Annotated in this window: 53 protein-coding genes and 1 riboswitch; of the genes, 39 read left to right on the top strand and 14 right to left on the bottom strand. The window is 59.9% G+C overall.

What is annotated here, in order from left to right; translation table 11 throughout:
* Positions 1–168 precede the first annotated feature (168 nt).
* The gene (locus D8U70_RS26105; protein ID WP_130930087.1) at positions 169–681 is read left to right on the top strand and encodes a transposase; all 513 of its coding nucleotides are present in this window, start codon (positions 169–171) and stop codon (positions 679–681) included.
* Positions 682–738: 57 nt separating this feature from the next.
* Here the strand turns inward: D8U70_RS26105 and D8U70_RS26100 are convergent, their stop codons facing one another.
* Complete coding sequence (locus D8U70_RS26100; RefSeq protein WP_041479604.1) at positions 739–1347, bottom strand: TetR/AcrR family transcriptional regulator; 609 nt, start codon at positions 1345–1347, stop codon at positions 739–741.
* Between the two features lie 135 nt (positions 1348–1482).
* Here D8U70_RS26100 and D8U70_RS26095 point away from each other — a divergent pair, with 135 nt between their 5' ends.
* The gene (locus D8U70_RS26095; RefSeq protein ID WP_073472713.1) at positions 1483–2397 is read left to right on the top strand and encodes a DUF808 domain-containing protein; all 915 of its coding nucleotides are present in this window, start codon (positions 1483–1485) and stop codon (positions 2395–2397) included.
* 127 nt (positions 2398–2524) lie between these two features.
* Here D8U70_RS26095 and D8U70_RS26085 read toward each other — a convergent pair whose 3' ends face one another.
* Positions 2525–3313, bottom strand: coding sequence for a VacJ family lipoprotein (locus D8U70_RS26085; RefSeq protein ID WP_024012144.1), 789 nt, complete (start codon positions 3311–3313; stop codon positions 2525–2527).
* The gene (locus D8U70_RS26080) at positions 3306–4604 is read right to left on the bottom strand and encodes a serine protein kinase PrkA (RefSeq protein WP_016771020.1); all 1299 of its coding nucleotides are present in this window, start codon (positions 4602–4604) and stop codon (positions 3306–3308) included. The genes D8U70_RS26085 and D8U70_RS26080 overlap by 8 nt, the downstream gene beginning before the upstream one ends.
* Before the next feature lie 224 nt (positions 4605–4828).
* Here D8U70_RS26080 and D8U70_RS26075 point away from each other — a divergent pair, with 224 nt between their 5' ends.
* Positions 4829–5197: a hypothetical protein gene (locus D8U70_RS26075; RefSeq protein WP_130930086.1), complete on the top strand. Its 369-nt coding sequence runs from the start codon at positions 4829–4831 to the stop codon at positions 5195–5197.
* 120 nt (positions 5198–5317) lie between these two features.
* Here the strand turns inward: D8U70_RS26075 and D8U70_RS26070 are convergent, their stop codons facing one another.
* Positions 5318–6913, bottom strand: coding sequence for a beta (1-6) glucans synthase (locus D8U70_RS26070; protein WP_130930085.1), 1596 nt, complete (start codon positions 6911–6913; stop codon positions 5318–5320).
* Positions 6914–7210: 297 nt separating this feature from the next.
* On the opposite strand from D8U70_RS26070, the gene D8U70_RS26060 reads away from it, so the two are divergent.
* The 3 genes from D8U70_RS26060 (at position 7211) to D8U70_RS26050 (ending at position 10270) form a co-directional block, all read left to right on the top strand.
* A complete protein-coding gene (locus D8U70_RS26060) occupies positions 7211–8062 on the top strand; it encodes a glycine betaine ABC transporter substrate-binding protein (RefSeq protein WP_016771017.1) in 852 nt (283 codons plus the stop codon).
* Positions 8063–8303: 241 nt separating this feature from the next.
* Positions 8304–8615, top strand: coding sequence for a DUF485 domain-containing protein (locus tag D8U70_RS26055; RefSeq protein ID WP_016771016.1), 312 nt, complete (start codon positions 8304–8306; stop codon positions 8613–8615).
* Entirely contained in the window at positions 8612–10270 is a 1659-nt protein-coding gene (locus D8U70_RS26050; protein WP_016771015.1) for a cation acetate symporter, read from the top strand. Before D8U70_RS26055 ends, D8U70_RS26050 begins: the two co-directional genes overlap by 4 nt.
* A 1062-nt stretch (positions 10271–11332) precedes the next feature.
* Here the strand turns inward: D8U70_RS26050 and gltA are convergent.
* A complete protein-coding gene (gene gltA / locus D8U70_RS26045; RefSeq protein WP_003222994.1) occupies positions 11333–12622 on the bottom strand; it encodes a citrate synthase in 1290 nt (429 codons plus the stop codon).
* Positions 12623–12985: 363 nt separating this feature from the next.
* Between gltA and sdhC the strand changes: the two genes are divergently transcribed.
* The 10 genes from sdhC to brnQ all read left to right on the top strand — a co-directional run bounded on the left by sdhC (position 12986) and on the right by brnQ (position 26142).
* A complete protein-coding gene (gene sdhC, locus D8U70_RS26040; protein WP_016773673.1) occupies positions 12986–13360 on the top strand; it encodes a succinate dehydrogenase, cytochrome b556 subunit in 375 nt (124 codons plus the stop codon).
* Positions 13354–13722 carry a succinate dehydrogenase, hydrophobic membrane anchor protein gene (sdhD, locus tag D8U70_RS26035; RefSeq protein WP_008049683.1) on the top strand — a complete coding sequence of 123 codons (369 nt, stop codon included), beginning with the start codon at positions 13354–13356 and terminating at the stop codon, positions 13720–13722. Before sdhC ends, sdhD begins: the two co-directional genes overlap by 7 nt.
* A 3-nt stretch (positions 13723–13725) precedes the next feature.
* A complete protein-coding gene (gene sdhA, locus D8U70_RS26030; RefSeq protein WP_024012149.1) occupies positions 13726–15498 on the top strand; it encodes a succinate dehydrogenase flavoprotein subunit in 1773 nt (590 codons plus the stop codon).
* An 11-nt stretch (positions 15499–15509) separates the two neighbouring features.
* Positions 15510–16214, top strand: coding sequence for a succinate dehydrogenase iron-sulfur subunit (locus D8U70_RS26025; RefSeq protein ID WP_016773675.1), 705 nt, complete (start codon positions 15510–15512; stop codon positions 16212–16214).
* A gap of 251 nt (positions 16215–16465) precedes the next feature.
* A complete protein-coding gene (locus D8U70_RS26020; protein ID WP_041479560.1) occupies positions 16466–19297 on the top strand; it encodes a 2-oxoglutarate dehydrogenase E1 component in 2832 nt (943 codons plus the stop codon).
* A gap of 44 nt (positions 19298–19341) precedes the next feature.
* On the top strand, positions 19342–20568 hold the full coding sequence (gene odhB, locus D8U70_RS26015; RefSeq protein ID WP_130930084.1) for a 2-oxoglutarate dehydrogenase complex dihydrolipoyllysine-residue succinyltransferase: 1227 nt from the start codon (positions 19342–19344) through the stop codon (positions 20566–20568).
* 108 nt (positions 20569–20676) lie between these two features.
* Positions 20677–22113: a dihydrolipoyl dehydrogenase gene (gene lpdA / locus D8U70_RS26010; protein WP_016773678.1), complete on the top strand. Its 1437-nt coding sequence runs from the start codon at positions 20677–20679 to the stop codon at positions 22111–22113.
* A 182-nt stretch (positions 22114–22295) separates the two neighbouring features.
* On the top strand, positions 22296–23462 hold the full coding sequence (sucC, locus tag D8U70_RS26005) for an ADP-forming succinate--CoA ligase subunit beta (RefSeq protein WP_016773679.1): 1167 nt from the start codon (positions 22296–22298) through the stop codon (positions 23460–23462).
* Complete coding sequence (gene sucD, locus D8U70_RS26000) at positions 23462–24346, top strand: succinate--CoA ligase subunit alpha (RefSeq protein WP_016773680.1); 885 nt, start codon at positions 23462–23464, stop codon at positions 24344–24346. The genes sucC and sucD overlap by 1 nt, the downstream gene beginning before the upstream one ends.
* A 482-nt stretch (positions 24347–24828) precedes the next feature.
* Positions 24829–26142 (top strand): branched-chain amino acid transport system II carrier protein, encoded by a 1314-nt coding sequence (brnQ, locus tag D8U70_RS25995; RefSeq protein ID WP_130930083.1) that lies wholly within the window; start codon positions 24829–24831, stop codon positions 26140–26142.
* A 96-nt stretch (positions 26143–26238) separates the two neighbouring features.
* Here the strand turns inward: brnQ and D8U70_RS25990 are convergent, their stop codons facing one another.
* Complete coding sequence (locus D8U70_RS25990; RefSeq protein ID WP_130930082.1) at positions 26239–27468, bottom strand: hypothetical protein; 1230 nt, start codon at positions 27466–27468, stop codon at positions 26239–26241.
* Between the two features lie 232 nt (positions 27469–27700).
* On the opposite strand from D8U70_RS25990, the gene D8U70_RS25985 reads away from it, so the two are divergent.
* Positions 27701–28438, top strand: coding sequence for a DUF599 family protein (locus D8U70_RS25985; RefSeq protein WP_130930081.1), 738 nt, complete (start codon positions 27701–27703; stop codon positions 28436–28438).
* A complete protein-coding gene (locus D8U70_RS25980) occupies positions 28438–28839 on the top strand; it encodes an MAPEG family protein (RefSeq protein ID WP_130930080.1) in 402 nt (133 codons plus the stop codon). The genes D8U70_RS25985 and D8U70_RS25980 overlap by 1 nt, the downstream gene beginning before the upstream one ends.
* Positions 28840–28900: 61 nt before the next feature.
* Here D8U70_RS25980 and D8U70_RS25975 read toward each other — a convergent pair whose 3' ends face one another.
* Positions 28901–29137 (bottom strand): hypothetical protein, encoded by a 237-nt coding sequence (locus D8U70_RS25975; protein WP_007959016.1) that lies wholly within the window; start codon positions 29135–29137, stop codon positions 28901–28903.
* A 158-nt stretch (positions 29138–29295) separates the two neighbouring features.
* Between D8U70_RS25975 and D8U70_RS25970 the strand changes: the two genes are divergently transcribed.
* The 4 genes from D8U70_RS25970 (at position 29296) to D8U70_RS25955 (ending at position 33006) form a co-directional block, all read left to right on the top strand.
* A complete protein-coding gene (locus tag D8U70_RS25970; protein WP_122505956.1) occupies positions 29296–29772 on the top strand; it encodes a PaaI family thioesterase in 477 nt (158 codons plus the stop codon).
* Positions 29769–30221, top strand: coding sequence for a PaaI family thioesterase (locus tag D8U70_RS25965; protein ID WP_122505957.1), 453 nt, complete (start codon positions 29769–29771; stop codon positions 30219–30221). Before D8U70_RS25970 ends, D8U70_RS25965 begins: the two co-directional genes overlap by 4 nt.
* Positions 30222–30303: 82 nt before the next feature.
* On the top strand, positions 30304–32208 hold the full coding sequence (htpG, locus tag D8U70_RS25960) for a molecular chaperone HtpG (RefSeq protein WP_038861952.1): 1905 nt from the start codon (positions 30304–30306) through the stop codon (positions 32206–32208).
* A 69-nt stretch (positions 32209–32277) separates the two neighbouring features.
* Positions 32278–33006: a dienelactone hydrolase family protein gene (locus tag D8U70_RS25955; RefSeq protein ID WP_130930079.1), complete on the top strand. Its 729-nt coding sequence runs from the start codon at positions 32278–32280 to the stop codon at positions 33004–33006.
* Positions 33007–33201: 195 nt separating this feature from the next.
* On the opposite strand, the gene D8U70_RS25950 is transcribed toward D8U70_RS25955, so the two are convergent.
* On the bottom strand, positions 33202–34068 hold the full coding sequence (locus D8U70_RS25950; RefSeq protein ID WP_130930078.1) for a pirin family protein: 867 nt from the start codon (positions 34066–34068) through the stop codon (positions 33202–33204).
* Between the two features lie 61 nt (positions 34069–34129).
* Positions 34130–34546, bottom strand: a complete 417-nt coding sequence (locus tag D8U70_RS25945; RefSeq protein ID WP_024012159.1) for an OsmC family protein — start codon at positions 34544–34546, stop codon at positions 34130–34132.
* Positions 34547–34699: 153 nt separating this feature from the next.
* Here D8U70_RS25945 and D8U70_RS25940 point away from each other — a divergent pair, with 153 nt between their 5' ends.
* The gene (locus D8U70_RS25940) at positions 34700–35722 is read left to right on the top strand and encodes an amidohydrolase family protein (RefSeq protein ID WP_177434002.1); all 1023 of its coding nucleotides are present in this window, start codon (positions 34700–34702) and stop codon (positions 35720–35722) included.
* A gap of 138 nt (positions 35723–35860) precedes the next feature.
* Entirely contained in the window at positions 35861–37486 is a 1626-nt protein-coding gene (locus tag D8U70_RS25935) for a methyl-accepting chemotaxis protein (RefSeq protein WP_122747450.1), read from the top strand.
* Positions 37487–37677: 191 nt separating this feature from the next.
* Here the strand turns inward: D8U70_RS25935 and D8U70_RS25930 are convergent, their stop codons facing one another.
* Genes D8U70_RS25930 through purM form a run of 3 tightly spaced genes read right to left on the bottom strand, consistent with a single transcriptional unit; the run spans position 37678 to position 40108 of the window.
* Positions 37678–38391: a DUF3108 domain-containing protein gene (locus D8U70_RS25930; RefSeq protein WP_056783915.1), complete on the bottom strand. Its 714-nt coding sequence runs from the start codon at positions 38389–38391 to the stop codon at positions 37678–37680.
* Positions 38392–38399: 8 nt separating this feature from the next.
* Entirely contained in the window at positions 38400–39050 is a 651-nt protein-coding gene (purN, locus tag D8U70_RS25925) for a phosphoribosylglycinamide formyltransferase (protein WP_024012162.1), read from the bottom strand.
* On the bottom strand, positions 39050–40108 hold the full coding sequence (purM, locus tag D8U70_RS25920) for a phosphoribosylformylglycinamidine cyclo-ligase (RefSeq protein ID WP_039763675.1): 1059 nt from the start codon (positions 40106–40108) through the stop codon (positions 39050–39052). Before purM ends, purN begins: the two co-directional genes overlap by 1 nt.
* 373 nt (positions 40109–40481) lie before the next feature.
* Between purM and D8U70_RS25915 the strand changes: the two genes are divergently transcribed.
* The 5 genes from D8U70_RS25915 to D8U70_RS25895 all read left to right on the top strand — a co-directional run bounded on the left by D8U70_RS25915 (position 40482) and on the right by D8U70_RS25895 (position 45120).
* The gene (locus D8U70_RS25915) at positions 40482–41540 is read left to right on the top strand and encodes a DUF2066 domain-containing protein (RefSeq protein WP_130930076.1); all 1059 of its coding nucleotides are present in this window, start codon (positions 40482–40484) and stop codon (positions 41538–41540) included.
* 34 nt (positions 41541–41574) lie between these two features.
* Complete coding sequence (locus D8U70_RS25910) at positions 41575–42648, top strand: AI-2E family transporter (RefSeq protein WP_016773697.1); 1074 nt, start codon at positions 41575–41577, stop codon at positions 42646–42648.
* 206 nt (positions 42649–42854) lie between these two features.
* Positions 42855–43559 (top strand): DnaA regulatory inactivator Hda, encoded by a 705-nt coding sequence (gene hda, locus D8U70_RS25905; protein WP_007919828.1) that lies wholly within the window; start codon positions 42855–42857, stop codon positions 43557–43559.
* 191 nt (positions 43560–43750) lie between these two features.
* Positions 43751–44368 carry an NlpC/P60 family protein gene (locus D8U70_RS25900; RefSeq protein ID WP_016773699.1) on the top strand — a complete coding sequence of 206 codons (618 nt, stop codon included), beginning with the start codon at positions 43751–43753 and terminating at the stop codon, positions 44366–44368.
* A 215-nt stretch (positions 44369–44583) separates the two neighbouring features.
* Positions 44584–45120, top strand: a complete 537-nt coding sequence (locus D8U70_RS25895; protein WP_041479547.1) for a C40 family peptidase — start codon at positions 44584–44586, stop codon at positions 45118–45120.
* Positions 45121–45247: 127 nt separating this feature from the next.
* Here the strand turns inward: D8U70_RS25895 and D8U70_RS25890 are convergent, their stop codons facing one another.
* Together D8U70_RS25890 and D8U70_RS25885 are read right to left on the bottom strand one after the other, a co-directional pair.
* A complete protein-coding gene (locus D8U70_RS25890) occupies positions 45248–46561 on the bottom strand; it encodes a sorbosone dehydrogenase family protein (protein ID WP_125926992.1) in 1314 nt (437 codons plus the stop codon).
* A gap of 66 nt (positions 46562–46627) precedes the next feature.
* Entirely contained in the window at positions 46628–47212 is a 585-nt protein-coding gene (locus tag D8U70_RS25885) for a hypothetical protein (RefSeq protein WP_073472682.1), read from the bottom strand.
* 162 nt (positions 47213–47374) lie between these two features.
* A riboswitch (cobalamin riboswitch) is annotated at positions 47375–47605 on the top strand.
* Positions 47606–47687: 82 nt separating this feature from the next.
* On the opposite strand from D8U70_RS25885, the gene cobO reads away from it, so the two are divergent.
* The 10 genes from cobO to D8U70_RS25835 all read left to right on the top strand — a co-directional run.
* Positions 47688–48299 carry a cob(I)yrinic acid a,c-diamide adenosyltransferase gene (cobO, locus tag D8U70_RS25880; protein WP_016773703.1) on the top strand — a complete coding sequence of 204 codons (612 nt, stop codon included), beginning with the start codon at positions 47688–47690 and terminating at the stop codon, positions 48297–48299.
* Positions 48296–49678, top strand: a complete 1383-nt coding sequence (locus D8U70_RS25875) for a cobyrinate a,c-diamide synthase (protein ID WP_130930075.1) — start codon at positions 48296–48298, stop codon at positions 49676–49678. The genes cobO and D8U70_RS25875 overlap by 4 nt, the downstream gene beginning before the upstream one ends.
* Positions 49675–50325, top strand: a complete 651-nt coding sequence (bluB, locus tag D8U70_RS25870) for a 5,6-dimethylbenzimidazole synthase (RefSeq protein WP_071171489.1) — start codon at positions 49675–49677, stop codon at positions 50323–50325. Before D8U70_RS25875 ends, bluB begins: the two co-directional genes overlap by 4 nt.
* Complete coding sequence (cbiB, locus tag D8U70_RS25865; protein WP_130930074.1) at positions 50322–51230, top strand: adenosylcobinamide-phosphate synthase CbiB; 909 nt, start codon at positions 50322–50324, stop codon at positions 51228–51230. The genes bluB and cbiB overlap by 4 nt, the downstream gene beginning before the upstream one ends.
* Positions 51223–52215 (top strand): threonine-phosphate decarboxylase CobD, encoded by a 993-nt coding sequence (cobD, locus tag D8U70_RS25860; protein ID WP_130930073.1) that lies wholly within the window; start codon positions 51223–51225, stop codon positions 52213–52215. Before cbiB ends, cobD begins: the two co-directional genes overlap by 8 nt.
* Positions 52212–53663, top strand: a complete 1452-nt coding sequence (locus D8U70_RS25855; RefSeq protein WP_122611629.1) for a cobyric acid synthase — start codon at positions 52212–52214, stop codon at positions 53661–53663. The genes cobD and D8U70_RS25855 overlap by 4 nt, the downstream gene beginning before the upstream one ends.
* 120 nt (positions 53664–53783) lie before the next feature.
* A complete protein-coding gene (cobU, locus tag D8U70_RS25850; protein WP_130930072.1) occupies positions 53784–54305 on the top strand; it encodes a bifunctional adenosylcobinamide kinase/adenosylcobinamide-phosphate guanylyltransferase in 522 nt (173 codons plus the stop codon).
* On the top strand, positions 54302–55357 hold the full coding sequence (gene cobT / locus D8U70_RS25845) for a nicotinate-nucleotide--dimethylbenzimidazole phosphoribosyltransferase (RefSeq protein WP_130930071.1): 1056 nt from the start codon (positions 54302–54304) through the stop codon (positions 55355–55357). Before cobU ends, cobT begins: the two co-directional genes overlap by 4 nt.
* Positions 55354–55929: an alpha-ribazole phosphatase family protein gene (gene cobC / locus D8U70_RS25840; protein WP_073472668.1), complete on the top strand. Its 576-nt coding sequence runs from the start codon at positions 55354–55356 to the stop codon at positions 55927–55929. Before cobT ends, cobC begins: the two co-directional genes overlap by 4 nt.
* Position 55930: 1 nt before the next feature.
* The coding region (locus D8U70_RS25835) for an adenosylcobinamide-GDP ribazoletransferase (protein ID WP_130930070.1) at positions 55931–56578 on the top strand (648 nt) is incomplete at its 3' end.

Below are 56578 nucleotides of genomic sequence, written 5' to 3'. Positions count from 1 at the left end.
CTCATTGGGTTAGGAGGTGTACATGAAATGTTCAGTGTCCGAAAACCCCTGTGGGAGCGAGCTTGCTCGCGAAGGCGATTTAACAGACACATTTAGCCAACGTCTGTCCGCCTCCTGTCTGTGCTTTGGATCTAATCTTTCGAGTCTTCTCATGAAAGGGGCAAAGGAATGCCAAAACTATCAGCCTCGCATCGCCTGCGCATTGGCCGTTACGACGAACCTAACCGCTTATATCTACTGACCGCCAACACACTTCATCGCGAACCTGTTTTCCGCGATTTTGCATTAGGTAAGTTAGTCGGTGACCAATTTCGAAACGCCGAGGAACTGGGGTTTGCCGACTCGTTGGCATGGGTGGTTATGCCCGACCACTTTCACTGGTTGATCGATTTGAAGCAGGGTTCCTTGAGTGAACTGATGCAAAGGACAAAGTCCTTAAGCGCGCGTGCTGTGAACACGGCTGCGGGTAGAAAAGGCACCCTCTGGCAGCATGGGTTTCACGATCGCGCACTGCGGCGGGAGGATGATTTGGTGCAAATGGCTCGATATGTTGTGGCTAACCCGTTGCGGGCAGGTTTAGTGCAAAGGTTTAGCGATTATCCGCTGTGGCATGCGATTTGGGCTGATAGGCAGACCGAGTCGCTCCATTCGCGAGCAAGCTCGCTCCCACAGGTGATTTGAGAGCACCATAGGTCCAAATGTGGGAGCGAGCCTGCTCGCGAAGCGGTTCCCCCGATCTCACCGATCCGGCTCACACCCCTTCAACACCAACCGGATAATCGTCTGCGCCGCCGCTTCATAATCGGCTTCATCAAGCTTGTCTTTCCCGGTCACTGCGGAAATCTGCCAGTCGAAGTCGGCGTAGGTCTGGGTCGCGGCCCAGATGCTGAACATCAGGTGGTTGGGGTCGATCGGGGCGATCTGGCCGCGGTCGATCCAGCTCTGGATGCAGGCGATGTTGTGCTTGGCCTGGGCATTTAGCTGCTCGACCAGGTCGGCGCTCAGGTGCGGGGCGCCGTGCATGATTTCGCTGGCGAACACCTTGGAGGCGTAGGGCAGGTCGCGGGAGATGCGGATCTTCGAGCGGATGTAGCCGCTCAGCACCTCGCTCGGCACGCCGTCCGGGTTGAACGGGGTCGAGGCCTGCAGAATCGGCTCGATGATGCTTTCCAGCACCTCGCGGTAGAGGTTTTCCTTGGATTTGAAGTAGTAGTAGACGTTGGGCTTGGGCAATCCCGCCTTGGCGGCGATGTCGCTGGTTTTGGTCGCCGCGAAGCCCTTGTCGGCAAACTCTTCGCTGGCGGCGCGCAGGATCAGTTCTTTGTTACGCTCGCGGATTGTGCTCATAAACCCGGTGGTTCCTTGCCTGTTCTGGCGGTGGCGCATGGTAGCACCGGCCTTGAGCGGCGCTCAACAATGCAGCCTGTGGCCGGCGGTCGCGTTATGCTTGGCAACATTCATACACAGAAGGAAACAGGATTCATGGCAGGAAGCAGTTTGCTGGTGCTGATCGATGACATCGCCACCGTTCTGGATGACGTTGCATTGATGACCAAGATGGCCGCGAAGAAGACCGCCGGTGTACTCGGTGATGATCTGGCGCTCAATGCCCAGCAGGTTTCGGGCGTGCGCGCCGAGCGGGAAATTCCCGTGGTCTGGGCGGTGGCCAAGGGCTCGTTCGTCAACAAACTGATCCTCGTGCCGTCGGCATTGGCGATCAGCGCTTTCGTACCGTGGCTGGTGACACCACTGTTGATGGTCGGCGGCGCGTACCTGTGCTTCGAGGGTTTCGAGAAGCTCGCGCACAAATTTCTGCACAGCAAAGAGGAAGACGAGGCAGAGCACACGCAGTTGACCGAAGCAGTGGCCGATCCGGCGACCGATCTGGTGGCGTTTGAGAAGGACAAGATCAAAGGCGCGATCCGCACTGACTTCATTCTCTCGGCAGAAATCATTGCGATCACCCTCGGCACCGTGGCTGATGCCTCGCTGACTCAGCAAGTGGTCGTCATGTCCGGCATCGCCATTGTCATGACCGTGGGCGTTTACGGTTTGGTGGCAGGCATCGTCAAACTCGACGATCTGGGGCTGTGGCTGACGCAGAAGCCAGGGCAGATGGCGAAAAAGATCGGCGGCGGCATTCTCAGCGCCGCGCCGTACATGATGAAAACCCTGTCGGTGGTCGGCACGGCGGCGATGTTCCTGGTCGGCGGCGGCATCCTGACCCATGGCGTGCCGGTGCTGCATCACTGGATCGAAGGCGTTGGCGCAGCGGCAGGGAGCGCCGGGTTCGCCGTGCCGATGCTGCTCAATGGTGTCGCGGGGATTATTGCTGGCGCAGCGGTGTTGGCGGTGGTTTCGGTCGTAGGCAAGCTCTGGAAAGCGCTGAAGGGTTAATCAGCAACACATAACAAATGTGGGAGCGAGCATGCTCGCGAATGCGGTAGTTCAGTCAATATCGATGTTGACTGAAACTCCGCGTTCGCGAGCAGGCTCGCTCCCACAGTGTTTTGCGGCAGCCGATTTACTCGGCGATCTGCAACTTGCGCGCTTCGGTGTACACGTACCGCACTTTCTCGTACTCGAACGGCGAGTTCATCTGACCATAGCGGAAGCTGGTCTGGTAGCGCTTGTCGATCGCACGCAAGGCCCAGACTTCCGGGTGGTTGGAGCTGACTTCCGCGACGTTGAGGAAGTTGATCGCGGTGTCGGCGGTGTAATCCACGGCCAGACCTGCGGTGTCGCGGATGTTCGACGGGCCGAAAATCGGCAGTACGAAGTAGGCGCCGCCCGGTACGCCGTAGAAGCCCAGGGTCTGACCGAAGTCTTCGTTCTGGCGCGGCAGGCCCATGGCGGTGGCCGGGTCCCACAGGCCGGCGATGCCGATCGTGGTGTTGAGCAGCAGGCGCGCGGTGGTTTCCATCGAGCGTTGGCCCTTGAACTGCAACAGGCTGTTGACCAGGTTCGGCACGTCACCAATGTTGTTGAAGAAGTTGCTCACCCCGGTACGCACAAAGCTTGGCGTGATGTAGCGATAGCCATCGACTACCGGCAGGAACACCCACTGGTCGAAGCGATAGTTGAAATGGTAGACCCGGCGGTTCCACGATTCCAGCGGGTCATAGACGTTCAGCGCGTTGAGCGTCGAACGTTCGAACTCGCGCTGGTCCAGGCCCGGGTTGAACTTGAGTTTGGTCAGCGGTTCCTTGAAGCCGTCGCTGTCGACCACTACCGGGGCATCGGCTTTACTGTTGTCGGCCTGGGCCACGCCTGCACAGAGGAACGCTGCAATCAGCAGGAGATATTTAGCCACGGAAGAACTCCAGCATGGCGTCGCTGTTGACGCGATAGTTAAGGTTGCCGCAGTGGCCGCCCAGTGGATAAACGGTCAGGCGATCACCGAAGGTTTTACGCAGGAAGCCCAGGTCGCCAGGGCCGAGGATGACGTCGTCGGCGTTGTGCATGACGGCGATTTTCGGGCTGTCGTGCAGGTAATCCTTGAGCGCATACAGGCTGACCTGATCGATCAGTTGCAGCAGGCTGCCGCCGTCAGTGCGCGCGCGCCACATCGGAATGACCTGCTCGGTGATGTAGCAGTCGAAATCGCATTGCAGCGCACGCTTGAGGAACGGCGTGAGGCTGGTGCCTTCGGTGATCGGGAATTTCGGCGGGGTAATCAGACCGCGACGGTTGACCAGGTCCGAGGTATAGGCAATGTCGGCTGCCGAAAAGCGGAACGACGTGCCGATGAGCATGGCCATCTGTTCGTTGGTCAAGTGTTGCTTGGACTGCTGAAAGTCATACAGCAGCGCATCGTTGAGGTCGATGTAGCCTTTCTGCTGGAAGTAGCGGGTCAGCTTGCTCAGTACCAGTTCATAGAACGTGGTGCTGTTGTTGATGCCTTTCACCTCGGTCTGTACCAGCTTGTCGAGGTTGGTCACCGAGGTATAGAGGTTCACCGGCGGGTTGAGCAGCAGGACTTTCTTGAAATTGAAACTGCGGCGCGTCTCGTCCAGATGCGCGACGAATGCAGCATCAAGGGCGCCGAGGCTGTAACCGGTCAGATAGTACTCAGTGACCGGCAGTTTCGGGTTCTGCGCCCGCACGGCCTGCATCACCCGATACATGTCTTCGGCATCTTCCTTGGTCACGCCCGGGGTGGCGAAACGCGAGGCGGCGCTGATGAAGTCGAAGCTGGTCGGCGACGACAACTGCACGACATGGTATCCGGCCTTGTAATACAGCTTTTTCAGGTATTCGTTGAGCGTGCTGTCAAAGCGCGCGCCGGTGCCGGCGATCAGGAAGATCAGCGGCGCCGGTTTGTCCTGCGTGGCGATGCGGTAGGTGAGTTTTTTGACTGCCCAGAAATTGTCCGGCAGCTGGAATTCACGCTCCGGGCGCAGGGTGAGGCTACGGTCCGTTTGATTGATGTCGTCGTCCAGCGGCAGCTCCGGACGCAGGTCCGGTGGTGTCGTGGCGATCGTCGCCTCGAACGGGTTGGTCAGCGGGTAGCCATAGCTGGCGGCGTCGATATCCACCGCCAGCGCGGACGCACTCAAGATAAGGCCGCTGAACAGCGCGGCGAAGCGCAAGGAACGGAGCATGACTAGATCCCTTAGAGGAAGGTGCCGATTGAAGTTCGCAGGCTATGACCACCGGCCGTGCGCCAAAGTGCCATGCTGCGGCACCAAACAGGCGGAATTCGGGGTAATAGTAGCTGGACGATACACGTTGCGAGGGCTTGCTGAACAGTTAACAGTTGTTAGTGCTTGCGAATGCCGGTCGGCAGATTAAGCTGGCCGCCGATTTCCGCAGATTGGAGTGCTCCATGTCCCGCCGCTTGCCCGTGATTGTGCTGCTTGTTTTGTTGCCGCTGTGGCTGGCCGCCAGTTATGCCGCGCGCTATGGCTTCATGGAAGACGGGCAGTGGGTTGGCATCTGTGTTGACGAGGCCAGTCGCTGGGAATGCGTGGTGCGGTCGAACCTGGGGTTGATGATTCATTTCAGGGTGCTGGGCTGGGCGGCGGTGGGCGCGGCGGTATTGGCGTTTGTCGTGCCGGGACGGGCAGGGTGGTGGCTGGCGGTGCTGGCGCTGGTGTTCGGCCTGCCGGCGCTGGCGTTGTACAACACGACGTTGGCGGTGTTTGCGGTGGTGATTGCCGGGTTGCGCCTGGTCCGCGAGTCCCGCAGCGCCTGACAGTCAGTCATCGCGGGCAAGCCCGCTCCCACAGGGATTGAGGTGAACACAACATTTGTGTGCAACAGAAATCCTGTGGGAGCTGGCTTGCCAGCGATGGCGATTTCGAAGGCGCTGAAATCAGGCCTTGCGACCCCGCAGACAGCGCCACAACGCCACCACCATCAAACCACTGACCAGCGCCCAACCCCACGCCTGCTGATTCAGCATCCCTTCCTGATACAGCTGCGGTGCAATCCCGGCGCCGACGATAAAGGTCAGCAGAGCAATCTCCCGACGCGGCACGCTCACCGGGCGGCACAGGTAGACCAGCGCCGGCAGCACGAACGCCATGCTGGCGAAACTGCGATAGCGCGGATCGAAGACCATCTCCAGCATCATCACCGCCGCGGCAAAACCGGCCGCCACGACCAGCCAGCCGGCGCGCCGTTCGAGGAAATCGAAGGCTCGCGCGCGCCAACCGCTACGCGCGCTTAGCGTCAGCGCGGCATGCGCAAGGACCAATAGATTCAAACCGGTCAGCAGTCCGACCCACAGCCATTCCCCGGCAAACCGCGTGGTCAGCCGCGCCAGATCGCCCCAGGCGCCAATCGAGCAAGCAGCGACGGCGCCTAGCAGTGGCAGCAGCAGCGCCGAACGTGTAGTGCGGACAGCACCGCCAAGAATCAGCGTGCCGAGGAAGATCAAGCCACCGATCGCCAGCCACTCTTTCCAGTACGGCACGTTGCTCACCGGCCCGGCGAGTACGCCCTTGTCCTGTCGATCGGCATCGAACAGTCCCCAATAGCCGCCGACCGCGCCTTCACTGCCGCGCTTCCACGGTTGGTCGAAGGCTTCGATCAGGTTGTAACGCCAGCCTTCCTGCTCGGCCATCGCCACGAATCCACGAATGAATTTCGCCTCGTTGACCCGGCTCGGCACGGCGGTTTCGCGCTGGCGGCCTTCGCTGGGCCAACCGGTTTCGCCGATCATCACGTCCTTGGGCGCGAACTTGTTGCCGAACACCTGACGCACATCCGCCACATGCCGCAGCGCCACGTCGATGTTCGACGGATCGTCTTCCCAGTACGGCAGCAAGTGAATGGTCAGAAAGTCCACGGCCGGGGCGATTTCCGGATGCTTGAGCCAGAATTCCCAGACGTCGGCGTAGGTCACCGGTTGCTTGACCTGGCTTTTGACCTTGTTGATCAGCCGGGCCAGTTGTGCGCCGGTGACCTCTTTGCGCAGCAGTGCCTCGTTGCCGACGATCACCGCTGTAACCACGTCGGGGTTGGCATTGGCCGATTTGATCAGCAGCTCGACTTCCTGCTCGGTGTCGACCGGGTTGCTGTTGACCCAGGCGCCGATCATCAACTTCAGGCCGTGCTTGCGCGCCAGATCGGGCAGGGCGTCGAGGCCGGTCATCGAGTAGGTGCGGATACACTCGAAGCGCGTCGCCAGCAGTGCGAGGTCGGCGTCCATGCGCTCGGGGCGCAATTTGAACGGCACGTCGAACGGCGATTGGTCCTTGTCGAACGGCGTATAGGAGGCGCACTGCAATTTGTGTGTCGGCGTCGCGGCGTCCGGCAGGATCACCGGTTGGCCGAGGTCATACCAGAAACCGCCAAGGGCCAGGAGCCCGAGCAGGCAGGTGAACAGATAAGGCAGAAAAGGAAATCGGGACGTTGCGGACATGGTCAGGCCGAGTGGCTGCAAAGCGACGCATGTTACCTGCATTTATAGAAGGGCAGGTGGCTCGCTGGCGTTGTACATGCAAAGTTCGGGCGGATTGTCTGGCGTCAATTAATCGCGCTTGATTAATGGCTTTCTAATGTCGTTTCTCGCTGCCTTGAGGTCGCTGACAGAGCAGGTCGCCGGCCGCTTGAGGTTGATGATCAAACCATCAGTACCCTTTTTGAAAAATCGGCTGATGTTCGGTGTGTGAGGTCCGGCGTGATGGGGGCGCTGTGCACCATAACAATACGTTGACGATGCCCGGCATCCGTCGGGCGCAGCATTTCGGGGAAGTAAACGATGAAGATGCGACGACTTTTAGGCGCAGGTGCCGTTCTGGCGCTTGCGATGAGTTCCACTTTCGCCAACGCTGAAAAACAGACCCTGAACATCGGTTACGTTGACGGTTGGTCCGACAGCGTCGCGACCACCCACGTGGCGGCCGAAGTGATCAAACAGAAGCTCGGTTATGACGTGAAGCTGCAAGCCGTCGCCACCGGGATCATGTGGCAGGGCGTGGCCACCGGCAAACTCGATGCGATGCTCTCGGCCTGGCTACCCGTGACCCACGGTGACTATTGGACGAAAAACAAGGATCAGGTCGTCGATTACGGCCCGAACTTCAAGGACGCGAAGATCGGCCTGATTGTGCCGGAGTACGTCAAAGCCAAATCGATCGAAGACCTGAAAACCGACGACACCTTCAAAAACCGCATTGTCGGCATCGACGCCGGTTCAGGCGTAATGCTCAAGACCGATCAGGCGATCAAGGATTACGGTCTGGACAAGTACAGCCTCAAGGCCAGTTCCGGCGCCGGCATGATTGCCGAGCTGACCCGCGCCGAGAAGAAGAACGAATCCATCGCTGTCACCGGTTGGGTGCCGCACTGGATGTTCGCCAAGTGGAAACTGCGCTTCCTCGACGACCCGAAAGGCGTGTATGGCCAGGCTGAAACCGTGAACAGCATCGGCAGCAAAGGCCTGGACGCCAAGGCGCCGGAAGTGGCCAAGTTCCTGAAAAACTTCCAGTGGGCGTCGAAAGACGAAATCGGCGAGGTCATGCTGGCGATCCAGGACGGCGCCAAGCCTGATGCAGCGGCCAAGGACTGGGTAGCCAAACACCCGGATCGTGTAGCTGACTGGACCAAATAATTTCAACACCGCCACACCCCTGTGGGAGCGAGCCTGCTCGCGAATGCAATCTGTCAGTTGATGCAATATCGACTGATACGACGCCTTCGCGAGCAGGCTCGCTCCCACAGTTGTTTTTGTGTGTGCTTGAAAATGGCCAAAACATCATGGCCATCTACTACTAAGGTCGTCTGGAACCTCTCTCGCAGCCGCATACATTAGCTACGTTCCAACAATAATTTGTGCTGCGAGGATAAAAACAATGAACGACAGCATTTACCTCTCGATTCAAAACAGTCCCCGATTCAAGGAGCTGGTTCAGAAAAGGGAACGATTCGCCTGGATTCTCTCGGCAATCATGCTCGGGCTGTACTCCGCATTCATCCTGCTGATCGCATACGGGCCGCACGTGCTCGGGGCGAAACTCAGTCCTGAATCCTCAATCACCTGGGGCATCCCGATCGGTGTCGGCCTGATCATTTCAGCCTTCGTCCTGACCGGCATCTACGTGCGCCGCGCCAATGGCGAGTTCGACGACCTGAACAATGCGATTCTCAAGGAGGCTCAGCAATGATCCGGCGTCTACTGGCTCTATTGAGTGTTGCGGCTTTCGCGCCGAGTGTCTGGGCGGCTGACGCGTTGACGGGGGAGGTGGCCAAACAGCCGCTGAACATCCCGGCGATCCTGATGTTCGTGGCCTTCGTCGGCGCGACTTTATACATCACCTACTGGGCTTCGAAGAAAAACAATTCGGCCGCCGATTATTATGCGGCGGGCGGCAAGATCACCGGTTTCCAGAACGGCCTGGCGATCGCTGGCGACTACATGTCGGCGGCGTCCTTCCTGGGTATTTCCGCGCTGGTGTTCACCTCAGGCTACGACGGCCTGATCTACTCGATCGGCTTCCTCGTGGGCTGGCCGATCATTCTGTTCCTGATCGCCGAGCGCCTGCGCAACCTGGGTAAATACACCTTTGCCGACGTGGCGTCCTACCGCCTCGGGCAAACCCAGATTCGCACCCTGTCCGCCTGCGGCTCGCTGGTGGTGGTGGCGTTCTACCTGATCGCGCAAATGGTCGGTGCCGGCAAGCTGATCCAGCTGCTGTTCGGCCTCGATTACCACGTTGCGGTGATTCTGGTCGGCGTGCTGATGTGCATGTACGTGCTGTTCGGCGGCATGCTCGCGACCACTTGGGTGCAGATCATCAAGGCAGTGTTGCTGCTGTCCGGTGCCTCGTTCATGGCGCTGATGGTGATGAAGCACGTGGGCTTCGACTTCAACACGCTGTTCTCCGAAGCGATCAAGGTTCACGCCAAGGGCGAAGCGATCATGAGCCCTGGCGGTCTGGTGAAGGATCCGATCTCGGCATTCTCGCTGGGTCTGGCGCTGATGTTCGGTACCGCTGGCCTGCCGCACATTCTGATGCGCTTCTTCACCGTGAGTGACGCAAAAGAAGCGCGCAAGAGCGTGCTGTACGCTACCGGCTTCATTGGCTACTTCTACATCCTGACCTTCATCATCGGCTTCGGCGCGATCCTGCTGGTCAGCACCAACCCGGCCTTCAAAGATGCAGCGGGCGCCTTGCTCGGCGGCAACAACATGGCGGCGGTGCACCTGGCCAACGCGGTGGGCGGCAGCATCTTCCTAGGCTTCATCTCGGCAGTGGCGTTTGCAACCATTCTGGCGGTGGTAGCCGGTCTGACGCTGGCGGGTGCTTCGGCGGTTTCTCACGACCTGTACGCCAGTGTGATCAAGAAGGGCAAAGCCAACGAGAAGGATGAGATTCGCGTGTCGAAGATCACCACTATCGCCCTGGCGGTGCTGGCGATTGGCCTGGGCATTCTGTTCGAAAGCCAGAACATTGCGTTCATGGTCGGCCTGGCGTTCTCCATCGCGGCGAGCTGCAACTTCCCGGTACTGCTGCTTTCGATGTACTGGAAGAAGCTGACCACTCGCGGCGCGATGATCGGCGGCTGGCTGGGTCTGGTGAGTGCTGTTGGTCTGATGATCCTCGGCCCGACCATCTGGGTGCAGATTCTGCATCACGAGAAGGCGATCTTCCCTTACGAATATCCGGCGCTGTTCTCGATGATGATTGCGTTCATCGGGATCTGGTTCTTCTCGATTACTGACAAGTCCGCTGCTGCGGATAACGAGCGCGCGCTGTTCTTCCCGCAGTTTGTGCGTTCGCAGACCGGGTTGGGGGCGAGTGGGGCGGTTTCGCACTAAGAGATCAGATGTAAGCTGCAAGCTGCAAGCTGCAAGCTGCAAGCTGCAAGCTGCAAGCTGCAAGCTGCAAGCTTCAAGAAAACGCCCTGATTGAGAGATTGGGGCGTTTTTTTGTGGGCGGTTATCGGTTGGTTTGGTGTGTATATCCGTTGCTGCGGTAACGGCGGCTTAGGGTTTCGCCCTTACGGCGAGTCACCTTTTCCAAACGCCGAAAAGGTAACCCAAAAGGCTTGCTCCTACGTTCGGCCCTCGCAGGCTCGGGGTTCCTTCGCTCCGGGACTGATCCTGGCGCAGCGGCTCCGGTTTGCTTCGCTGCACCTCCTTCCGCTGTGTCTGGCTGCGCCAGACGGTCGCTGCGCTCCCACGCCCGGATCAATCCCTCCGCTCAGCCTTCCGACGTCGCCCGTGGATCAAGATCAAAAGCACTCGAGCTAACGCTCATTGTTGAGTGGTTAGAAGCGTCGCACGGCTTGAGATTTTCGGTGGATTCGCCCCTCACCCCAGCCCTCTCCCGAGGGAGAGGGAGCCGATTTGTGTGGTGTTCAAAACCTGCATTCGACTCGGTATCGCAAGTCGGCGTGTTTCGCCCAAACACCTCGGTCAGTTCCCTCTCCCTCTGGGAGAGGGCTAGGGTGAGGGGCTCTTGATCTGGCTTTGGCTTTTGCTTTTGATCTTTTGCCCTTTCGGCAGGCTTCGTTACGGGATCGATCCGGGTGTGGGAGCGCAGCGACCGTACGACGCAGTCGTACACAGCGAGTGTAGGTGCAGCGAAGCCAACCGGAGCCGCTGCGCCCGGATCGGTCCTGTAACGAAGGTACCCCGAGCCCCAGCGAGCGGGCCGTACGCCGGGGCAAAGCCTTTTGGGTTACCTTTTTGGCGTCTGAAAAAGGTGACTCGCTGTAAGAGCGAAACCGCCAGCGGCAGCACCCGCAGCAACGGATATGCCCCCAGAATCCAAGAACCAGTCGGCCCGAAGGCCGCTGAGACCACAAACAAAAACGGCCTCTATATAAGAGGCCGTTCCTGACACACCACTAAACCATCACAAAAAAAGAAAAACCCTTATTTGCGATCTTCCAGCTTGGTGATGTCACGCGACTCGTAACCGGTGTACAGCTGGCGCGGGCGGCCAATCTTGTACGGGCTCGAGAGCATTTCCTTCCAGTGCGAAATCCAGCCCACAGTACGCGCCAGGGCGAAAATCACCGTGAACATGCTGGTTGGAATGCCGATCGCCTTGAGGATGATCCCCGAGTAGAAGTCGACGTTCGGGTACAGCGAGCGCTCGATGAAGTACGGGTCGGTCAGGGCGATCTCTTCCAGGCGCATGGCCAGTTCGAGTTGCGGATCGTTGTTGATGCCCAGTTCCTTCAGCACTTCGTCGCAGGTCTGCTTCATGACAGTCGCGCGAGGGTCGCGGTTCTTGTAGACGCGGTGACCGAAGCCCATCAACTTGAACGGATCGTTCTTGTCCTTGGCCTTGGCGATGAACTTGTCGATGTTCGACACATCGCCAATCTCGTCGAGCATGGTCAGCACGGCTTCGTTCGCACCGCCGTGGGCAGGGCCCCACAGTGCGGCGATACCAGCGGCGATACAGGCGAACGGGTTGGCACCCGAAGAACCGGCCAGACGCACGGTGGAGGTCGAAGCGTTCTGCTCGTGGTCGGCGTGGAGGATGAAGATCCGGTCCATGGCCTTGGCGAGTACCGGGCTGATCGGTTTGATCTCGCACGGGGTGTTGAACATCATGTGCAGGAAGTTTTCCGCGTACGTCAGGTCGTTGCGCGGGTACATCATGGGTTGGCCCATGGAGTACTTGTAAACCATCGCTGCCAGGGTCGGCATCTTCGCAACCAGACGGATCGCGGAGATTTCGCGATGCTGCGGGTTATTGATGTCCAGGGAGTCGTGGTAGAAGGCCGAGAGGGCGCCGACTACACCGCACATGACGGCCATCGGGTGGGCGTCGCGACGGAAACCGTTGAAGAAGGTTTTCAGCTGCTCGTGAACCATGGTGTGGTTTTTCACGGTGCTGACGAACTGGGCCTTCTGTTCTGCGGTCGGCAATTCGCCGTTGAGCAGCAGGTAGCAGGTTTCCAGGTAGTCCGACTTTTCAGCCAGCTGTTCGATCGGGTAGCCGCGGTGCAACAAAATGCCGTTGTCGCCGTCGATATAGGTAATTTTCGATTCGCACGAAGCGGTCGACATGAAACCCGGGTCGAAAGTGAAGCGGCCCGTGGCCGTCAGGCCCCGAACATCGATTACATCGGGACCAACGGTGCCGGTTAAAATGGGCAGCTCGACGGGGGCTGCGCCCTCGATGATCAACTGCGCTTTTTTGTCAGCCATGTGGCCTCCTATTTATGCTTGAACCATCAGACAGACCCCCCACGCAGGGCCCGCACCACTATAGTGAGATAAATTCGAATGTCAATTTGCCTAAAGTCTTGCTCCAGAAGGCTTTAAGCCGACTTTTTCCTCGAAATTGCCTGCCATTTACGCCTTTTATGCAACTTGTGCAATCCGCTATTGGGGGTAGGTGAACGCGTTGTCATTAGTAGCCTAACTGTCTATACTCGGCCACCGACCGCCAAGGGCTTTTGGGCTTGCTTTCATTGGGGGTCGCATCCCTGGGTGGTGGTTACCTGACCAGTGCACTCCCCAACAACTTTGCCCTGATTGTTAGGGGCTCTTCAGTGTGAAAAAAAAGCCGTGAAAAGCCAACGACCTGTAAACCTAGACCTAAGGACCATCAAACTCCCAGTCACTGCTTACACGTCCATTCTTCACCGTATCTCCGGTGTCATCCTCTTCGTGTGCCTTGCCATCATGCTTTACGCATTGGACAAGTCGCTGAGCTCCGAGGAAGGCTTCGGTCAGGTGAAAGCGTGTCTGACCAGTCCGCTAGCCAAGCTAGTGATTTGGGGCATCCTGTCCGCTCTGCTGTATCACTTGGTAGCCGGTGTGCGCCACTTGATCATGGACATGGGCATCGGTGAGACGCTGGAAGGCGGCAAACTGGGCTCGAAAATCGTTATCGCCGTTTCCGTGGTGGTAATCGTTCTGGCAGGAGTCTGGATATGGTAACTAACGTCACTAACCTGTCGCGTTCGGGCCTCTATGACTGGATGGCACAGCGTGTGTCTGCGGTCGTTCTCGCGGCTTACTTCATCTTTCTGATCGGATACATCGTCGCCAACCCTGGCCTCGAGTATGCCCAGTGGCATGAACTGTTCGCTCACAACGGAATGCGTATTTTCAGCCTGCTGGCCCTTGTTGCTCTGGGCGCTCACGCCTGGGTCGGCATGTGGACCATCGCGACCGACTACCTGACGCCAATGGCGTTCGGCAAGTCCGCAACGGCGATACGTTTCCTTTTCCAGGCGGTATGCGGCGTTGCGATGTTCGCTTACTTCGTCTGGGGTGTGCAGATTCTCTGGGGTATCTGATTCATGGCTAACATTCCAACGATTTCTTTCGACGCCATCATTATTGGTGGTGGCGGTGCCGGCATGCGCGCTGCGCTGCAGCTGGCACAGGGCGGCCACAAGACTGCGGTGATCACCAAGGTTTTCCCGACCCGTTCGCACACTGTGTCCGCGCAGGGCGGCATCACGTGCGCCATCGCTTCGGCCGACCCGAACGATGACTGGCGCTGGCACATGTACGATACCGTCAAGGGTTCCGACTATATCGGTGACCAGGACGCTATCGAATACATGTGTCAGGAAGGCCCGGCCGCTGTTTTCGAGCTGGACCACATGGGTCTGCCGTTCTCGCGTACCGAGCAAGGCCGCATCTACCAGCGTCCGTTCGGTGGCCAGTCCAAGGACTACGGCAAGGGCGGTCAGGCTGCACGTACTTGCGCTGCATCCGACCGTACCGGTCACGCGCTGCTGCACACGCTTTATCAGGGCAACCTGAAAGCCGGTACCACGTTCCTCAACGAGTACTACGCTGTTGATCTGGTGAAAAACCAGGAAGGCGAATTCGTTGGTGTGATCGCGATCTGCATCGAAACCGGCGAAACCTCCTACATCCGTGCCAAGGCCACCGTTCTGGCCACTGGCGGTGCAGGCCGTATCTACGCGTCCACCACCAACGCCCTGATCAACACCGGTGACGGCGTCGGCATGGCTCTGCGTGCTGGCGTGCCGGTACAAGACATCGAAATGTGGCAGTTCCACCCGACCGGCATCGCCGGCGCCGGTGTACTGGTTACCGAAGGTTGCCGTGGTGAAGGTGGTTACCTGATCAACAAGCACGGCGAGCGTTTCATGGAGCGTTATGCTCCGAACGCGAAAGACCTTGCAGGTCGTGACGTGGTTGCCCGTTCGATGGTCAAGGAAATCATCGCCGGCAACGGTTGCGGTCCGAATGGCGACCACGTAATGCTCAAACTCGACCACCTGGGCGAGGAAGTGCTGCACAGCCGTCTGCCAGGCATCTGCGAACTGTCGAAGACTTTCGCCCACGTTGACCCGGTTGTTGCTCCGGTTCCGGTTGTGCCGACCTGCCACTACATGATGGGCGGCGTTGCCACCAACATTCATGGCCAGGCGATCACCCAGAACGCCGAAGGTCAGGACCAGATCATTCCTGGCCTGTTCGCGGTAGGCGAAGTGGCTTGCGTATCGGTACACGGTGCGAACCGTCTGGGCGGCAACTCGCTGCTCGACCTGGTGGTATTCGGTCGCGCTGCCGGCCTGCACCTGGAAAAGGCGTTGACCGATGGCATCGAATACGACGACGCTACCGAGTCCGACATCGAAGCTGCACTGTCGCGTCTGAACGCGCTGAACAACCGTACCGACGGTGAAGACGTTGCCACCCTGCGTCGCGAGCTGCAAAGCTGCATGCAGAACTACTTCGGTGTATTCCGTACCGGCGAATACATGCAGAAGGGCATCGCTCAGCTGGCCGATCTGCGCAAGCGTATCGCCAACGTGAAGATCAACGACAAGTCGCAAGCGTTCAACACTGCACGTATCGAAGCGCTGGAACTGCAGAACCTGCTGGAAGTGGCTGAAGCTACCGCCATCGCGGCCGAAGTACGTAAAGAGTCCCGCGGCGCTCACGCCCGTGAAGACTTCGAAGACCGTGATGACGAAAACTGGCTGTGCCACACCCTGTACTTCCCGGGTGACAAGCGCGTCACCAAGCGTGCCGTGAACTTCTCGCCGAAGACTGTTCCGACTTTCGAACCTAAAGTCCGGACTTATTAAGGGTGACCGCCATGTTGCAAGTCAGTGTTTATCGCTACAACCCTGATCAGGACGCTGCGCCGTTCATGCAGGATTTCCAGGTCGATACCGGTGGTAAAGACCTGATGGTGCTGGACGTGCTGGCCCTGATCAAAGAGCAGGACGAAGGTTTCTCCTATCGTCGCTCCTGCCGTGAAGGCGTCTGCGGCTCCGACGGCATGAACATCAACGGCAAGAACGGTCTGGCCTGCATCACGCCGCTGTCTGCCGTTGTAAAAGGCAACAAGCTGATCGTTCGTCCACTGCCAGGTTTGCCGGTTATCCGTGACCTGGTCGTCGATATGAGCATCTTCTACAAGCAATACGAGAAGGTGAAGCCTTACCTGCAGAACGACACGCCGGCTCCGGCCATCGAGCGTCTGCAGTCGCCAGAGGAGCGCGAAAAGCTCGACGGTCTGTACGAGTGCATCCTGTGCGCCTGCTGCTCGACCTCTTGCCCGTCCTTCTGGTGGAACCCGGACAAGTTCCTGGGTCCTGCTGCGCTGCTGCAAGCCTACCGCTTCCTGGCAGACAGCCGCGACACCAAGACCAGCGAGCGTCTGGCTTCACTTGACGACCCGTTCAGCGTTTTCCGCTGCCGGGGCATCATGAACTGCGTCAACGTATGTCCGAAAGGCCTGAACCCGACTAAGGCCATCGGTCACATCCGTAACATGCTGCTTTCGAGCGGCGTGTGATTCAGCTGCTGTAACCGTTGCACCGTAGAGGCTGTGGCGCGGGCTTCAACCCGCGTCATGGCTATAACCAGAGCAGTAGCCATAAGCTGCAGCTCTTCTTTTGAAGAAATGAGACAAGCAGGGGCATCCGGGCTGGTACCCGGACTATCAGTGTGATCCTAGGTGGCTTGTTTTAGTCGCTGCATTCGGACTTCTGCAAGTTTGCTCGGTGTCGACACCGATGGTGTTCCCCTAACCGAGGGTGACCAAGCATGCAAGAAAGCGTGATGCAGCGCATGTGGAACAGCGCCTACCTTTCAGGTGGAAACGCTGCCTATGTGGAAGAGCTTTATGAGCTCTACCTGCACGACCCTAACGCTGTGCCAGAAGAGTGGCGCACCTACTTTCAGAAGTTGCCTGCCGACGGCAACTCTGCCACTGATGTTTCGCACTCGACGATTCGCGATCATTTCGTGCTGCTGGCAAAGAACCAGCGCCGCGCCCAACCGGTTTCCGCCGGCAGCGTGAGCAGTGAGCACGAGAAGAAGCAAGTCGAAGTGCTGCGATTGATCCAGGCCTACCGTATGCGTGGCCACCAGGCAGCCCAGCTTGACCCGCTGGGACTGTGGCAGCGTCCTGCACCTGCAGACCTGTCGATCAATCATTACGGCTTGACCAATGCCGATCTTGATACGACCTTCCGTGCCGGCGACCTGTTCATCGGCAAAGAGGAAGCGAGCCTACGCGAAATTCACGAAGCGTTGCAGCAGACATATTGCCGCACCATCGGCGCTGAATTCACGCACATCACCGATTCCGAGCAGCGCCAGTGGTTCCAGCAGCGTCTGGAAAGCGTGCGTGGTCGTCCGACGTACTCCGCCGACATCAAGAGCCACCTGCTTGAGCGCGTGACTGCCGGTGAAGGCCTGGAAAAATACCTGGGCACCAAATACCCGGGCACCAAGCGTTTCGGTCTGGAAGGCGGCGAAAGCCTGATTCCGATGCTCGACGAACTGATCCAGCGTTCCGGCTCGTACGGCACCAAGGAAGTCGTCATCGGCATGGCCCACCGTGGCCGTCTGAACGTACTGGTCAACACCTTCGGCAAGAACCCGCGCGAGCTGTTCGACGAGTTCGAAGGCAAGAAGAAGGTTGAACTCGGTTCCGGTGACGTGAAATACCACCAGGGCTTCTCGTCCAACGTAATGACCACCGGCGGTGAAGTTCACCTCGCCATGGCGTTCAACCCGTCCCACCTGGAAATCGTTTCCCCGGTGGTCGAAGGTTCGGTGCGCGCCCGTCAGGACCGTCGCAACGACCTGACCGGTGAGAAAGTTCTGCCGATCTCCATCCACGGTGACGCGGCATTCGCCGGTCAGGGCGTGGTCATGGAAACCTTCCAGATGTCGCAGACCCGCGGTTTCAAGACCGGCGGTACCGTGCACATCGTGATCAACAACCAGGTCGGTTTCACCATCAGCAACCCGCTGGACTCGCGCTCCACCGAGTACGCCACCGACGTTGCCAAGATGATCCAGGCGCCGATCCTCCATGTGAATGGTGATGATCCGGAAGCCGTGCTGTTCGTGACCCAACTGGCCATCGACTACCGCATGCAGTTCAAGCGTGACGTGGTGATCGATCTGGTCTGCTACCGTCGTCGCGGCCACAACGAGGCCGACGAGCCAAGCGGCACCCAGCCCCTGATGTATCAGCAGATCACCAAGCAGCGCACCACCCGTGAGCTGTACGCTGATCGCCTGACCCAGGCCGGTGTGCTCGACGCTGAACGTGTTCAGGCCAAGGTCGACGAATACCGCAACGCGCTGGACAACGGTCTGCACGTGGTGAAATCGCTGGTCAAAGAGCCGAACAAAGAACTGTTCGTCGACTGGCGTCCGTACCTGGGCCACGCCTGGACCGCGCGTCACGACACGCGTTTCGATCTCAAGACCCTGCAAGAACTGTCCGCCAAGCTGCTGGAAATTCCGGAAGGCTTCGTCGTTCAGCGTCAGGTCGCGAAGATCTACGAAGACCGTCAGAAGATGCAAGCCGGCGGCCTGCCGATCAACTGGGGTTACGCCGAAACCATGGCGTACGCGACCCTGGCGTTCGAAGGTCACCCGATTCGCATGACTGGTCAGGACATCGGCCGCGGTACGTTCTCGCACCGTCACGCTGTGTTGCACAACCAGAAAGACGCGGGCACCTACATTCCGCTGCAGAACCTGTACGACGGTCAGCCACGTTTCGACCTGTACGACTCGTTCCTCTCGGAAGAAGCGGTACTGGCATTCGAATACGGTTACTCGACCACCACGCCAAACGCGCTGGTGATCTGGGAAGCCCAGTTCGGCGACTTCGCCAACGGTGCTCAGGTCGTGATCGACCAGTTCATCACCAGCGGCGAGCACAAGTGGGGCCGTCTCTGCGGTCTGACCATGCTGCTGCCACACGGTTACGAAGGTCAGGGCCCTGAGCACAGCTCGGCTCGTCTTGAGCGTTACCTGCAGCTGTGCGCCGAGCACAACATTCAGGTGTGCATGCCGACCACGCCAGCACAGATCTACCACTTGCTGCGTCGTCAGGTGATCCGTCCGCTGCGCAAGCCGCTGGTCGTGCTGACGCCGAAGTCGCTGCTGCGCCACAAGCTGGCCATCTCGACGCTGGAAGATCTGGCCGAAGGTTCGTTCCAGACCGTGATCCCGGAAATCGACGCACTGGACCCGAAAAAGGTCGAGCGCGTGGTTCTGTGCAGCGGCAAGGTCTACTACGACCTGCTGGAAAAACGCCGTGCCGAAGGCCGCGAAGATATCGCCATCGTGCGTATCGAGCAGCTGTATCCGTTCCCTGAGGACGACTTGAAAGAAGTCCTGGCTCCGTACACCAACGTCAAACACGCCGTTTGGTGTCAGGAAGAGCCGATGAACCAGGGTGCCTGGTACTGCAGCCAGCATCACTTGCGTCGCAGCATCGCCAACCTCGACAAGACTCTCGTACTCGAGTACGCGGGCCGTGAGGCTTCGGCTGCGCCAGCTTGTGGTTACGCATCGATGCACGCCGAGCAGCAGGAAAAACTGCTGCAAGATGCTTTCACTGTTTAACGCCTTCGCGCTGACTGAAACCGAATTTTAAGGACCCACAGATAATGGCTATCGAAATCAAAGCCCCGTCATTCCCGGAATCGGTTGCCGATGGCACCGTTGCCACCTGGCACAAGAAACCAGGTGAGGCCGTCAAGCGTGACGACCTGATCGTCGACATCGAAACCGACAAAGTCGTGCTCGAAGTGTTGGCTGAAGCTGACGGCGTGCTGGGCGCAATCGTTGCCGAAGAGGGCGCTACCGTTCTGTCGAACCAGGTTCTGGGCTCGATCGAAGAGGGCGGCGCTGCTGCTGCCGCTCCTGCCGCCACTGCTGCTCCGGCTGCTACTGCCGCTGCCGCACCAGCTGCTGCCGATGGCGAAGATGACCCGATCGCAGCTCCTGCCGCGCGCAAGCTGGCTGAAGAGAACGGCATCAACATCGCTTCCGTTGCCGGCACCGGCAAGGGCGGTCGTGTGACCAAGGAAGACGTGGTAGCAGCAGTCGCTGCGAAGAAAGCCGCTCCGGCTGCCGCGCCTGCCAAGGCTGCTGCTCCTTCGGCTGCTGCGCCTGTGTTCGCTGCCGGCGACCGCATCGAGAAGCGCGTACCGATGACTCGCGTACGTGCCACCGTGGCCAAGCGTCTGGTTGAAGCCCAGTCGAACATGGCGATGCTGACCACGTTCAACGAAGTCGACATGACCGAAGTCATGGCTCTGCGTTCGAAGTACAAGGACCTGTTCGAGAAGTCCCACAACGGCGTACGCCTGGGCTTCATGTCGTTCTTCGTGAAAGCGGCCACCGAAGCGCTGAAACGCTTCCCGGCTGTCAACGCGTCGATCGACGGCGGCGACATCGTTTACCACGGCTACGCGGACATCGGCGTTGCCGTTTCCAGCGACCGTGGTCTGGTGGTACCGGTTCTGCGTAACGCCGAGCTGATGAGCCTGGCTGAAATCGAAGGCGGCATCGCAACATTTGGCAAGAAAGCCCGTGACGGCAAACTGTCGATGGACGAGATGACCGGTGGTACCTTCACCATCACCAACGGTGGTACCTTCGGTTCGATGATGTCGACACCGATCGTCAACCCGCCGCAGGCAGCGATTCTGGGCATGCACAACATCATCCAGCGTCCGATGGCCATCAACGGTCAGGTCGTGATCCGTCCGATGATGTACCTGGCTCTGTCCTACGATCACCGCCTGATCGATGGCAAAGAAGCTGTGACCTTCCTGGTGACCATCAAGAACCTGCTGGAAGATCCGGCTCGTCTGTTGCTGGATATCTAAAAAGCAGCTGCAAGCTTTCAGCTACAAGCCTCAAGCTCAAGGCGAGCGGGTGGGCTTGCAGCTTGAAGCTTGCGGCTTGTAGCTTTATTGCTAAAGAGGATTTTTTGAATGTCGCAGAAATTTGACGTAGTAGTGATCGGTGCCGGCCCTGGTGGCTATGTAGCGGCCATCAAGGCTGCTCAGTTGGGCCTGACCACTGCCTGCATCGAGAAGTACACCGACGCAGAGGGCAAGCAAGCCCTGGGCGGTACCTGCCTGAACGTGGGTTGCATTCCTTCCAAGGCGCTGCTCGACAGCTCGTGGAAATACAAGGAAGCCAAAGAGAGCTTCAACGTTCACGGTATCTCGACCGGCGAAGTCAAAATGGACGTCGCTGCGATGGTTGGCCGCAAGGCTGGCATCGTCAAGAACCTGACCGGCGGCGTTGCCACCCTGTTCAAGGCCAACGGCGTTACTTCGATCCAGGGCCACGGCAAGCTGCTGGCCGGCAAGAAAGTCGAAGTCACCAAGCCGGACGGTTCGGTTGAAGTCATCGAAGCGGAAAACGTCATCCTCGCGCCAGGTTCGCGTCCGATCGACATTCCACCGGCTCCGGTTGACCAGAAAGTCATCGTCGATTCGACTGGCGCTCTGGAGTTCCAGTCCGTACCTAAACGTCTGGGCGTGATCGGCGCTGGCGTGATCGGTCTGGAGCTGGGTTCGGTATGGTCGCGTCTGGGTGCAGAAGTGACTGTTCTCGAAGCACTGGACACTTTCCTGATGGCAGCGGACACCGCTGTTTCCAAGGAAGCGCTGAAAACCCTGACCAAACAGGGTCTTGACATCAAGCTGGGCGCTCGCGTTACCGGTTCGAAAGTCAACGGCGAAGAAGTCGTCGTCAACTACACCGATGCCAACGGCGAACAGACCATCACTTTCGACAAGCTGATCGTAGCCGTTGGTCGCCGTCCGGTGACCACTGATCTGCTGTCTGCCGACTGTGGCGTGGAAATCGACGAGCGCGGTTTCATCGCGGTCGATGACCATTGCGTCACAGCTGTACCGGGCGTCTTCGCCATCGGTGACGTGGTTCGCGGCATGATGCTGGCCCACAAGGCTTCGGAAGAAGGCATCATGGTTGTCGAGCGCATCAAGGGCCACAAGGCTCAGATGAACTATGATTTGATCCCTTCGGTTATTTATACTCACCCGGAAATCGCGTGGGTTGGCAAAACCGAGCAGGCGCTGAAGGCCGAAGGCGTTGAAGTCAACGTCGGCACCTTCCCGTTCGCCGCTTCCGGCCGTGCCATGGCTGCCAACGATACCGGTGGTTTCGTCAAGGTCATCGCCGATGCCAAGACCGACCGCGTATTGGGCGTGCACGTGATTGGCCCGAGCGCTGCAGAACTGGTTCAGCAGGGCGCGATCGGTATGGAATTCGGCACCAGCGCTGAAGACCTGGGCATGATGGTTTTCTCCCATCCGACCCTGTCCGAAGCCTTGCACGAAGCTGCTCTGGCAGTGAATGGCGGCGCCATTCACATTGCCAACCGCAAGAAGCGTTAAGACATAATAAGAAACCACGGCGGCAACGGCCCGTCGTGAGCCTTGCGAGCAAGACTCACCGCGGAATGTCCGCCGGACGCAGTCTTGCGTAGCCCAGCTACGCAAGCAGCAGTCACAGGTGGCGCGGCACTCAAACGAGCGCAGCGCCGAATGCGCAGTACCTAACGAAGACGGTAAAAAGCATGAATCTTCACGAGTATCAGGGTAAGCAGCTGTTCGCTGAATACGGCCTGCCAGTTTCCACTGGTTACGCAGTAGACACCCCGGAAGCAGCAGCAGAAGCTTGCGACAAGATCGGCGGCAACGAGTGGGTCGTCAAAGCCCAGGTTCACGCCGGTGGTCGCGGTAAAGCGGGCGGCGTAAAGCTGGTTCGCAGCAAAGAAGACGCCAAAGCCTTCGCACAGCAGTGGCTGGGCAAGCGTCTGGTGACTTACCAGACTGATGCCAATGGCCAGCCAGTCACCAAGATCCTGGTTGAATCGTGCACTGATATCGCTAAAGAGCTGTACCTGGGCGCTGTCGTTGACCGTTCGAGCCGTCGCATCGTGTTCATGGCTTCCACCGAAGGTGGCGTGGACATCGAGAAAATCGCTCACGACACTCCAGAAAAAATTCTCAAGGCCACTATCGATCCACTGGTTGGCGCTCAGCCATCCCAGGGTCGCGAGCTGGCATTCCAGCTGGGTCTGGAAGGCAAGCAGGTCACTCAGTTCGCCAAGATCTTCGTAGGTCTGGCCAAGCTGTTCAAAGACCACGACCTGGCTCTGCTGGAAGTGAACCCGCTGGTGATCAAGGCTGACGGCGATCTGCACTGCCTCGACGCGAAGATCAACATCGACGCCAACGCCATGTACCGTCAGCCTAAGCTGAAGGCTTTCCACGATCCGTCGCAGGACGATCCGCGCGAAGCGCACGCTGCCAAGTTCGAACTGAACTACGTAGCCCTGGAAGGCAACATCGGCTGCATGGTCAACGGTGCCGGTCTGGCCATGGGTACCATGGACATCGTCAACCTGCATGGCGGCAAGCCAGCCAACTTCCTCGACGTAGGTGGTGGCGCTACCAAGGAACGCGTTACTGAAGCGTTCAAGATCATCCTGTCCGACCAGAACGTCGCGGCAGTACTGGTCAACATCTTCGGCGGCATCGTTCGCTGCGACATGATTGCCGAAGGCATCATCGGCGCTGTGAAAGAAGTCGGCGTGAAAATCCCGGTTGTTGTTCGCCTTGAAGGCAACAACGCTGAGCTGGGCGCTAAAGTACTGGCAGAAAGCGGTTTGAACATCATCGCTGCTACCAGCCTGACCGACGCTGCTCAACAAGTTGTCAAAGCTGCGGAGGGCAAATAATGAGCGTCCTGATCAATAAAGACACCAAAGTTATCTGCCAGGGTATTACCGGTTCGCAAGGTAGTTTCCACACCCAGCAAGCCATCGAATACGGCACCAAGATGGTTGGTGGCGTAACTCCAGGCAAGGGCGGCACCGAGCACCTGGGTCTGCCAGTGTTCAACACCGTAAAAGACGCAGTAGCTGCCACTGGCGCTACCGCCAGCGTGATCTACGTTCCGGCTCCTTTCTGCAAAGACTCGATCCTGGAAGCTGCCTTCGGCGGCATCAAGCTGATCGTGTGCATCACCGAAGGCATTCCTACCCTGGACATGCTGGACGCCAAGGTTAAGTGCGACGAGCTGGGCGTAGTCCTGATCGGCCCTAACTGCCCAGGCGTGATCACCCCAGGCGAATGCAAGATCGGCATCATGCCAGGTCACATTCACTTGCCAGGCAAGGTCGGTATCGTTTCGCGTTCCGGCACCCTGACCTACGAAGCTGTGAAGCAGACCACTGACGCCGGTTTCGGTCAGTCGACTTGCGTCGGCATCGGCGGTGACCCGATCCCGGGTTCGAACTTCATCGACATCCTGAAGCTGTTCCAGGAAGACCCGAAGACCGAGGCGATCGTGATGATCGGCGAGATCGGCGGTTCGGCTGAAGAAGAAGCGGCTGCCTACATCAAGGCTAACGTGACCAAGCCGGTTGTTTCCTACATCGCTGGTGTGACTGCTCCTCCGGGCAAGCGCATGGGCCATGCTGGCGCAATCATCTCTGGCGGCAAAGGCACTGCAGACGAGAAATTCGCTGCGCTGCAAGACGCAGGCGTTAAAACCGTGCGTTCGCTGGCAGACATCGGCAAGGCCCTGGCCGAGCTGACTGGCTGGGAAGTGAAGAAGTAAGCTTCGGCTGACTTTTTAGCTCCAGCAACAAAGGCCACCTTCGGGTGGCCTTTGTCGTTTCTGGCGTATGAGAATTTTGAGCGCTGTTTTGGCGAGGGGATTTATCCCCGCTGGGCTGCGAAGCGGCCCCCATGCAAGCGACCATGATCAGTCAGGCAGTTCCAGCTCGGATTCTTTGGGACTGCTGCGCAGTCCAACGGGGATAAATCCCCTCGCCACAGGTTTGCTGTGATGAATACGTGTTCTCTGTATGAAAAATAGATATGTAAACGCGACACGGAAACGTCGCGTATCGGATAGTTCGCCCTCCAACAGTGCGTTTGTCAGCCAAATTCGTTAGGCTGGCCGCCATTTTTGCGTCCGCCGCCCACAAGGCAGCCACGCGCTTTAAGGGTCAGTCCCATACGGATCGACAGCATTTCCCTAATCCAACAGGGCAATCCCCCTCTAAATTCCGATTTCAGTAGTGTGGTATTACCTTAATGAAAGTTTTGAAAGGTCAGGACATCCTGGCACTTGGTTTTATGACGTTTGCCCTGTTTGTCGGGGCCGGTAACATCATTTTCCCGCCGATCGTTGGCTTGCAGGCCGGACCTCACGTCTGGATGGCTGCGCTGGGCTTTCTGATTACCGCCGTTGGTTTGCCGGTAGTCACTGTGGTGGCGCTGGCCAAGGTCGGCGGCGCGATGGATGCACTGAGCAGCCCGATCGGCAAGATCGCCGGCGGTATCCTCGCGGCGGCATGCTATCTGGCTGTGGGGCCGCTGTTCGCCACTCCGCGTACCGCGACCGTATCCTTTGAAGTGGGTCTGGCGCCGTTGACCGGCGAGAGCCCGCTGGCGCTGTTCCTCTACAGCTCGGTGTACTTCCTGCTGGTGTTCTTCATTTCGCTCTACCCTGGGCGTTTGCTGGATACCGTGGGCCGCTTCCTCGCGCCGCTGAAAATCATTGCGCTGGCAGTACTGGGCATCGCCGCGTTCGCCTTGCCGGCGGGTGACATCGGTCACGGCACTCCAGAGTATGTGGCGGCACCGTTTTCCCAAGGCTTCATCAATGGTTACCTGACCATGGATACCCTCGGCGCACTGGTATTCGGCATCGTTATCGTCAACGCGATCCGCTCCCGTGGCGTCGAGTCGCCAGCGCTGATCACCCGTTACGCGATCATTGCCGGGCTGATTGCCGGCGTGGGTCTGGCACTGGTCTACGTCAGCCTGTTCCGCCTCGGGTCCGGCAGCCATGAAGTCGCGGTCGGCGCCACTAATGGCGCGGCGGTGTTGCATGCGTACGTGCAGCACACCTTCGGTTCGCTGGGCAGTGGTTTCCTTGCGGTGCTGATCTCGCTGGCGTGTCTGGTCACGGCGGTCGGTCTGACCTGTGCCTGCGCTGAATACTTCAGCCGTGTGCTGCCACTGTCCTACAAGACGCTGGTGATTACCCTCGCGGCGTTCTCGCTGCTGGTCTCCAACCTTGGTCTGACCAAGCTCATTGCTTTCTCGATTCCGGTACTCACTGCGATCTACCCGCCGTGCATCGTTCTGGTCGCGCTGAGCTTCTGTAAGGATTTCTGGCATGAGCACGGGCGCATTCTTGGCCCGGTGATGCTGGTGTCGTTCCTGTTCGGCACCATCGACGCCTTGAAAGGCGCTGGTCTGGCCGACTGGATGCCAACTCAGCTGACCCATCTGCCGCTGAGCGAGCAAGGGCTGGCATGGCTGGTGCCATGCGTGATGACCCTGGTGGTCGCCGTGGTCTGTGATCGCCTGCTGGGCAAGCGCAGCGAAGTCACTGCCTGACGGGGTTCGGACCCGCCACAAGTGGGTCAGCCCCGGTTAAACAGAAATGCCCCGTATCAATCGATACGGGGCATTTTTTATCAGAGCTGATAATCCTCAGCCCAGATAACGTACGACCAGAGCTTCCACATTGACGTTGTCGCTGTCACGGCTCAGGAGTATTCGCTTGTCGGGCTGCACTGCCACCGAGATCCATTGCATACCGGGCCCCATAAAGTGAGTTACGTATCCCTTGCCATCTCCAAAGGTTGTGTCCAGTTCACCCGTTGCCAGATAGCGGCAGGCAAGCATTTGCTCCCTGGTTATTTGCCCCGTACTCCCCACCACAACCAAGCCATCCTCAGGCTCCCCACTCAGATCGAACAAAGTGCAACCGTCGGTTAATCCAAGATCAGTGACTACAGGCTTACCCTGATTGAATGCGAGATTTGGTCTACCGTTCGGGTTGTACGCGGCCATCATTGCTTTGCGTCCTTTACCCCAAACGTCGTCAGGCGATGTGTCGACCTGGCCAGCAACAAAGAAGCTGCCGTCAGCACGTAACATCAGGCTTCGTACGCTGGCCGGGTAATCCGATGGAATGTAGACGGTCCCGGTGCCATCATCGCCGAAGTCTTTATGGGGTGTTCCATCGACGTTCAGGCGCACAATCTTTCCTTCTCCAGCCCTCGAACCTGCGACTGTGATTACTCCATCCTCTGCCACTGAAATCGAAGCAATGCCCATTGCAAGATCCAGCCAGCCTTTGTTGTTGAAAGCGGTATCGAAATCTCCTTTCTGATCAAGTCTGAACAGTCGGTTGCTTTGACCGACGAGGATTTTTTCATCAGCAGTCAGTACTAACCTGGTTCTGGATTGCGACTTGATGGAAGCTTCCGGTTTTGGCAATTGCGATTCGGACTGTGGCAGGAAAGGGACGTAAACCGTCCCATCGAGACCGAAATCGCGATCTCTTTCACCATCAGCGAAGAATCTGGCAAGCGCAAATCGAGTTCCTTGGTCCTCATCATATTGATACCCAAAAAGCAGCGCCTTACCGTCTTTATAAAGACAGGCGCCAGTGCCGCTGGCTTGTCCCGAACCTGTAAACGTACCTACGATCAAACCGTTTTCGTTGAAGCCAGTATCGTTAGTACCGTCTGCCAGTAATTGCGCCAAATGAAAACTGGCCTTGCCCTCTACAAAAGTTTGTCCCACGAGAAGGATCTTTCCATCCGGGCGCAAGCCTGCGATGTTCAAAGCCTGGCTTCCCGCAGCAAATGACTCGGCGTACCCCCGGTTGCCAAACGTTGTGTCAATGGGCAGCGCAGCGTTCAAAGGTCTCATGCTCAAATCCTTGTCTGATAGGGGAGCGGTCAGTGTTCCCGTTTGAGAAAACGACCTTATGCCTCGCCATACCCTCAGCGCTACTGTCAGAGTTGACAGGTATAAGCCTCTGAAAACTGATAGCTGCGGTCTATTTTGAATAAATTTGACTCTTCAATGAGCGTGTCTTTTTACGAGCCAACACGTCGAAACGAAGGGTTCCCTCCATCATTCCTCTTGCTCAGGACAACGAATGTCGTTCATCCAAGCCAATCTGATCCACTTGCTCGCCGCCGTCTGGTTCGTCGTCTGCTGGGGCGGTTACACCCGTTATGCCACCTGGAAGGCCCGTGATACGGCGTGTCTGGCCAGCGTGTTGCACCTTTACCGCGAAGACTGGATGCGCCGCATGCTGCTGCGTGACAACCGCATCGCCGATGCCAGCGTGATCGGCAATCTGGAGCGCAACGCCTCGTTTTTCGCGTCCAGCACGCTGATCATCCTCGCCGGTATTCTCACCGTGCTCGGTGCGTCCGACCGAGCCGTGTCGTTGTTGGCGGATATTCCGATGGTGCAGCAGGCGTCGCAGGGCATGTCGGAGATCAAGTTGCTGTGCCTGGCACTGGTGTTCGTCTATGCGTTCTTCACGTTCAGCTGGTGCATGCGCCAATACAACTTCGCGGCGATTCTGGTCGGTTCAGCGCCGATGATCGGCGAGCGCCAACTGACCGAGCAGGAACGCAAGGCCTTCGCTTCACGGGCGGCGCGGGTGATTTCGATGGCGGCCAACCAGTTCAACTTCGGCCTGCGTTCTTATTACTTCGGCATGAGTATGCTGGCCTGGTTCGTCAGTCCGTGGCTGTTCATGATCATGAGCGCGGGAGTCGTGGTGGTGTTGTATCGCCGCGAGTTTCATTCCGACGTTCTCGATGTCATGGTCTATACCCCTACAGAGGCGCCCGTCCCTGAGACGAACAAAGAGGCTGTTTGATGAGTATTCCGTTCTGGTGTGTGTTTATCAGTGCTTTATTGATCTACGTGGCGCGTATGCCGGTGGCCAAGGCCATGAAAGAGCAGGGCGGGTATGACAATCACCTGCCGCGGCAGCAGCAGGCGCAGTTGACTGGCTTCGGTGCGAGGGCGCTGGCGGCCCATCAGAACACCATCGAAGCCTTCATCCTCTTCGCCGTCGGCGTGCTGATGGCGCATACCACGCAAACCGCGGGTTGGTTGATCGATGCGCTGGCGATCATCTTCGTGATCTCGCGAGTGTTCTATCTGTGGTTCTATCTGGCGGATCTGGCGAAGTTGCGCAGCCTGATGTGGCTAGTTGGCTTTGTGTGTTCGTTGTTGCTGATGATTAGTCCGACTTTTAGAACCGTGTTGCTCTAACCGGTAAATCGCAGGCAAAAGAAAACCCGCACTTGGCGGGTTTTCTTTCACACCAGAAAGCTTATTGCTTTTTGGCGGCTTCTTCCTGAGCAGCGGCGTTCGATTCAGCCTGAGCTTTGGCAGCTTCGGCGTTTTCTTTTGCTGCGTCGTTCACTTTATCCTGAGCTTTGTTCATGTCTTGCTGAGCTTGCTCAGCATGTTGGTTGGCATCTTGAGCTTTGTCCTCGGATTTTTTATCGCAGGCAGCGAGACCGAGGGAAGCGGTCAACATCAAGGCAATAGCTAAAGTCTTACGCATGGGGTGTATCTCCTTATGGAAAATAACTACTGGCCTTAAGAACTCGGCGCTACGGGTTAAGTTCCTCAATTGTTTCAGATATATAAGTTTGTTTTATCACGGAACTTTTGCCGCTTTTCTCACTACTGGCACAAGGCCCAAACGCGAGTAATTATCACATGGCCGAAAACCCCGTTTTTGAGCGCGCGACGCGCTTTTTATCGGCATTGCGACACTGTCAGGTCTTGGGTCTGCAAGTGCACAGTGCTTCCAGCGAAGGGCTGACGGTGATCCTGCCGTACAGCGAAAAAATCGTCGGCAATCCCGAAACCGGAGTCATCCATGGCGGTGCCATCACTTCGTTGATGGACACTGCATGTGGCATGTCGACCCTGTGCGTGCTGCCAGAGTTCGAAGTCTGTCCGACCCTCGATCTGCGCATTGACTACATGCACGCCGCCAAACCGAACAAAGCGGTGTACGGCTTTGCCCAGTGCTATCGCGTCACCACCGACGTGATCTTTGCCCGTGGTTTTGCTTACCAGGACGATCCCGAGCAACCGATTGCTCACGTCGTCGGCACATTCATGCGCATGGGCATCGGTCTGAAGGGCAGCAAGGGTTTCGCGGGCGCGATCAAGGGAGCGAGCCAATGAGCAACGATCTCAGGGAGCAGCTGCACCAGGCTCACGCGCAGGGCGATTACGCGCCGCTGCTGGCGTTGATTCCTTATGCCGGGCTGATCGGTATCGAATGTTCGCGGGTCGGCGATGAGCTCTTGTTCAAGCTGCCGGCGAACAAGGACAACATTGGTAACCCTTTATTGCCGGCGATCCATGGCGGAGTGATTGCCGGCTTCATGGAGCTGGCCGCGGCCCTGCATTTGCTGATTTTCACCGGCACGCCGGGTGTGCCGAAGATCATCGATTTTTCCCTCGATTACCTGCGCGCCGGGCAGTTTCGCGACACTTGGGCCAGGTGTCAGGTCTGCCGTCAAGGCCGTCGCGTCGCTAACGTAGCGGTCACTGCCTGGCAGAGTACCGAGGCCGAACCGATCGCCACCGCCCGCGCGCACTTCAAAATTGATGAGCCCTTGAAATCCTGAACAGCGCCCCCAACTCAGATGACAACCCGCCGCAGACCATTTCGGGTCGCGGCCACTGCCATCTGATTGGAGTTTGATGACCATGAGTGTGGAAACTCAAAAGGAAACCCTGGGCTTCCAGACCGAGGTAAAGCAGCTGCTGCACCTCATGATCCATTCGCTGTATTCGAATAAGGAAATTTTCCTTCGCGAATTGATCTCGAACGCCTCTGACGCTGTCGACAAGCTGCGCTTCGAAGCCCTGGCCAAGCCTGAGTTGCTCGAAGGTGGCGCTGACCTGAAAATCCGTGTGAGCTTCGACAAGGACGCCAAGACCGTCACCCTCGAAGACAACGGTATCGGCATGAACCGTGACGATGTGATCACCCACCTGGGGACCATCGCCAAATCCGGCACCGCCGATTTCATGAAAAACCTGTCCGGTGATCAGAAGAAAGATTCGCACCTGATCGGCCAGTTCGGTGTCGGCTTCTACTCAGCCTTCATCGTTGCCGACAAGGTTGATGTATATAGCCGTCGCGCCGGCACTGCCGCCAGCGAAGGCGTGCACTGGTCGTCGAAAGGCGAGGGCGAGTTCGAAGTCGCCACCATCGACAAGCCAGAGCGCGGCACCCGCATCGTCCTGCACCTGAAATCCGGCGAAGACGAATTCGCTGATGGCTGGCGTCTGCGCAACATTATCAAGAAGTACTCCGACCACATCGCTTTGCCGATCGAACTGCCGAAGGAAGTCACTGCGGCCGAAGGCGAAGAGGCTCCGGCCGTTGAATGGGAAACCGTCAACCGTGCCAGCGCCCTGTGGACCCGTCCGCGCACTGAAGTCAAAGACGAGGAATACCAGGAGTTCTACAAACACATCGCTCACGACTTCGAGAATCCGCTGTCGTGGAGCCACAACAAGGTTGAAGGCAAGCTCGAGTACAGCTCGCTGCTGTACGTGCCGGCCCGCGCACCGTTCGACCTGTACCAGCGTGAAGCGCCGAAAGGCCTGAAGCTGTACGTGCAGCGTGTGTTTGTGATGGATCAGGCCGAGTCGTTCCTGCCGCTGTACCTGCGCTTCATCAAAGGCGTGGTCGATTCCAACGACCTGTCGCTGAACGTGTCGCGGGAGATCCTGCAGAAAGACCCGATCATAGATTCGATGAAAACCGCGCTGACCAAGCGTGTGCTCGACATGCTGGAAAAACTTGCGAAGAACGAGCCTGAGCAATACAAGGGCTTCTGGAAGAACTTCGGTCAGGTCATGAAAGAAGGCCCGGCAGAAGATTTCGCCAACAAAGAGAAGATTGCCGGTCTGCTGCGTTTCGCATCGACCCAGGGCGACGACGGCGAGCAGGTTGTCGGTCTGGCTGACTACCTGGCCCGCGCCAAGGAAGGTCAGGACAAGATCTACTACCTCACCGGCGAAACCTACGCGCAGGTCAAGAACAGCCCGCACCTGGAAGTCTTCCGCAAGAAAGGCATCGAAGTGCTGCTGCTGACCGATCGCATCGACGAGTGGCTGATGAGCTACCTCAGCGAATTCGACGGCAAGACGTTTGTCGACGTGGCGCGCGGTGACCTCGATCTGGGCAACCTGGACTCGGAAGAGGACAAGAAAGCCGCTGAAGAAGTCGCCAAGTCCAAAGAGGGTCTGGTCGAGCGCCTGAAAACTGCTCTGGGTGATTCCGTGGCTGAAGTCCGCGTATCCCATCGTCTGACCGATTCGCCGGCCATTCTGGCCATCGGCGAACAGGACCTGGGCCTGCAAATGCGCCAGATCCTCGAAGCCAGCGGGCAGAAAGTCCCGGATTCGAAGCCGATCTTCGAATTCAACCCGAGCCACCCGCTGATCGAGAAACTCGATGGCGAGCAGAGCGAAGAGCGTTTTGGCGACCTGTCGCACATCCTCTTCGATCAGGCTGCCCTGGCGGCTGGCGACAGCTTGAAGGATCCGGCCGCTTACGTGCGCCGGCTGAACAAGCTGCTGGTTGAACTGTCGGTTTGATCACGTTGTAGGAAAAACCCGCTTCGGCGGGTTTTTTCGTTCTGGTGTTTACTCAATCAGGAGTCAGAAATGAGCCAAGTCACTGTACGTTCCGTGGTCTATCAGATTGACGGCCAGGCCTATGAAGGTCGCCTGGCGTTCGACGCCGAGCACAAGGCTGCGCGCCCGGGTTTGCTGATGGCGCCGAACTGGATGGGCGTCAGCGCCGGTGCCGAAGACATCGCCAAAGCGGTAGCGGCCAAGGGTTACGTGGTGCTGATCGCGGATGTCTACGGCCAGAGCGTACGTCCGCAGAACGCTGATGAGGCGCTGGCAGCGATGATGCCGCTCAAGGACGACCGCGCGCTGTTGCGCAAACGTCTGCAAGTGGCATTTGAGCAATTGCAGAGCCAGGGCGAAGCCGCTGTGGATACGTCAAAACTGGCGGTGTTCGGTTTCTGCTTCGGTGGTTGCTGTGCGCTGGACCTGGCCCGCACCGGCGCGCCGGTAAAAGCGGCGGTGTCGTTCCACGGCACGCTGGATTCGCCGAACCCGGCGGATGCGCAGAACATCAAGGGCTCGGTGCTGGTGCTGCATGGCGCATCCGATCCGTTGGTGCCGAAGGAGCAACTGCCAGCGTTCGAAGATGAGATGAACGCGGCGAAGGTCGACTGGCAACTGCTCAGCTACGGCGGCGCGGTGCACTCGTTTACCGACCCGCATGCCAATGTACCGGGCAAGATGATGTACGACGAAAAGACCGCCAAGCGCGCGTTCAAGTCGATGCATGATTTGCTGGATGAGGTGTTCAACGGTTAAAAGCGAAAAGCCCCTCACCCTAGCCCTCTCCCGGAGGGAGAGGGGACTGATTGGGGGTTGCTCGGGAGTGGCGTCGACCTGAACGTGAACAGGCGAATCCATAATCGCCGAGACTTTTCAGGTCGATGTATAACGCAAGACGCCTCGGTCGGCTCCCTCTCCCTCTGGGAGAGGGCTGGGGTGAGGGTAAGCGGCCTAGCGCGGTAGTTCGATCCGCTCGACTTCCCCCGGCACCGTCGGCCAATCCCCGGCCGCCCACTTGCGCCGTGCCTCATCAATCGCCGCCGGATCACTGGCAACAAAATTCCAGTTGATCCGTCTCGGCCCGTCCAGCGCCGCGCCGCCGAACACCACCGCGTGCACATCGCTTTCGGCAAACAGGCTCATCTCTTCGCCAACCGGCAACACCACCAGCGCATGCGGCTCGATCGCCTCGCCATTCAACTGCGCATCCCCGCTCAACACATACACCGCGCGTTCTTCATGCTCGGCCGGAATCAGCAATGTGGTCGCGGTCTGCATCTTCACTTCCGCATACAACGTAGGAGAAAGCACCGGCACCGGCGATTCCAGGCAAAAGCCTGACCCGGCAATCATGCGAATCTGCACGCCAAGGTTATCGCTGAGAGGCAACGTCGCTGCCGGGTGATGACTGTAATGCCCCGGGCCCTGTTCGTGTGCCTTGGGCGAGGCCAGCCAGACTTGCAGGCCGTGCAGGGTGAAGGTCTCGGCGAGCAGTGGCGCAGGCGTGCGCTCGACGTGGGCGATGGCGCTGCCAGCGGTCATCCAGCTGACATCGCCGGCGCCGACCACTTGATCGGAGCCCAGACTGTCCTTGTGCTGCAATTGCCCTTCGAACAGATAGGTAAGTGTCGACAGGCCAATGTGCGGATGCTGTCGGATATCCATGCCTTTACCCGTCGGATAAATCGTCTCGAGCATGTGGTCGAAAAACACGAAAGGTCCGACATTGCGGCATTTGGCTGACGGCAGCGGGCGCAGGATCGGCTGGCCTTCGACGTCTTCGGCGCGCGGGCGGATGATCAGGAGTGGCGTGTCCATGGTGCATTCCAGGCTGAGCGGGTGATGCCAGAAGCATAACCCGCCGCTGGCATCAGGAGGATTATTGGCTGTCGAAGCCTTGTGGTGCGTGGGTTTCGATACTGACTTCGCTGGTGGTCATCAATTTGTGAATCGGGCAGCGATCGGCCACACGCAGCAGTTCCTCGCGCTGGGCGTCGGTGAGTACGCCTTTGAGCGTAAGCGTGACATGCAGGGCGTATTTGCCTTTCTGTTCCTGGCTGTTGTCGCGCTTTACCTCGACTCCCACGCCGGTGAGCGGGATGTCTTTTTTCTTCGCATACATTTTCACGGTCAGCGCTTTGCAGGCGCCCAGCGCAGCGTCGAAGTAATCGTGTGGCTCGGGCGCGGTGCCTTCACCCCCGGAGGTTTTCGGTACATCGGCAAACAATTCGTGGTCGTCGATCTGGACGGTGTGACGAAAACCTTCGGCGGAGACGGTATTGACGGTAACAGTCATGGAAACCTCACAGGCGGCAGGAAAAATCGTTCGATCAAAGCAGACCCTGCAGTTATAGAGCATTCCCGGCAGTGGGCGTTCCGCTTTTCGGCAGGGATGAACCCTTGTCGTTCGGGCGCGGTCTAGGCTATGCCCATCTGCCGGAGATTACTTGTGTCCTTGTCTCGTCTGAGTCTTGCCTGTCTGCTGCTGTTCGCTGGTAGCGCCAGTGCCCGCGAATACACCTACAGCGATGCGCACCTGCATTACGTGGATTTTTTCCAGGAAAGCGCCGGCATGCAGAAATTGCTCACGGCCATGAAAGAAAATTCCATCGAGCACGTGATGATTTCCGGCATTCCCGTGGCGAAGAAATGGCATGAAGACGAACCCAAGCGCCCGCGTTATTACGCCGGTGATGACGCCGATGCCTATTGGTACAGCGCCACCGATGTGATCATTGCCGACGCGGTGGAAAAACTTGCGCCGGAGCAGCGCCAGTACTTTCATCCGTTCCTGTCCGGCTTCAATCCCAATGACAAGAATTCCGCCGCGCACATCCAGCGCATGCTCGATCTGTATCCGGGTTTGTGGCAGGGCATCGGCGAGGTGTTCACCCGGCACGATGACCTGACCGCGCTGACCTCCGGCGACACGCCTCGAGCGAACAACGAGGCAATGACCAAGATCTATCACCTCGCTGCGGAAAACGATCTGCCGGTGATGCTGCATTCCAACATCACTTCCAAGCGTGAGAAAAATCCGCTGTACCTGAAGGAAGTTGAAGAGCCGCTGCGCAATCATCCGCACACGCGATTCATCTGGGCGCATGCCGGCACCAGCGCCGAGATCCATCGGCATCAGACCCAGTTGCCGTTTCTCCTGCCGACCCTGACGCGCATGCTTGAGGCCTATCCGAATCTGTTTATCGACCTGTCGTGGAGCATGCTCACGCCGTACTTGCTGGACGAGCAGGGCAAGCCCCGCGCCGAATGGCTGGCGCTGGTGGAAAAGTTTCCCGAGCGCTTCATGCTCGGCTCTGACGTGGTAGGACGGTTCAACAAACTCGGTCAGGAAATGCACAGCTACAAGCCGTTTCTCGATGCGCTGCCGGAAGCGGTGGCGCGCAAAGTCGCGCGCGATAACTTCCTGGCGATATTGCCGCGCAACACTGGTAAACCCGCCGGTCCGCGCTGAAACGTCAAAGCCATGAGTTCGGACTAGCCGCTCGTCTGCCTATCGCTTTTTCGTCTTACGCAATTTCACGGCAATGCCGATACCTTCTAAAGCAACCCGCTGCAGGCTGATGCAGCGCTTTTGGAAGGAGCCAGAGTGATGAATATCCGTAGTCTCAATATTGCCCCGCGCGCCGGTCTCGGTTTCGGCCTGCTGGCCCTGATGGTGTTTGCCCTCGGCGCGTTCGCCTTGCTGCAAATGTCGAACATGCGAGCGCAGTCCGATGAAGTCGACAACAACTGGCTGCCAAGCGTGATGGCGGTGGGGGAGATGAGTCAGGACATGCTGCGTCTGCGTGCACTGACCATGCGCCTGTTGCTCAACCGTGACCCCAAGGCACTGGAGCAGAATGTCGCCAAGCTCGACGAACTGCGCAGTGGCTTGAGCGAAGCGCAGCAGCGTTATGACGCGTTGATCGTTTTGCCGGAAGAGCGCGTATTGTTCGAACGCTTCAAGGGCACCGAGCACAAATACCTTGAGCTTCAAGCACAAGTCCTACAGCTGTCAGCGCAGAATCGGGTGGCAGACGCTTCGGCGATTCTTAATGATCAGATGAGCCCGCTGGCCGATGAAATCGCCGCCACTTTGCGTGAGCTGGTCGAGTTGAATAAACAGAATGCCGGTCTGGCCACTGAGGCCGCGCGGCTGGTGTTCAAGCAATCGCGGCTATGGGTCGCAGTAATGATCGCCATGGCTGCGCTGATTACCGTCGGCCTGGCGTTGCTGCTGACGCGCAGCATTGTCGTGCCGTTGTCGCAATCGCTCAGCGTCGCCGAAGTCGTGGCCGGCGGTGATTTGACCGGTGACATTCACATCACTGGCAAAGACGAGCCGGCGCGCCTGCTGCAAGCGCTGAAAAGCATGCAGCACAATCTGCGCGACACGATCCGACGCATTTCCGAGTCGTCGACCCAGTTGGCCTCGGCCGCCGAAGAACTCAGCAGCGTCACCGAAGATGCCACTCGCGGCTTGCATCAGCAAAGTCAGGAAATCGAACAGGCCGCCACTGCGGTCAACCAGATGACAGCAGCGGTGGAAGAGGTGGCGAACAACGCCGTGGCCACGTCTGAAGCTTCCCGCGAATCCGACCGCATCGCCCGGCAAGGGCGCGAGCAAGTGCAGCAGACGGTGACGTCGATCGAGTTTCTCGCTGGCGATGTCACCAACAATGCCGCGCAGGTCGAGGCGCTGGCGCAAAAGGTTCATGGCATCAGCAAAGTGCTGGACGTGATTCGCTCGATCGCTGAACAAACCAATCTGCTCGCCCTCAACGCCGCGATCGAAGCCGCGCGCGCCGGCGATGCCGGGCGTGGCTTTGCGGTGGTGGCGGATGAAGTGCGGGCGCTGGCGCATCGCACCCAGCAGTCGACCCAGGAAATCGAGCAGATGATCGGCGGGATTCAGCAGGGCACCGATTCGGCGGTCAGTTCGATGCAGCAGAGCAACTCAAGGGCGCGCTCGACCCTCGAGCTGGCGAAGAGCGCAGGCTCGGCCCTGGAGGAAATTGCCTCGGCGTTTACCTTGATCAACGAGCGCAATCTAATCATCGCCAGTGCCTCGGAAGAGCAGGCAGCGGTGGCGCGCGAGGTGGATCGCAACCTGATGAATATTCGTGATCTGGCAATGCAGACATCGGCAGGGGCCAATCAGACCAGTGCGGCGAGTCAGGAGTTGTCGAAGTTGGCGGTGGATCTGAACGGGATGGTGGCGCGGTTTTCTGTCTGACCGCGCAATCCATTGCAATTGAAACCTGTGGGAGCGAGCCTGCTCGCGAAAGCGCAGTGTCAGCCCCTGAAAAGGTTGGCTGAGCAGACGCCTTCGCGAGCAGGCTCGCTCCCACAGGGATTGTTGTGTTTGCGTAAACTGCGGGCAATAAAAAGCCCCGCATTCGCGGGGCTCTTTGTTGTTGCGGTCGATCAGCTGCCTTTGACAGTCTTACCGTTGACCGTACCGTCCTGGAGCATGATGTTGTACTCCTTGCCGTCAGTCTCGACCTGTTGCAGGCGCACCAGCAGGTAATCCCAGTCTTTGGCGAACCACAGCACGGTGATGCGCTTGCTTTGTGTCGGATCGCGCACGCGCTCGACCTTGATCGCGTCGATCTGGCCGGCCTTGGTGTCGACCTTCTCCGAACCCAGCACGCGGAAGTCGTAGGTGTCGACTTCGCCATCATCGACGACCTGATAGCTCATGCTTTTCTTGCCGGCGGCAACGTCGTGCTGCAGCGCCAGTTGATAGGTCGACTTGTCGACCATGCCACGGTTCAGCGGGATCTTCACCGCGTCGCCACGGTCGGTGCCGGTCACCAGTTTATTGGCCCAGTCGAAGTCCAGATCAGCTTTCTTCGCTTTGCCCAGACCACCGCGTTCAAAGTGGTAGGACTGCGGCAGCAGCGTGTCCTTGTCCAGCTTCAGGGTGCTTTCTTCAGTCAGGCTGGCGATCATCATCGATGCCTTGAAGCTGAGCTTCCAGACGCCGTCGGCTTCCTTGGTCAGGCTGCGTTCGGCGGTGCCGCTCATGGGCAGCTGCTTCCAGTCGGCGGTGTAGCTGGCGGAGAACGGTTGAAGGTCCGCTGCCTGCGCGAAGGGCAGGGCGAGCAGAGCGCAAGCGAAGAGCAGGGCGCGACGCATAATATCTCCTAGTGTCGAATCAAGTGGCCGCTGGCGGCGAGTAACTGGCCGTCGAGTAAAGCACCCTGGTCACCGAGTGTCAGCCTGCCTTCGGCAAACCAGCGTACTGCCATCGGGTAGATCAGGTGTTCCTGAGCGTGGACTCGTTGCGCCAGACTCTGCGGCGTGTCGTGCAACTCTACCGGTAATACTGCTTGTACGACCAGTGGTCCGCCATCGAGTTCCTCGGTGACGAAGTGCACGGAGCAGCCATGTTCCGTATCGCCGGCCTCCAGCGCGCGCTGATGAGTGTGTAACCCTTTGTATTTGGGCAGCAGCGACGGGTGGATGTTGAGCAGGCGACCCTGGTAGTGGCGCACGAAATCAGCGCTGAGAATGCGCATGAAGCCGGCCAGTACCACGAGTTTGGGGTTGAATTGGTCGATCAGTTCGATCAGTGCGGCATCGAAGGCCTCGCGGCCCTCGAATGCCTTGTGATCCAGCGAGCGGGTGGCGATACCCGCGTCGCGGGCGCGTTGCAGGCCGTAGGCGTCGGCGCGGTTGGAAATCACCGCAGCGATGCGGACCGGGCTGTCGCCGGTCCGCGTGCTGTCGATCAGAGCCTGCAAGTTACTGCCGGTGCCGGACAACAGCACCACGACATCACAGGACTTTGGCATCAGTGAGCCTTGAGGTTCTTCAGCTCGACCTGCGCAGCGCCCTCGGCGGCCACGGCGATCTGACCGATGACCCAAGGCTGCTCGCCAGCGTCACGCAGGGTGTTCAGGGCAACTTCAACGTGCTCCTGAGCTACACAGATGACCATGCCGACGCCGCAGTTCAATACGCGGTGCATTTCGGTTTCATCAACGTTGCCTTTCTCTTGCAGCCAGTCGAACACGGCCGGGCGAGTCCAGCTGGCCACGTCAACCACCGCTTGTGCGCCTTTTGGCAACACGCGCGGGATGTTGTCGAGCAGGCCGCCACCGGTGATGTGGGCCATGGCCTTGACCGCGCCAGTGTCCTTGATCAGCTTGAGCAGTGGCTTGACGTAGATGCGGGTCGGGGCCATCAGCAGGTCGGTCAGCGGTTTGCCGTCGAGCTGGGTGTTCTCGATGTCGGCACCGGAAACTTCGATGATCTTGCGGATCAGCGAGTAGCCATTGGAGTGCGGGCCGGACGATGGCAGGGCGATCAGGGCGTCACCGGTGGCGACTTTCGAGCCGTCGATGATTTCCGACTTTTCCACGACGCCGACGCAGAAACCGGCCAGGTCATAGTCTTCGCCTTCGTACATGCCTGGCATTTCAGCGGTTTCGCCGCCAACCAGCGAGCAACCCGACAGTTCGCAGCCAGCGCCGATGCCGGTGACAACTTGGGCAGCGGTGTCGACATTCAGTTTGCCGGTGGCGTAGTAGTCGAGGAAGAACAGCGGCTCGGCGCCGCACACCACCAGATCGTTGACGCACATGGCGACCAGGTCGATGCCGATGCTGTCGTGCTTGTTCAGGTTCAGCGCCAGACGCAGCTTGGTGCCGACGCCGTCGGTGCCGGAGACCAGCACTGGCTGCTTGTAGCCGGCCGGGATTTCGCAGAGGGCGCCGAAACCGCCCAGGCCGCCCATGACTTCCGGGCGCGCAGTGCGCTTGGCGACGCTCTTGATGCGTTCGACCAATGCTTCACCGGCGTCGATGTCTACACCGGCGTCCTTGTAGCTCAGGGAGGGTTGCTTGCTCATGATCCAGGCCTTTAGGGGAGGGGATTCAGGGGGTAACGACCGAGTTCAGCGGGAACATCGAACTCGATGGGCGATCGCCTCACGCGAGTTTCGAGGGGCCCGGCTGTTGCCGGTCTGCGAAGGCGCGCGATTTTATCAGGCTTGAGGGGCAGCGGCCATCCTCGCACCGACGGGCAGGGCCATATCGGCGGAAATTTTTTGCAATCGCAGGGTATGACTGCCTGTATAAGGTGTGGCGATTAACCGTCTATCGTTAGGACTGTGCAAAAACTTACCGCCACCGTGTGAATGTTTTGCCAGGGGTGGGGGTCACAGCCTTGCTCAAACGGTTCACGCGGCGTGTTCCAGCCGCTCCTGTCGACGGGAATTTTCCATGCGTTTTTGTAAATTGTTATTTGTGGGCTGCCTGACGCTGGTCAGCCTGGCGAGCCATGCCGAAAACCTCAAAGGCCTGTATCAGGTGCGTCAACCGGTCAACGGCCAGGCGCCGCAAGAGCGCGATCGCGCCACGCAGGCGGCGCTCGATACCCTGGTGCTGCGCCTGACCGGCGACCCGAAAGCCGCGCAGAACCCGGGGCTGGCACCGATTCGCAAGGATCCGCAGCAAATCATCAGCCAGTTCGGTTTCGACGCCGGGCCACCGGAAGTGCTGAAAGTCGACTTCGATCCGGCAACCACCGAGCAGGCCTTGCGCCGGGCCGGGTTGCCGGTGTGGGGCGCCAGTCGGCCGTCGATCCTCGGCTGGTGGCTGAACGATTCAACTGAAGGTGCGAGCCTGGTCGGTGACGGTCAAACCGCAGCCGCAACGTTGCGCACGGCCGCACAACATCGCGGTTTGCCACTGCGTTTGCCACTGGCTGATCTCAGCGAGCAACTGGTCGCCACCGCACCTGCGCTGGAAAGCGCTGATCCCGCGCCCCTGCGCAGTGCTTCGGAACGCTACAACGCTGACGCCTTGCTGGCGGTGCACGCGCGCGAAGAGGGCGGGCAGTGGCAGGCGAAATGGCGCTTGTGGCTCGGTGATCAGAAAGAGGCCGGCAGCGTACAGGGCGCCGATCAGGCCGCCGTTGCCGATGCGGTGATGCTGGCGGTGGCCGAGCGTCTGGCGCCGCGATTTGTCGCCAAGCCCGGCACATCGGGTCAGCAGACCCTGGAAGTGCAGGGCATGAATCTGGAGCATTATGCGGCGCTGCTGCGGTTACTCGAACCGTTCGGCGTGCGTCTGCAAAGCGTGCAGGGTGATCGGATCGTCTACCGGGTCAATGGCAGCGTCGATCAATTGCGCGCGCAATTGTCGCTGGCGAAGTTGCAGGAACTGCCGGCCGAAGCGCCGGCCCCGGTGGCGCCTGCCCAGCCTGCGGCTGACGGTGCGCCTGCGGTGGCAGCGCCAACCCCGGCAGCGGCGGCACCGTCGTTGCGGTTTCGCTGGTAAGTCTTTCCTTATATAGAAGCATCAGGAGTGGTAAATGGCCGATACGCGGCGTTGGTTCTGGCTCGGTGGGGTAGTCCTGCTTTGCGCGTTTGTATGGTTGCTGCACCCGATCCTCACGCCGTTTCTGGTCGCGTTGTTGCTGGCTTATCTGTTCGATCCGCTGGTGGATCGTCTGGAGCGGCTCGGGCTGTCGCGAACCTGGGGCGTGATTGCCGTGTTTGCCTTGTTCACGCTGATCGTTACGGCGTTGCTGCTGGTGCTGGTACCAATGCTCGCCAAGCAGTTGCTGCGTCTGTACGAGCTGGCGCCGCAGATGCTCGACTGGTTGCAACACACCGCTGTGCCGTGGGCGCAAGCGAAGCTTGGTTTGTCGGACGGCTTCTGGAAGTTCGATAAAGTCAAAGCCGCGATCAGCGAGCACATGGGCCAGACCACCGACATCGTCGGCGTGGTGCTGAGTCAGGCGACGGCGTCGAGCCTGGCACTGATCGGCTGGCTGGCAAACCTGGTGCTGATTCCGGTGGTGAGCTTCTACCTGCTGCGCGACTGGGACGTGATGATGGGCAAGATCCGCAGCCTGCTGCCACGTGATCGCGAAGAGCGCGTGGTTGCGCTGGCGGGCGAGTGCCACGAAGTGCTCGGCGCGTTCGTGCGTGGGCAGTTGTTGGTGATGGTTGCGTTGGGGGTGATCTACGCGGCTGGCCTGATGATCGTCGGTCTGGAACTGGGGCTGTTGATCGGCCTGATTGCCGGGCTCGCGGCGATCGTGCCGTACATGGGTTTTGTCATCGGCATTGGCGCGGCGCTGATCGCAGGATTGTTCCAGTTCGGTGGCGATCTGTACCCGATGGTCGGGATCGTCGCAGTGTTCATGGTCGGTCAGGCACTGGAAGGCATGGTGCTGACGCCGCTGCTGGTCGGGGATCGCATCGGCTTGCACCCGGTGGCGGTGATCTTCGCGATCCTCGCTGGCGGCGAGCTGTTCGGTTTCACCGGCGTTCTGCTGGCGTTGCCGGTGGCGGCGGTGATCATGGTGCTGGTGCGTCATGTCCACGACTTGTATAAGGATTCCGGGATCTACAGCGGCGTTGACGAACCTGAGCTGTGATGGCACGGGCGGCCCGGCGCTTGGCCGGGCTGCCCCGTTTCGTTCGAGCGAGGGCGCCAGAGAATCTGTCATCAAACCGCTGCGTCAACGCAAACCTTTGATTTTGCTTGGGGTCTGTCGCATTGTGCGCTCAGCCTCACGGGTATAAACTTCGCCAACTTTACACAGAGGCCACTAACGGTTCCTTTGAGAACTGTTCAGTCAGCATGAAACCGATTCAGCTGCCCCTAGGTGTGCGTCTGCGTGACGACGCCACCTTCATCAACTACTACCCAGGCGCCAATGCCGCTGCACTCGGCTATGTCGAGCGTCTCTGCGAAGCCGACGCCGGGTGGACGGAGAGCCTGATCTACCTGTGGGGCAAACACGGCGTCGGGCGCACACATCTGTTGCAGGCCGCGTGCCTGCGCTTCGAGCAGATGGGCGAACCGGCGGTGTATCTGCCGCTGGCCGAGTTGATGGACCGCGGCGTGGAAATCCTCGACAACCTTGAGCAGTACGAACTGGTCTGCCTGGATGACTTGCAGGTGATTGCCGGCAAGGCCGACTGGGAAGAGGCGATGTTTCATCTGTTCAATCGTCTGCGTGACAGCGGCCGGCGCCTGCTGATCGCCGCGTCCACTTCGCCGCGCGAATTGCCAGTGAAGCTGGCCGACCTGAAATCGCGCCTGACCCTGGCGCTGATCTTCCAGATGCGCCCACTCTCCGATGAAGACAAATTGCGTGCGCTGCAATTGCGCGCATCCCGTCGCGGTCTGCACCTGACCGATGAAGTCGGGCACTTCATTCTCACTCGCGGCACACGCAGCATGAGCGCGCTGTTCGATCTCCTCGAGCAGCTTGATCAGGCTTCCTTGCAAGCGCAACGCAAGCTGACCATTCCCTTCCTCAAGGAAACTCTGGGCTGGTGATAGTGGGCTTTTGCCAGCTTTCAGGCGCCAGAAAACCCGCGTCCCTGCGCCGATTCACCGGCCAGACGAGTTACGCGCTTAGATGTAAACGCGAAACCGGGAAGTCACATAAAGTTCGATTGAATTTGCAAATGAGGACGATAGCGGGCATAGTCTCGGCTTCTTTACAACTATCAGCCACGGTCGTGCCCATGCTAAAGCGCTTCGCACCCCTCGTGCCTCTCGCACTCGTTACCCTGTTATTCGGTTGTGCTGCTCATTCTCCGGTTCAAGAGCCGCCGCAACAGGTCAAGAATTCTGCTACCGCCCAGTCTTCCGTTATTTACCAGGAAGAGCTGGACACCGAAAAAGAACTCAACCAGTTCAACGGCAGCAAGCCTTATCAGCTTCCTGTACTGGCTGACAGCATCCTCGAACGCGGCATGTCCCTGATCGGTACTCGTTACCGTTTCGGCGGTACCTCTGAAGCCGGTTTCGATTGCAGCGGTTTCATCGGTTACCTGTTCCGCGAAGAGGCGGGCATGAACCTGCCGCGCTCCACTCGCGAAATGATCAACGTTGATGCGCCGCTGGTTTCGCGCAGCAACCTTGAGCCGGGTGATCTGCTGTTCTTCGCCACCAATGGTCGTCGCGGTCGTGTCAGTCACGCCGGCATCTACCTGGGTGACAACCAGTTCATTCACTCCAGCAGTCGTCGCAGCGGCGGTGTTCGCATCGACAGCCTGGGTGACAGCTACTGGAGCAAGACTTTCATCGAAGCCAAGCGTGCACTCGCCATGGCGCCGACCGTGGTCACCGCTCGCAAGTAACCTGCATGTCGCTGCGTTCGCGGCGACAAAACGGCACGGCAACGGAGTAGACCTAAACTTTACAAGGTGAAGTTAAAGTCTTACTTGAAGTTTGCCGCGTAGCCGCTAGAATCCTGAATCTATATTGATGGCAAACCGCCTGCGTGATGACGCAGGCGGTTTTGTTTCTGTCCATTCGGCAGAGAAAGCCGCAGCCAGATCAGGATGTTCTGCTTATGACGATGTCGGCCCGCCTCACCTTGATCCTTTGCGCCGCGCTGCTCAGCGCCTGCGCCAGCCGCACACCGCCGCCAGCCCCCGTGGTTCGCGCGCCAATCGTGTTCGCTCCTTCCCAGGCTTTTTCCCCCGTTGCTGAAGACGTGCTGTTCCGTGCCCTCGGCCTGGTCGGCACACCGTACCGCTGGGGCGGTAACACGCCGGACTCCGGCTTCGATTGCAGTGGTCTGATCGGTTTCGTCTACCGCGACGCGGCGGGAATTTCGCTGCCACGCTCGACCCGTGAAATGATCGTCATGCAGGCGCCGAATGTCGGCAAGGAAGGCCTGCAGACCGGCGACCTGATCTTCTTCGCCACCAATGGTGGCTCGCAGGTCAGTCACGCGGGGATTTACGTCGGTGAGGGGCGCTTCGTGCATGCGCCGGCCACTGGCGGCACGGTCAAGCTCGATAGCCTGTCGAAGGCCTATTGGCAGAAGGCGTATCTGAGCGCCAAGCGGGTGTTGCAGCCGGGGCAGCTGGCGCATAACCCCTAGCGCGTATGCATAACTAATTGTGGGAGCGAGCCTGCTCGCGAAGGCGGAGTGTCAGTCGACAATGATTTGACTGATAAACCGCTTTCGCGAGCAGGCTCGCTCCCACATTTTTTGCTTCGCGCTTAACTTACTTGCTGGCCGACACGCGCCACACCTTGTTCCCGACATCATCCGCCACCAGCAAGCCACCTTGCTGATCGATGACCACGCCCACTGGGCGGCCCAGCGCGTTCTCATCCTTGTCGAGGAAACCGGTCAGCACATCCACCGGCTGCCCGGTCGGTTTGCCGCCAGTGAACGGCACGAAAATCACCTTGTAGCCGCTGTGCGGTTTGCGGTTCCACGAGCCGTGCTGGCCAATGAATGCGCCTTCCTTGAATTGCGCCGGCAAGCGGTTGCCCTCGGCGAAGGTCAGGCCCAGCGAAGCGGTGTGCGGACCGACCGCGTAATCCGGAGCGATGGCCTTGGCCACCAGATCTGGATTCTGCGGTTTGACCCGAACATCGACGTGCTGGCCGTAGTAGCTGAACGGCCAGCCATAGAAGCCGCCGTCCTTGACCGAGGTGATGTAGTCCGGCACCAGATCGCTGCCGATTTCGTCACGCTCGTTGACCGCTGTCCACAAGGCGCCGCTGGTGGGTTCCCAGGCGAGGCCGTTGGGGTTGCGGATACCCGAGGCGAAGATCCGGTGATTGCCGGTCGCACGGTCGACTTCCCAGATCGCCGCGCGGCCTTCTTCCTGATCCAGACCGTTTTCGCCAACGTTACTGTTCGAGCCGACGGTGACGTAGAGCTTGTTGCCGTCCTTGCTGGCGATGACGTTTTTGGTCCAGTGGTGATTCAGCGTGCCGCCGGGCAAGTCGACGACTTTGATCGGTTGGGTCTTGATCTCGGTGGCGCCCGGCTCGTAGTTGAAGCGCAGCAGGCGGTCGGTGTCGGCTACGTACAAATCGTTGCCGACGAGCGTCATGCCAAACGGCGAGTTGAGGTTCTGCAGGAACACCGTACGGGTTTCTGCGACGCCATCGTGGTCGGCATCACGCAACAGGGTGATGCGGTTCGGGCTGGGCACGCCGGCGCCGGCCTTGCCCATGACTTTCTTCATCACCCAGCCACGAATGCCTTTGCTGTCATCGGGCTTGGGCGGCGCGTTGGTTTCCGCCACCAACACATCGCCGTTGGGCAGTACATAGAGCCAGCGCGGGTGATCGAGGCCTTCGGCAAACGCCGCGACCTGGGTGCCGGCCGCAGCGGTCGGTTTCGCACCTTCCGGCCAGCCCACCGCCGGGGCGATGTTCACTGTCGGGATCAGCGTCTTGTTCGGTTCGGGCAGTTTCGGTGACGGACCGGTGCCGTCGGAGACTTGCAGGCTGGAGGTTTCACCGCAGGCGGCGAGCCCGCCAGCGACGGCGATGATAAGAGCGAGTTGGGCCTTGCGCATTGCTGATCTTCCCTATGAATGCATTCCTAAACATAGAGGAGGGCGCAGGCCCGATGGTTCAACTGCTCAACCGCGGGCTTCCTTGAACAGCACGGCGATGCCCGGATGATAGTTGCCCGCGTCGCTGTGCAATTTGCGATAGGCGTAGGGGAAATACCAGGCCACGGCGCAGGTGTGTTCCTTTTGCAGGTCGTCGACCATGTCCTGCAATTCTTCGGGGCTGGCGCTGTGCTGAGGTTTTTGCGGAGCGACGAAGAGGCAGCCGAGCTTGAGATCGCTGGCGTAGCTGATGCGCTTGGCATCAACGGTGATGTCGAGCAGTGCCTGGGTCAGGTTGAGGTTGTTGACCCGTGGCCAGCGTTGCGTGGCCTGAATGAACGCGCGGTCTTCGGCGCCGGCAATCAGCAGGTCGGCGCGAGCATTGCGTTCGCCTTCTTCGTTCTGTTTGCGCGTGGCCGTGTCGTTCAGCGTGACCATTTCAGCCATCCACGCCGCTGCCGCGAGCAGGCCGAGATTGGCTTTCTCGTCGTGCCAGTACGGCGTGTCGTTGTCGCCGCGAACGGTGTTGTAGCGATCGATACAGTCAAACCAGCGTTCCAGCACCGGGCGCAGAAATTCCAGGCGCGGGTTGCTGATGATCATGCCTTGCATCGTCGTCATCCTTATTGTTGTAGTGGGCTTTTCGGGAAAAGCATGGCTCTTTGATATCACTTGTCGCAGTCTGGCACAAGATTGCCGCTGCACAATGGATCAACGGCAGTTATTCGCGCGCAAAGCGCCTCTTCAATTGACGCTCCACCCCCAACCCTCTAACCTTCGCCGCTTGTTTCAGGTGCTCTGTGGCCCCGCGTCGACAGAGTGAAACAGGGAAGCCGGTGAGGGTGGTCTTCAAGCGAAGCCACGACGATCCCGGCGCTGCCCCCGCAACGGTAAATGAGTGAAAACTGCGCCTTGAGCCACTGCCTCGAAAGAAGCGGGAAGGCGCGCAGTCCGGCGAAACGCCGCTCATGAGCCCGGAGACCGGCCTGATCCATCTCAGCGGCATCACGGTGGGCGATGCCAGGCTTTTTGCCGTCTATTCTTGTGCCTGCCCGCCGTTATCCAGCCTCAACGGAGAGCTCCCCCCATGACTGATTCCCCCGAGCGTGACGAACGCCATCTGGCGCGCATGCAGCGCAAGAAAGCCGTGATCGACGAACGCATTGCCAACTCGCCCGACGAATGTGGCCTTGTGCTGGTGCTGACCGGCAACGGCAAAGGCAAGAGCAGCTCGGCATTCGGCATGCTCGCCCGCGCAATGGGCCACGGCATGCAGTGCGGCGTGGTGCAGTTCATCAAGGGCCGCAACAGCACTGGCGAAGAGTTGTTTTTCCGCCGCTTTCCCGAGCAGGTGCGTTTCCACGTCATGGGCGAAGGCTTCACTTGGGAAACCCAGGATCGCCAACGTGACATCGCCGCGGCGACCGCCGCTTGGGAAGTCTCGCGCGAATTGTTGCGCGACCCTTCGATCGGTCTGGTGGTGCTCGACGAATTGAACATCGCCCTCAAGCACGGCTACCTCGATCTCGATCAGGTGCTCAGCGATTTGCAGGCGCGTCCGCCGATGCAACACGTGGTGGTCACCGGTCGCGGTGCAAAGCCGGAAATGATCGAGATGGGCGACACGGTCACCGAGATGGGCATGCTCAAGCACGCCTTTCAGGCCGGGATCAAAGCGCAGAAAGGCGTCGAACTTTGAAGCCACCACGTCACTGCCCGGCGGTGTTGATCGCCGCGCCGGCCTCCGGTCAGGGCAAGACCACCGTCACCGCTGCACTCGCCCGTTTGCATCGCAATCAGGGGCGTAAGGTGCGCGTATTCAAATGCGGTCCGGATTTTCTCGACCCGATGATCCTCGAGCGCGCCAGCGGTGCGCCGGTGTATCAACTGGACATGTGGATGGTCGGCGAGCAGGAAAGTCGCCGCCTGTTGTGGGAAGCCGCCGCCGAGGCCGACCTGATTCTGATCGAGGGCGTAATGGGCCTGTTCGACGGCACGCCGTCCAGCGCTGATCTGGCGCGCCACTTCGGTGTGCCGGTGCTCGGCGTGATCGATGGCACCGCCATGGCGCAGACCTTTGGCGCCTTGGCGCTGGGCCTGGCGAAGTATCAGCCGGACTTGCCATTCGCTGGCGTGCTGGCCAACCGCGTCGGCACCTTGCGCCATGCGCAATTGCTCGAAGGCAGCCTCACCGAAGGTTTGCGCTGGTACGGTGCGCTGTCCCGCGAGACCGGCATCGAATTGCCGAGCCGCCACCTCGGCCTGGTCCAGGCCAGCGAATTGAATGATCTGGATCTGCGTCTCGACGCGGCCGCCGATGCGCTGGCCAGCAGTTGCCAGGTTGCGCTGCCCCCCGCCGTTGAATTCGCCGCGCCTGACCTCATCGCCGCCGAGCCCTTATTGAAAGGTGTGCGCATCGCCGTCGCCCGTGATGAAGCCTTTGCATTCACCTATGGCGCCAGTCTCGATCTGCTGCGGGCGATGGGCGCCGAACTGCAGTTTTTCTCGCCGATCCGCGACACGCAATTGCCCGAGGCGGACAGCCTGTATTTGCCGGGCGGTTATCCGGAACTGCACCACGTCGCGCTGGCGCAAAACACCACGATGCTTGCAGCAATCCGCGCGCACCACGCGGCGGGCAAGCCGTTGCTCGCCGAGTGTGGTGGCATGCTTTACCTGCTTGATTCGCTGACCGACGTGGAAGGCACCCGTGCTGAGCTGGTCGGTTTGCTCAAGGGCGATGCAACGATGCAGAAGCGTCTCGCGGCGCTGGCGTTGCAGGCGGTTGAGCTGCCGGAAGGGGAGTTGCGTGGGCATACCTATCATCATTCGCTGACCACCACCGAGCTGACGCCGATTGCCCGTGGGCTGAGTCCCAATGGCGGGCGCGGCGCTGAGGCGGTTTATCGCGAGGGACGGATGACGGCTTCCTATGTGCACTTTTATTTTCCGTCCAATCCGACCGCGATTGCTGCATTGTTTGCGCCAGACCGTGAGGCCGCCTTCGCGAGCAGGCTCGCTCCCACAATGGATCACCTGAACCCTGTGGGAGCGAGCTTGCTCGCGAAAGGGCCATGACCGACAACGCATTCTCCGAAGCCGAACGCGCGGCGGTCTACAAGGCCATCGCCGAACGCCGCGACATGCGCCACTTCACCGGCGGCAGCGTCGAACCGCAGCTGCTGCGCCGTCTGCTCGAGGCTGCTCATCAAGCGCCGAGCGTCGGCCTGATGCAGCCGTGGCGCTTCATCCGCATCAGCGATCGCGCTCTGCGCGGGCAGATCCGCGATCTGGTGGAAGAAGAGCGCATCCGCACCGCCGAGGCCCTCGGCGAGCGCAGCGATGAGTTCATGCAGCTCAAGGTCGAAGGCATCAACGATTGCGCAGAAGTGCTGGTCGCGGCGCTGATGGATGATCGCGAAAAGCACATCTTCGGTCGGCGCACGTTGCCGGAAATGGACATGGCCTCGTTGTCCTGCGCGATCCAGAACCTGTGGCTGGCCTCCCGTGCCGAGGGCCTGGGCATGGGCTGGGTCTCGCTGTTCGAACCGCAAGCCTTGGCGGATTTGCTCAAGTTGCCGGCCGGTGCCAAGCCGCTGGCGGTGTTGTGTCTCGGCCCGGTCAAGGAATTCTACCCGGCGCCGATGCTGGTACTTGAAGGCTGGGCGCAGGCGCGACCGCTGAACGAGTTGCTGTACGAAAATTATTGGGGAGTGAGTCAATGAGTGTGGCGTTGCTGAGTGTCGCCGCGGTAGCGCTGGATGCGCTGCTCGGTGAACCGAAACGCTGGCATCCGCTGGTGGCGTTCGGCAAATTTGCCGGGCGCATCGAGCAACGCTTCAACGCCGGCGGCCGTGGCTGGCGCAGCCATGGCGTGACCGCGTGGGTTATCGCGGTACTGCCGCTGACCTTGCTCGCCACGGCATTTTCCTGGGCGCCCTATGTGGGCTGGATTGTCGAGATTCTCGCGCTGTATTGCGCCCTCGGCATGCGCAGCCTCGGCGAGCATGTCGCGCCGGTCGCGGCTGCGTTACGCGCCGATGATCTGGACGAGGCACGCAAGCGCGTCGGTTATCTGGTCAGCCGCCAGACCAATGAACTGGACAGCAACGCCGTGGCCCGCGCCGCGACTGAGTCGGTGCTGGAGAACGGCAGCGATGCAGTGTTCGCTGCGCTGTTCTGGTTTGTCGTCGCCGGCGCGCCGGGCGTGGTCCTGTATCGCTTGAGCAATACCCTTGATGCGATGTGGGGTTATCGCAACGAACGCTTCGAGCGTTTCGGCTGGGCGGCGGCGAAAATCGACGACGTGTTGAACTACATTCCTGCGCGTCTGGTGGCATTGACCTACGCGCTGCTCGGCAAAACCCGACTCGCGCTGAAGTGCTGGCGCACTCAGGCGCCGCAGTGGGACAGCCCCAACGCCGGCCCGGTGATGGCGGCCGGTGCCGGTGCGCTGGGCGTCGAGTTGGGTGGCCCGGCGATCTATCACGGCGAACTGCATGAGCGCCCGCAACTGGGCGAAGGTGCGCCGGCAGATGCCGATTCCATTGACCGTGGCTGGCAATTGGTCCAGCGCGGCGTATGGTTGTGGCTGCTGATGCTTTGCCTGGGGGCGGAATTTTATGCTTGAGCACGGTGGCCGGCTGCGCAAGGCTGCATTCGATTACGGGATTGCCGAAGCCGACTGGCTTGACCTGTCCAGCGGCCTCGCGCCATGGCCGTTCCCGATCCCGGAGATCCCGCTACGCGCCTGGGCGCGCTTGCCGGAAACCGATGACGGACTGGAGCAGGCCGCCTGCGATTATTACGGCGCCGCGCAGGTGCTACCGGTCGCCGGCTCGCAAATGGCTATCCAGTTGCTGCCGCGTCTGCGCCGGGCCGGCAAGGTCGGCGTGTTGTCGCCGTGCTATGCCGAGCATGCCGAAGCGTGGCGGCGCAGCGGTTACATCGTCCGTGAAGTGCTCGAGCAGGAAGTCGAGTTCTTTCTCGACAGTCTCGATGTGCTGGTGGTGGTCAATCCGAACAATCCGACTGGACTCAGCCTGACCCCGGCACGCCTGCTCGACTGGCATGCGCGGCTGGCGCAACGCGGCGGCTGGCTGGTAGTCGACGAAGCGTTCATGGACAACACGCCGCAACTGAGCCTGGCGCCCTATGCGCATCAGGTCGGGCTGGTGGTGTTGCGTTCGTTCGGCAAGTTTTTCGGTCTGGCCGGGGTGCGCCTCGGTTTCGTTCTGGCCGAGCGCAAGTTGCTCAAACTGCTCGCCGAACAGGTCGGGCCGTGGGCGGTGAGCGGGCCGACGCGGGTGCTCGGTACGGCGTGCCTGCAAGACACCGAGGGCCATACCCGTCAGCGGATCCGCAGCGATGAAGCGAGCGAACGGTTGGCGGCGCTGCTGACCCGTTGCGGTTTTGCACCGCAGGGTGGCTGCGCGCTGTTTCAGTGGCTGATCACCGAGCACGCCGAAGCGCTGCACGAATTCCTCGCCCGGCGCGGCATCCTCCTGCGCCTGTTCAGCCACAACAGCAGTGTGCGTTTCGGCCTGCCAGCGGATGCCGCGCAAGCGCTGCGTCTCGAACAGGCTTTGCAAGCTTTCACCAAGGACCACCCATGACCACTCTGATGGTGCAAGGCACTACGTCCGATGCCGGCAAAAGCACTTTGGTGACGGCGTTGTGCCGCTGGGCCACCCGCCAGGGCGTGGCGGTGGTGCCGTTCAAACCGCAGAACATGGCGCTCAACAGCGCAGTCACCGCTGACGGCGGCGAGATCGGCCGCGCGCAGGCAGTGCAGGCGCAAGCGGCCGGTCTTGAACCGCACACCGATATGAATCCGGTATTGCTCAAGCCCAACAGCGACACCGGCGCGCAAGTGATCATTCATGGCCGCGCGGTGACGACGATGAACGCCGTCGCTTATCACGATTACAAGGCCATCGCGATGCAAGCGGTGCTCGCCTCGCACGAGCGACTCAGCGCTGCGTATCCGCTGGTAATGGTCGAAGGCGCCGGTTCGCCGGCGGAGATCAATCTGCGCGCCGGCGACATTGCCAACATGGGCTTTGCCGAAGCGGTGGATTGCCCGGTTTTGCTGATCGCCGACATCAATCGCGGCGGGGTGTTTGCGCATTTGGTCGGCACGCTGGAATTGCTTTCACCGAGCGAACAGGCGCGGGTCAAAGGCTTCATCATCAACCGCTTTCGCGGCGATATCGCCTTGTTGCAACCGGGCCTCGACTGGCTGGAGCAGCGCACCGGCAAACCGGTGGTCGGCGTGTTGCCGTACGTGATGGACCTGCACCTCGAGGCTGAGGACGGCATCGACCAACGCCAGACCGACAAGGCCGAGCAGGTGTTGAAAGTGGTGGTGCCGGTGCTGCCGCGCATCAGCAATCACACCGATTTCGACCCGCTGCGTCTGCATCCGCAGGTGGATCTGCAGTTCGTCGGCCCGGGCCAGGCGATTCCCGCCGCCGATCTGATCATCCTGCCGGGCTCGAAAAGCGTGCGCAGTGATCTGGCTTATCTGCGCGCCAACGGCTGGGACGCGGCAATCAATCGGCATCTGCGCTACGGCGGCAAGGTGCTGGGGATTTGCGGCGGTCTGCAGATGCTGGGTGAACAAGTGCACGATCCGCTTGGGCTCGAGGGTGCTGCCGGCTCCAGCGCCGGTCTGGGGCTGCTGGCGTTCGAAACGCAGCTCGAAGCCGACAAGCAACTGCGCAACGTGCGCGGGCGGCTGGCGTTGGAAAACGCCGCAGTCAGCGGTTATGAAATCCATGCTGGCGTGACCAGCGGACCGGCACTGGAAAACCCGGCGGTGCATCTGGACGACGGTCGATGCGATGGTGCGCAGAGTGCCGATGGCCAGGTGTTCGGCACCTATCTGCATGGCTTGTTCGAATCCCCCGAGGCGAGCGCGGCGTTGTTGCGCTGGGCGGGCTTGAGTGATGTGCAGGAAGTCGATTACCACGGCTTGCGCGAGCGTGATATCGAGCGGTTGGCGGATCTGGTGGAGAAGCATCTCGACACCGGGCTGTTGCGTCAGCTCTGCGGGATTTGAGTTGTCTGGACTGGCCTCTTCGCGAGCAGGCTCGCTCCCACAGGGAAATGCGATCAACGGTGGGAGCGAGCCTGCTCGCGAAGGGGGCGGTTGTCTCACCACACATTTTTGGATGAACCCATGCTCCAACTGATCCTCGGCGGCGCCCGCTCCGGCAAGAGTCGTCTGGCGGAAAAGCTCGCCAGCGACAGCCATCTGGCGGTCACCTACATCGCCACCAGCCAACCGCTGGACGGCGAAATGAATCAACGCGTCGCCCATCATCGCGCACGTCGCCCGGTCGAATGGGCGTTGATCGAAGAGCCACTGGAACTGGCCCGCGTGCTGCGCGAATCCGCCGGCGCCGAGCGCTGCCTGCTGGTCGATTGCCTGACCCTGTGGCTGACCAATCTGCTGATGCTCGACGACGCCGAACGTCTCACCGCCGAGCGTGAAGCCTTGCTCGACTGCCTGGCGTCGTTGCCGGGTGAAATCATTTTTGTCAGCAACGAGACCGGAATGGGTGTCGTGCCGCTGGGCGAATTGACCCGCCGCTATGTCGATGAAGCCGGTTGGCTGCATCAAGCTCTGGCCGAGCGCTGTCAGCGAGTTGTCCTGACCGTCGCCGGCCTGCCCCTGACTTTGAAAGGACCTGCGTTATGAGCCCGACCTGGTGGCTGAACCCATGCAAAACCGTGAATGCCGAGATCTTCGCGCAAGCGACCGAGCGCCAGCAGCAACTGACCAAACCGGCCGGTTCGCTGGGGCGCCTTGAAACGGTGGCCGTGCAACTGGCCGGTCTGCAAGGTCAGCTCAAGCCAACGCTGGATCAAGTCTGGATCGCGATTTTCGCTGGCGACCATGGCGTGGTAGCCGAAGGCGTATCGGCTTATCCGCAAGAAGTTACCGGGCAGATGCTGCTCAACTTTGTCAGCGGCGGCGCGGCGATCAGCGTGCTGGCGCGTCAGCTCGGCGCGCAGCTGGAAGTGGTCGATCTGGGCACGGTGAATCCGGCGTTGAACCTGTCGGGCGTGCGCCATTTGAACATTGCTCCGGGTACGGCGAACTTCGCTCAGGGCGCAGCGATGACTCAGGCGCAGGGCAAATCGGCCTTGCAGGCCGGTCGCGACAGCGTCTTGCGCGCGAAAGCCGCCGGCACGCAGTTGTTCATCGGCGGCGAAATGGGCATCGGCAACACCACGGCGGCCAGTGCGCTGGCCTGCGCCTTGCTCGATTGCCCGGTGGCGCACCTGACCGGTCCCGGCACCGGGCTGAATGCCGCTGGCGTCAGCCACAAGGCACAGGTGATCGAACGCGCGCTGGCGCTGCATGCCGCACAGCGTGGCGATGCCTTGCAGACGCTGTTCAATCTCGGCGGGTTCGAGATTGCCGCGTTGGTTGGCGCTTATCTGGCCTGCGCGCAGGAAGGCATTGCGGTGCTGGTCGACGGCTTCATCTGCACGGTCGCGGCACTGGTCGCGGTGCGCTTGAATCCGGCCTGTCGCGAGTGGCTGTTGTTCGGCCATCGCGGTGCCGAGCCGGGCCATCGCCATGTGCTGGAAACCCTGAGCGCCGAGCCGCTGCTCGAGCTCGGCCTGCGCCTGGGCGAAGGCAGTGGCGCGGCGTTGGCAGTGCCGTTGTTGCGTCTGGCCTGTGACCTGCACGGGCAAATGGCGACGTTCGCCGAAGCAGCCGTGGCGGATCGCCCGGCATGAGCCTGCGCCTGGATCTGCTGCGCCATGGCGAAACGGAACTCGGCGGCGGCTTGCGCGGCAGCCTCGACGATGCTCTGACCGCAAACGGCTGGACGCAGATGCGTGCGGCGGTGGTCGACGGCGGGCCGTGGGATCGTATCGTCAGTTCGCCATTGCAGCGCTGTGCGCGCTTCGCTGCTGAACTCGGCGAGCAACTGAACCTGTCCGTGCATCTGGACAAGGATTTGCAAGAGCTGCATTTCGGCGCTTGGGAAGGGCAGAGCGCGGCGGCATTGATGGAGACGGACGCCGAAGCGCTGGGGCTGTTCTGGGCTGATCCCTATGGCTTCACGCCACCGCAGGGAGAGCCGGTCAGCGCGTTTTCCGCGCGGGTGTTGGCGGCGGTCGGACGGTTACATGCGGCTTACGCCGGCGAACGGATTCTGCTGGTCAGCCACGGCGGCGTGATGCGTTTGTTGCTGGCGCAGGCACGAGAGCTGCCACGTGAACAGTTGCTCAATGTCGAGGTCGGCCACGGCGCGCTGTTTGCGCTAACGGTCGCTGCGGACGGCGCGCTCAAGGAAGGTCACTGAGATGTTGCCGCTGTGGATCGCCTTGCAGTTTCTCAGCAGCCTGCCGATTCGTCTGCCGGGCATGCCTGAGCCGCAACAGCTTGGCCGTTCGCTGCTGTTTTATCCGCTGGTGGGATTGCTGTTCGGGCTGATCCTCTATGCGTTGAATCTGTTGTTGGCCAGCGCGCCGATGTTGCTCCATGCGGCGCTGTTGCTGACTGTGTGGGTATTGCTCAGCGGCGCGCTGCATCTCGATGGCCTGGCCGACAGCGCCGATGCCTGGCTCGGGGGTTTTGGTGATCGTGAACGTACGCTGACGATCATGAAAGATCCGCGCAGCGGGCCGATCGCGGTGGTCACGCTGGTGCTGGTGTTGTTGCTGAAATTCGCCGCGCTGCTGGCGCTGATCGAGCAAGGGCATACCCTGGCGCTGATCATCGTGCCGGTGCTCGGGCGAGCGGCGCTGTTGGGGTTGTTTCTGACTACGCCGTATGTGCGTGCGGGTGGCTTGGGTCAGGCACTGGCCGATCATCTGCCGCGCACAGCGGGGTGGTGGGTGCTGGGGTTGAGTGCCTTGGGCTGCGTGTTTATCGCCGGTTTCGGCGTGGTGCTGATTTCGCTGGTCGGGTTTGTCTGGCTGCGGCGTTTGATGATGCGGCGGTTGGGCGGG

Source organism: Pseudomonas sp. Sample_20, assembly GCF_004307585.1.
Lineage (GTDB): Bacteria > Pseudomonadota > Gammaproteobacteria > Pseudomonadales > Pseudomonadaceae > Aquipseudomonas > Aquipseudomonas atacamensis.
This window is presented reverse-complemented; position numbering and strand designations above follow the sequence as displayed.

Bases quoted from the DNA above. Each gene is read 5' to 3' on its own strand.
- D8U70_RS26105 (WP_130930087.1), top strand. From the start codon at position 169: ATGCCAAAACTATCAGCCTCGCATCGCCTGCGCATTGGCCGTTACGAC.
- D8U70_RS26100 (WP_041479604.1), bottom strand. From the start codon at position 1,347: ATGAGCACAATCCGCGAGCGTAACAAAGAACTGATCCTGCGCGCCGCC.
- D8U70_RS26095 (WP_073472713.1), top strand. From the start codon at position 1,483: ATGGCAGGAAGCAGTTTGCTGGTGCTGATCGATGACATCGCCACCGTT.
- D8U70_RS26080 (WP_016771020.1), bottom strand. From the start codon at position 4,604: ATGCTCCGTTCCTTGCGCTTCGCCGCGCTGTTCAGCGGCCTTATCTTG.
- D8U70_RS26075 (WP_130930086.1), top strand. From the start codon at position 4,829: ATGTCCCGCCGCTTGCCCGTGATTGTGCTGCTTGTTTTGTTGCCGCTG.
- D8U70_RS26070 (WP_130930085.1), bottom strand. From the start codon at position 6,913: ATGCAGGTAACATGCGTCGCTTTGCAGCCACTCGGCCTGACCATGTCC.
- D8U70_RS26060 (WP_016771017.1), top strand. From the start codon at position 7,211: ATGAAGATGCGACGACTTTTAGGCGCAGGTGCCGTTCTGGCGCTTGCG.
- D8U70_RS26055 (WP_016771016.1), top strand. From the start codon at position 8,304: ATGAACGACAGCATTTACCTCTCGATTCAAAACAGTCCCCGATTCAAG.
- D8U70_RS26050 (WP_016771015.1), top strand. From the start codon at position 8,612: ATGATCCGGCGTCTACTGGCTCTATTGAGTGTTGCGGCTTTCGCGCCG.
- gltA (WP_003222994.1), bottom strand. From the start codon at position 12,622: ATGGCTGACAAAAAAGCGCAGTTGATCATCGAGGGCGCAGCCCCCGTC.
- sdhD (WP_008049683.1), top strand. From the start codon at position 13,354: ATGGTAACTAACGTCACTAACCTGTCGCGTTCGGGCCTCTATGACTGG.
- sdhA (WP_024012149.1), top strand. From the start codon at position 13,726: ATGGCTAACATTCCAACGATTTCTTTCGACGCCATCATTATTGGTGGT.
- D8U70_RS26025 (WP_016773675.1), top strand. From the start codon at position 15,510: ATGTTGCAAGTCAGTGTTTATCGCTACAACCCTGATCAGGACGCTGCG.
- D8U70_RS26020 (WP_041479560.1), top strand. From the start codon at position 16,466: ATGCAAGAAAGCGTGATGCAGCGCATGTGGAACAGCGCCTACCTTTCA.
- odhB (WP_130930084.1), top strand. From the start codon at position 19,342: ATGGCTATCGAAATCAAAGCCCCGTCATTCCCGGAATCGGTTGCCGAT.
- lpdA (WP_016773678.1), top strand. From the start codon at position 20,677: ATGTCGCAGAAATTTGACGTAGTAGTGATCGGTGCCGGCCCTGGTGGC.
- sucC (WP_016773679.1), top strand. From the start codon at position 22,296: ATGAATCTTCACGAGTATCAGGGTAAGCAGCTGTTCGCTGAATACGGC.
- sucD (WP_016773680.1), top strand. From the start codon at position 23,462: ATGAGCGTCCTGATCAATAAAGACACCAAAGTTATCTGCCAGGGTATT.
- brnQ (WP_130930083.1), top strand. From the start codon at position 24,829: ATGAAAGTTTTGAAAGGTCAGGACATCCTGGCACTTGGTTTTATGACG.
- D8U70_RS25990 (WP_130930082.1), bottom strand. From the start codon at position 27,468: ATGAGACCTTTGAACGCTGCGCTGCCCATTGACACAACGTTTGGCAAC.
- D8U70_RS25985 (WP_130930081.1), top strand. From the start codon at position 27,701: ATGTCGTTCATCCAAGCCAATCTGATCCACTTGCTCGCCGCCGTCTGG.
- D8U70_RS25980 (WP_130930080.1), top strand. From the start codon at position 28,438: ATGAGTATTCCGTTCTGGTGTGTGTTTATCAGTGCTTTATTGATCTAC.
- D8U70_RS25975 (WP_007959016.1), bottom strand. From the start codon at position 29,137: ATGCGTAAGACTTTAGCTATTGCCTTGATGTTGACCGCTTCCCTCGGT.
- D8U70_RS25970 (WP_122505956.1), top strand. From the start codon at position 29,296: ATGGCCGAAAACCCCGTTTTTGAGCGCGCGACGCGCTTTTTATCGGCA.
- D8U70_RS25965 (WP_122505957.1), top strand. From the start codon at position 29,769: ATGAGCAACGATCTCAGGGAGCAGCTGCACCAGGCTCACGCGCAGGGC.
- htpG (WP_038861952.1), top strand. From the start codon at position 30,304: ATGAGTGTGGAAACTCAAAAGGAAACCCTGGGCTTCCAGACCGAGGTA.
- D8U70_RS25955 (WP_130930079.1), top strand. From the start codon at position 32,278: ATGAGCCAAGTCACTGTACGTTCCGTGGTCTATCAGATTGACGGCCAG.
- D8U70_RS25950 (WP_130930078.1), bottom strand. From the start codon at position 34,068: ATGGACACGCCACTCCTGATCATCCGCCCGCGCGCCGAAGACGTCGAA.
- D8U70_RS25945 (WP_024012159.1), bottom strand. From the start codon at position 34,546: ATGACTGTTACCGTCAATACCGTCTCCGCCGAAGGTTTTCGTCACACC.
- D8U70_RS25935 (WP_122747450.1), top strand. From the start codon at position 35,861: ATGAATATCCGTAGTCTCAATATTGCCCCGCGCGCCGGTCTCGGTTTC.
- D8U70_RS25930 (WP_056783915.1), bottom strand. From the start codon at position 38,391: ATGCGTCGCGCCCTGCTCTTCGCTTGCGCTCTGCTCGCCCTGCCCTTC.
- purN (WP_024012162.1), bottom strand. From the start codon at position 39,050: ATGCCAAAGTCCTGTGATGTCGTGGTGCTGTTGTCCGGCACCGGCAGT.
- purM (WP_039763675.1), bottom strand. From the start codon at position 40,108: ATGAGCAAGCAACCCTCCCTGAGCTACAAGGACGCCGGTGTAGACATC.
- D8U70_RS25915 (WP_130930076.1), top strand. From the start codon at position 40,482: ATGCGTTTTTGTAAATTGTTATTTGTGGGCTGCCTGACGCTGGTCAGC.
- D8U70_RS25910 (WP_016773697.1), top strand. From the start codon at position 41,575: ATGGCCGATACGCGGCGTTGGTTCTGGCTCGGTGGGGTAGTCCTGCTT.
- hda (WP_007919828.1), top strand. From the start codon at position 42,855: ATGAAACCGATTCAGCTGCCCCTAGGTGTGCGTCTGCGTGACGACGCC.
- D8U70_RS25900 (WP_016773699.1), top strand. From the start codon at position 43,751: ATGCTAAAGCGCTTCGCACCCCTCGTGCCTCTCGCACTCGTTACCCTG.
- D8U70_RS25895 (WP_041479547.1), top strand. From the start codon at position 44,584: ATGACGATGTCGGCCCGCCTCACCTTGATCCTTTGCGCCGCGCTGCTC.
- D8U70_RS25890 (WP_125926992.1), bottom strand. From the start codon at position 46,561: ATGCGCAAGGCCCAACTCGCTCTTATCATCGCCGTCGCTGGCGGGCTC.
- D8U70_RS25885 (WP_073472682.1), bottom strand. From the start codon at position 47,212: ATGCAAGGCATGATCATCAGCAACCCGCGCCTGGAATTTCTGCGCCCG.
- cobO (WP_016773703.1), top strand. From the start codon at position 47,688: ATGACTGATTCCCCCGAGCGTGACGAACGCCATCTGGCGCGCATGCAG.
- bluB (WP_071171489.1), top strand. From the start codon at position 49,675: ATGACCGACAACGCATTCTCCGAAGCCGAACGCGCGGCGGTCTACAAG.
- cbiB (WP_130930074.1), top strand. From the start codon at position 50,322: ATGAGTGTGGCGTTGCTGAGTGTCGCCGCGGTAGCGCTGGATGCGCTG.
- cobD (WP_130930073.1), top strand. From the start codon at position 51,223: ATGCTTGAGCACGGTGGCCGGCTGCGCAAGGCTGCATTCGATTACGGG.
- D8U70_RS25855 (WP_122611629.1), top strand. From the start codon at position 52,212: ATGACCACTCTGATGGTGCAAGGCACTACGTCCGATGCCGGCAAAAGC.
- cobU (WP_130930072.1), top strand. From the start codon at position 53,784: ATGCTCCAACTGATCCTCGGCGGCGCCCGCTCCGGCAAGAGTCGTCTG.
- cobT (WP_130930071.1), top strand. From the start codon at position 54,302: ATGAGCCCGACCTGGTGGCTGAACCCATGCAAAACCGTGAATGCCGAG.
- cobC (WP_073472668.1), top strand. From the start codon at position 55,354: ATGAGCCTGCGCCTGGATCTGCTGCGCCATGGCGAAACGGAACTCGGC.